The organism is Micromonospora sp. NPDC049204 (assembly GCF_040647935.1).
Lineage (GTDB): Bacteria > Actinomycetota > Actinomycetes > Mycobacteriales > Micromonosporaceae > Micromonospora.
Genome location: NZ_JBEZDC010000028.1, coordinates 1 through 57671 on the forward strand (window position 1 = coordinate 1; position 57671 = coordinate 57671).

The window sequence follows — 57671 nt, forward strand, 5'->3', positions numbered from 1 at the left end:
TCGGGCGGCCCGTGGGAGCGGCACTACGGCTACTCGCGGGTGGTCCGGGCCGGCGATCGGGCCTTCACGGCCGGCTGCACGGCGACGGTGGACGGCCGGGTGTGCGCTCCGGATGGGTGCGCGGTTCGGCTCAGCGGAAGCAGCGCGCGACAGGTACCGCGCTGCCCTCGCAGTTGGTCGGCTCGTTCTCGATGACCACGCTCTCGTCGTCGATCTTGACCTGGGCGTGGGCGGCGAAGATGCCACCGGGCTTCACCGTCGACGCGTTGTGGGTGATCTTGCTGGTGTAGATCGCCACCGAACCCGCGGACGCGTAGATGCCACCGCCGCTGGACGCCGCGCCGACCGCCTCGTTGCGGGTCACGTCGCTGCCGCGGACCAGCAGGTTCGCCTTCTCGGCGTAGATGCCGGCGCCGACGCCGTGGGTGGTGTTGCCGTCGACCACGCTGTCGTCGAGCGGCGTCAGGCCCTTCACGGTGGAGATACCGCCGCCGTTGACGGTGGACGTGTTGCCACGGATGGTCATCGTGCGCATCACCAGCACCGCGTCGGAGTTGGCGGCACCGCCGCCGACCTGCGCGGTGTTGTTCAGCAGCTCGGTGTCGGAGACCTTCGTCCGGGCCGAGAAGCTGGCCAGCCCGCCACCCTGGCCGGCGCTGTTCTGGGTGAAGGAGACGCTCTCCACGTCGGCGGCACCGCGGTAGTTGCCGAGCCCGCCGCCGTAGGCGTTGGCGCTGTTGCGGTGGAACTCCGAGCGCTTCAGCGTCAGCACGCCACCGTTGAGCAGGCCCCCGCCCTTGCCCGCGGCGCCGGAGGCGCTGTTGCCGACGAACGTGGAGTCGGTGACCACCATGTTGCCGTCGTTGAAGATCCCACCGCCGCCGCCCTCGGGGGACAGCGAGGTGCTCTGCGTGACGGTGACCCGCTCCACCACGGCGGTCGCCCCGTGCACCACGTGCACGCTGCCGCCCTCGATGTTCGAGCGGCCGTTGTGCAGCTCCACGTCGCGCAGGGTCAACTCGCCGCCGTCGCGGACGGTGAAGAAGCGGAACGGCGCGGCCTGGGCGTCGCGCGCGATGGTGGCGCCGGCGCCGTCGATCGTGATGGCCTGGTAGATCACCGGCAGGCCAGCGGTGTCGTCGGCCGGGTTGTGCGGCGGCGCATCGGCGTCACCGGGGGTTTCCGCCGCGTCGGCCGCCTCCCGTGCGTCGCGGATCCCGCCGTCGTACTGGTCGGTCTCGTGGAACGCCTCGGTGAGCAGGTAGCGGCACCTGGGCGCGAGCCGCAGGTCCGCGCCGCCCTCGGCGTTGGCCGTCACGAGCGCCGCCACCAGCTTCGCGGCGTCGCAGGGCACCGACACCACGCCCCGCTTGCCGGTGCCCGGGCTGGGGGCAGTGCCCCGTTCGGCGTCGTCCGGGTCGCGCTGCGCCCCGCCCTGGTCGCCGGCACGGCGGTCGTCGTCGCTGCCGGCCGCCGCGCTCAGCCGGCCCAGACCGGGAAGGGAGAGGTCACGGTCGGCCGCGACGGCCACGCCGGTCACGCCGGCCGCTCCCACGACCAGGCTTCCGGCCAGCAACCCGCTGGCCAAGAACCATCGGGACCGGCGTCTGGGTCGGATCTCGCGGTCTCCTCCGTGGTACGTGGACATCAAAGGTGCCTGCCTTCCTGCCTGCAAGACGTGACCGCGCGCCGATCCGGGCGCGGGGGGCTCGACGTAGCGTCGACCGCCAAACGTCACGATAGGTCCGCAATACGGACAGGAAGGTGTGAACGTGAATAGTGCCCCTATTCATCTTTCCACCCCGTCAAACGGGCAGCCGGTCACCCGCCGACGTGGATGCCGGGACGACGCAGCGGGTCCCGCTCGGTCCGCCGGATGATCTCCCGCACCACCGGCGGGGTGTCCCCACGACCGAGGATGAGATAGCGCGCCAGGTGCGCGATCGGGCTCCCCTCCGACCACTCGAAGTGCGCGTGCGGCCGCACCCCGGTGGCGTCCCGCAGGGCCAACAGGATCGCGGCGATCGCGTTGGGCACGGCGGGGCTGCTGGCCCGCAACACCCGGAAGCCACCCACCTCGATCCCGTGCACCCGCAGCACCTGGCTGAATTCCGACGGGTCGACCACGTCGATCTCCAGGAACAGCACGTCCGCCGCACCGGGCACCGGATTCATCCCCCGCTGCGCCCGTTCCTTGATCGTGTACTCCTTCACCGATCCGCTCTGCCGCTTGTTCGCGATCAGGTGCAGCTGCCCGTCGTGGGCCAGCGACTCGGTGATGAACCGCCGGGCCGGCTCGTCGAACTCGATCCGCTCGGCGCGCAGTTCGGTGGTCCGGGTGACCCGGGAGACCAACGAGACCACGATGATGCCGAGGATGAACAACGCGGAGATGGTGATCCCGTCCGGCTGCTCGATGACGTTCTCCAGCAACGCGTACAGCAGCACCAGGGTCAGCAGTGTGAACCCGACGGCTCCGCCGCGCTGGCGGTGGCGGACCGCGGAGATCGTCACCGCCACCGCGCCGGAGACCATCATTGCCAGGATGCCCGTCGCGTACGCCCCGGCCTGAGCGTTGACGTCGGCGCGGAAGGCGATCGTGATGGCGACGCTGACCACCGTGTAGACGATCACCACCGGGCGCACCGCCCGCGCCCACTCCGGTGCCATGCCGTACGAGGGCAGGTAGCGCGGCACGATGTTGATCAGCCCGGCCATCGCCGAGGCGCCGGCGAACCAGAGGATGAGCACGCTGCTGACGTCGTAGACGGTGCCGAAGGCCTCGCCCAGCTGGGCGTGCGCCAGGAACGCCAGGGCCCGGCCGTTGGCCGCCCCTCCGGGCCGGAACTCCTCCTGCGGGATGAGCGCCGTGGTCACGAATGTCGTCGAGACGAGGTAGACCGACATGATCAGCGCGGCGGTGGTGAGCAGCCGGCGTGTGTTGCGGATCCGGGCGGCGAGCCGGGCCTGCTTGTCCGCCCCGTCGGCCCGGACCAGCGGCATCATGCTCACCCCGGTCTCGAAACCGGACAGGCCCAGCACCAGCAGCGGGAACGCCAGCACGGCCGTGAGCAGCACGTGACCCGGCCCGCCGCCGCCCGTGGTCAGCGCGGCGGTCCAGTCCGAAACGATGCCCGGGTCGTCGACGATCCGGGCCAGGGCCACCACGACGATCACCGCGTTGAGCACGAGGAAGACGGCGACCAGCGGGATGGCCACCACCACCGCCTCGCGGAAGCCGAGCAGGAACACCCCGCCGAGGATGAGCAGCAGCACCACGGTGACCACGACCGGGACGGCGGGGCCGTGCAGCGCGTCGGGCAGGTACGGGTTCTCCAGCAGGTGCACGGTGGCGTCCGCCGAGGAGAGGGTTATCGTGATGATCCACGAGGTGGCCACGAAGCCGAGCAGCACGAGTACGAAGATCTTGCCCCGCCAGAACGGCAGCAGGCGCTCCAGCATCGCCACCGACCCCTGCCCGTGCGGGCTCTCCTGGGCCACCCGCCGGTACATCGGCAGCATCCCGAACAGGGTGAGCGCGACGATCAGCAGGGTCGCCAGCGGGGACAGCGCACCGGCCGCCACCGCCGCGATGCCCGGCAGGTACGACAGCGTGGAGAAGTAGTCGACGCCGGTCAGGCACATCACCTGCCACCAGGCGTGCCGACGGTTCTGTCCCTCGCCCGCCTCCGGGCCCGGCGGCTGCACCTGGTGCTGGAAGAGCCACCGGCGCAGTGGACTGGCCGGCGGCGCCGACCGCGCCGCCGTCGCCACGCGTTCGGGCACCACGACACCCGGCCGGCCACCCCGGTGCGGGCGGGCCGGATCGCGGGCCGCCCGCAGCGCCGGGTCCGGCCCCGTCGGCGCGTGGCGGCGTCCGCCCCAACGTCGTGGTTTCGCCCGGTGCTCGTCACCCATCGCCAGTCCCACCCTCACAGGTCCTGATCCGACGGTAGGCGGTGGCGCGGGACCCGACCGGCGGAACCGGGCAGGTGGATGGCCAGCTCAGGACAGGTCCGGTACGGCGAGCAGGCGGGCCAGTGCGGGCGGGTCGGCCACGGTCACCGTGGCCGCCGGATGTCGTGGCCGCCCGCCCGGCACCACTGCCGGCACCGGTACGCCGAAGCGCAGGCAGATCCCGCCGGCCGTGCTGCTGCCGAAGCTCGCGCCCCCGTCGGCCAGCGACACGTGTGGCCCGATCACCCGCCACCAGCGGTACGGACCGCTCAGCTCGACGGCTGTCACGTTCTCCCGGTCGGTCCGCAGCTGCCACGGCCCGTACCGGATCACCAGATCCCGGTCGGTTACGGCGACCCAGGCCGTCGCCGGGCGAACCCCCAGCAGCGCCAACACCGGGCGGAACAGCGGATCGAAGCGGAACGCGAACCGCGTCGCGGCAGCGGTCATCGCGCACCGGGTCGGACGGTGGGTCGCGGCACCGGGCCACCTGGCCGCAGCGGGCCGGGCCGCGCGGGCCGGGGTCGGGCGGCGGGCCGGCGCCGGGCCAGGACGGTCATGGCGCGGGCGTACCCGTTAAGCGCCCGCCGACACCCCCGACATGCGCCACCGGCGGGACGAGCGCGACGCCCTCCCCCACCGCCGGCCGGCACCCCCCGGGCCGGCCGACGGTGGCAGACGGTCGGCACCCCCCGGAGCCGGCCGGCTGCACCCCTGGGTCGACCGGCCGCGGCCGGCCACCCGAGGGTGGGCGAATCTGATGGGACGCGCCCCCGCGCTCCGCCACCCCCCACGGGGCGGAACGCGGGGACCCCCCGTCCCGGCTACTGCAGAAACGCCCCCAGGGGCGACAGCAGTAGCCGGCCGAGCGCCGCGGCGTTGTCGTCCAACCGCGTGCGCTCACATTCGCGGGCGTCCGGATCGTGCCGGCACCGCCAGATCTTCTGCGCGTTACGCCAGGCGACATTGCGGGTGTACTCGACCAGCTCCCCCTGGTACCAGTCGTCGATGTCGCCGTTGAGCATGTCGATGAGCAGCTGCCACTGCTCCAGATAGCCTCGGCGCAGACCGGGGATCTTGTCCGCGAAGATCTTGTTGATCTCCAGGTAGTCGTGGTGCTGGTCGCTGCCGTCGACCGGCTCCGACTCCAGGTGGTCGAACGTGGTCACCAGCGCGAAGGGCAGGTCGAAGTTGATGTGCGCGTTGACCCCCGCCGCCGCCGACGGCAGCGGACGGGCGTCCGGTCCACGCATCCGCTCGAAGAGGCACGACCACGCCTTCGGGGTGCCCGGGCTGGAGTCGGTCCAGAGCCGCATCGCGTCGAAATACCGCGCGGCGAACTCCACGTCCAGCCGGGACAGGAAGGCCGGGTCGATGAAACGATCCTCGTACAGCCCGTCCAGCACACTGCTGGTGATGGTCAGGTAGAGCCTGTTGAAGTCGGCCAACGGGCAACTGGCCTCCAACGGAGGAAGCCGCACCAGCATGTCCTGAAGTTTGGTGAGGTGGTCGACCACGGCCGGCACGTCCGCGGGATGGTCGGCGAGCAGGTCGACGATGTCCCGGTGCACGGGCCCCCAGACCGGAGCGGTCATCTCTCCTCCATAGTGGTCGGCGGCATCCCCCGCGCCGTCGTCGACGCGGCCCAGCCTTTCAGCCGACACCCACTCACCGAATCAGTAGAACGACGTATCCCGGTACGCACACGCGCCAGTGGACGGTGTGGAACGTCAGCTTCGGACGTTGCGCAACTGGATCGCGCTGGCCTGGACCCGGGTACGGACCTGGAGCTTGTCGAAGATGTGCGACACGTGCACGCCGATGGTCCGCTCGCTGATGAACAGCCGCTGCCCGATCTCCTTGTTGGTCAGGCCCTCCGCGACAAGCGCGAGCACCTCCCGCTCCCGTGCGGTGAGCGGCGCCAACTCGTCGTCGGACGCCTCGGCCGGCGCGCTCCTCGTGCCGCCGAGTACCTCGTGCTCCTCCAGCGACACCCGGGCCCGCCCGGCCAGCTCGCGGATCTCCGAGGTCAGCGGCACCGCGCCCAGCCCCTGCGCCACCCGGTACGCCTCCCGCAGCAGCTTGCCGGCGGTGGCCAGCCGGCTGCGGCGGGCCAGCAACGCCTCGGCCTGCCGCAGCCGCGAGTACGCCGCCGGGTAGGGGTGGTGGCGTCGGTCCCACTCGGCGACGGACGCGGCCCACAGGTCCGGATCGCTGCTGTCGAGGCGGCTCACCTCGGCGGCGCAGAGCGCCAGGAACCCCTCCACCACCGAGCGCACCGGACCGGCCGCGCCGACGCTCTTTCGGGCCACCCGGTCCGCCACGTCACGCAGCCGACGCACCACCGTCGGGTCCACCGCCACGGCACGACTGGCGTGCGCCTCGGCCTCGGCTCGCAGGCCGTGCCAGACCAGCGCCGACAGGATCGTCACGTCGTCGGACCGGCTCTCGGTGAGGCCCCGTTGCACCGCCAACCGCGCCACGTCGTGCCGGCCTTCCCACATGGCCAGCCCGGCGCGCAGGGTGAGCAGCGGAATGACGTGCCGCGCCCCACCACCGGCGAGCAGGGTCGCCACCGCGTCGAGGTCACGGCTGGCAGCGTCGATGTCGCCGTAGCCCACCGACAGCCGGCACCGGGCCAGCAGCAGCTCGACGGCGTCCGCACCGGACGGTCGGTGCCGCAGGGCGGCGGCGACCACCTTCTCCGCCTCGGCCCACTGGCCCACCCGGAACAGGCCGTTGATGGCGACGGCCAGCAGCCGGGTCTCCCAGGTGCGGCCCAACCCCAGTTCGGCGACCCGCTCGGCGCCACGACGGGCGACCACCACGCCCTCTTCGAGGATGTTCAGTGGCCCGGTCAACAGCTCCGCCAGGTGCAGGTACGCGCAGGCCACATCCTCGGGCTGGCCGGCGCGCTCGGCGGTGTCGAGGGCGTCGCGCATCACCGCGAGCCCCGCGTCCGGGTCCTCCAGGTAGGCGTCGCTGAAGCCCAGCGCCGAGCTGGCCAGCACCACCTCGGTGGCGGAGCCCTCCACGTCGGCGGCCAACGCCAGCGCCTCCCGGGCCCACCTGCCGGCGTCGGCGTAGCGGCCCAGGTGCAGGAGCAGCTCGGCGAGGCGGGCGGCGGCCGTGGCCCGGTCGCGCGGGGAACAGTCGGCGGCGGTCAGCGCCCGCTGGTATTCCTCCTCGGCCAGCGCCGAGCGGCCGGCGGCGGCCAGGTAGCGGGCCCGGCGGATGTGCAGCGCGCTGGGCTCGCCACCCGGCAGCGCGGCCACCTCTTCCAGGAGGACCAGCGCGCGGGCGTGCTCCCCGCAGTGGTGGGCCGCCTCGGCGGCGTTCTTGAGCAGCTCGACCCGGTCCACCGCCAACGGTCCCGGCTCGGCGGCCAGTTGCAACGCCGCCGACCAGTGCCGGTGCGCCTCGGCGTAACCGTGCAGCCGCTCGGCCTCCTGCGCCGCCGCCACCGCGGCCGGCAACGCGCGCGCCGGCTCACCGGCCAACCGCCAGTGGTGCGCCAGCCGGGCCTGGTGCAGCTCACCCGGCGCGGCGGTCAGCGCCTCGGCGTAGCGGCGGTGCAGCCCGGAACGCTCGGCCGGCAGCAGTTCGTGCGCGAGCACCTCGGCAACCAGGCGGTGCCGCAGCCGGTAACCGTCGTCGGCGCCGACCAGCAGCCGGTGGGCCACCGCGGCGCGGGCCGCGTCGATCAGCTCGTCCTCGGGCAACCGCAGCACCTGCGCCAGCAGCCAGTGCTGGACCGGCTCGACACCGGCGGCGACCGCGTGCACCACCGCGTGGGCGTGCTGGGGCAGCGCGTCGACCCGGTCGAGGAAGATCTCCCGCAACGTCTCGGACAGGCCGTCGCGGCCGTCGCGGAGATCGCGGGCCAGCTCCTCGATGACGAACGGGTTGCCGCCGCTGCGCTGCCAGATCTGCTCGGCCGCCTCGGCGGGCAGCGTCCGGCCGACCACCGCGGCAGCGAGCTTCTCGGTGTCGGCCCGGCCCAGCGGAGCCAGGTCGAGCACCCGCACCGTACGCAGCCGACGCAGCTCGGTGAGCACCCGGCGCAGCGGGTGCGCGCCCTGCAGCGACTCGGCGCGCACCGCCGCCAGCACGGAGAGCTGGAGGTCGCCGAGCCCGGCCAACAGGTAGAGCAGCAACTGTCGGGTGCTCCGGTCGACCCACTGCAGGTCGTCGAGGATGAGCACCAGTGGTCTGCCCTCGGCGATCAGGTGCAGCCCGCGGCTGGCCCGCTCCAGCAACGCGCCCGCGCCGTCCGGGCTGGCGGTCTCGTCGGCGAACATCTGCAGCAGCCCTCGCACCGCGGAGGAGGTGCGGGCGTGCGAGGTGGACAGATCGGCGTCGAAGCGGCGCAGCGCCTGCAACAGCGGGTGCAGCGGGGAGGCGTCGCCGATGTCCAGGCAGCTGCCGGTGAGCACCACGGCGCCCTGGGCACGCAGTTGGTCGGCGACCTCACCCAACAGCCGGGTCTTGCCCACACCGCTCTCACCGGTCAGGAAGACGGCGGCGGTCTGCCCGTGCGCGGCGTCACCGTGCAGCGCGGCCCGAACCGTCTGCACCAGCTCGGCCCGGCCCACGAGCGGTGCGGTGTCCCCATCGCTGGCCATGGCACGCAGCCTAATCACAGGTCCCCGAACCGTTCTACGGCCAACTGCCGCTTCTGGTACTCCTCGCGTCGACTTTGCGACAAAAGGTTGCGGGTGGCCGACATACGTCGTTCGGCAGATCCCCGGTCAGCTCAGGGATGCCAATCTCCGGAGGTCACCTGGCATCAGCGGGGGGAAGGGTTGGTGCGAAGCCATGACCACCATCGCTACTACCAGCAGCATCATCATCGCCGGCGACGCACGGCGGCCCGTGCCCCCGCACTGGCCCGTGCCGGAGGAGAGACGCACCGTCACGGTGCTCTTCGCCGACATCGTCGGCTCCACGGCGTTGGTGAGCCGACTCGACCCGGAGGACGTCCGCGCGATGCAGCGGGTCTACTTCGACACCGTCACCGGCGTGCTGCACCGCTGGCAGGGAGTGGTGGAGAAGTACGTCGGCGACGCCGTGATGGCGCTCTTCGGCGCTCGGCGCTCCGACGGCTTCGACGCGTACCGCGCGGTGCGGGCCGGACTCGAGATCCAGGCCGCGCTGGACCGCCGGCCGATGGTCGGGGACATCCGACTGCGGGTGCGCGTCGGTGTCGCCACCGGCGAGGTCGTGGTCGACCTGGGCGACGCGGTCAGCGGCGGGCACGGCGTGGCCAGCGGCGCGGTGATCACCACCGCGGCCCGCCTCCAGGAGTACGCCCCACCGGGTGCGGTCGCGCTCTGCGCGGCCACCGCACGGGCCACCGCCGGCCTGATCACCCAGCGTCAGCTGCCACCGGTGCCGGTCGCCGGCCGGATGTCGCCGGGGCCGCTCTGGCAGGCCATCGGCGCCGTCCGACCCGGCCCGGACCGGCACGACGGTCCGCTGATCGGTCGCCGCCGCGAGCTGGCCACGATCCGCGACCAGCTGACCCTGGCCATCCGGGAGCGGAACCCGTGCTGGGTCTCGCTGGTCGGGCCCACCGGCAGTGGCCGCAGCCGGCTGCTGCACGAGATGACCCGTGGGCTGACCACGGTGGACGGCGCTTCGGTGCGCTGGTCCGTGGCGGCCTGCCAGCCGTACCCCGATCAGGTTCTGGAACCGGTCGCCGAGCTGCTCCGCGGTGTCGCCGGGGTCCGACGCCGTGACGGCCCGGCGGCGGTCCACGACCGGCTCGTCGCCGCCCTGACCGCCCTGTTCCCACCGGCGCGGGTCGCCGCCGCGATCCCGACGCTGCGGCGGATGCTGAGCAACCCGGACGACTCCGCCGCGGCGGTGGCCGGCGCGGCGATCTGCCGCGACGTCCTGCTGCGGCTGGCCAGCCAGGCGCCGCTTGTCGTCGCGGTGGACGACGTGGACCGGGCGGCGCCCGCGGTGAGCGGATTCCTACGGGCGCTGTTCGACGTGGCGACGGCACGGCGGCTACCACTGGCCGTGGTCACCCTGCACCAACCGCAGTGGGCCGACACCCGGCCTGGCCCAGCCCGCCGGATGGCGATCCGACCGCTGGCCACTGTGCAGTCCGGGCGACTGCTGCGCCATCTCCTGACCCGGTCCGGTCAGCCGGTGACCCTGGTGGACCGGCTGCTGCCGTTGGTGGGCGGTCGGCCCGGGCACGCGACGGCGTACGTGGCGTCGATCGCGGCCGGGGCCGACCCGGCGGTGCTCCCGCTGCCCGAGGCGGTCCGCCGGACCGTCGGCGCCGAGGTGGACCACCTCGATGGTGAGCGGCGAGCGGTCCTGATGGCCGCCGGTGTCCTGGGCGGCGTGGTCTCCGGCGCGACGGTCGACCGCGCGCTCGGCTGGACGCCCGGCCGGTCCGTGTCGGCACTACGCCGGCTGGTCGCCGCCGGACTGCTCATCCCCCAGCGCACCGGGGGGTACGCGTTCGCCTCGCCCGCGCTGCGCCAGGTCGCCGCCGAGCGGTTGCCCCGCGCGCTGCGGGCCGTCTTCACCCGCCGGGCCGCCGACGCCCCACGCCGCGACACCGCCCTCGTGGCGTTGGCCCCCGCGCCAGGATCCGGCCCGCCGCGCCTCCCCGCCCCGACGATGGCGACTCCGCCGGCCGCGCCGCCCCGCGGAACCAACCGTGTGTCGGGCGTCAACCGGCTCCGAACCGTCGCGCCGGCCGGTGGCGTGCCACCGACCTCGGCGGTGCCGGCCGCGGTGGCGCAGGCCAATACGGGCGGCCACTGGCCCTCGGCCATCGACCGCATCCCGGTGGCGATCCGCGCGGTGCCCGCCGTGCCGGGGTCGACGAGACCCGGCACCGGCGTCGGCGGGCTGCCCGATCGGGTACGCGCCTTACCCGTCCCACCGTTGATCCGCCAGCCAGACAGCCTGGGCTACGGGCAGCCCGCCTCAGGCGGGTACGTCACGACGAACGACTGACCCCGGGCGGCCGCCCGCCGAACTGCCAGTTGTGCACCTCGACGTCGGCGTACCGGTCCACGGTCAGGATGGCGCGCGCCGCGTCCGGGGTCGGCGCCCGGACCAGCGCGGCGGTGCCGAGCCACGTGTCGCCGTCGTCGGACAGCAGCGGCCCGTACGCGATCAGCTCGTCCGGGTCGGGTGGCACGGGCAGGTCGACGGCCTGCCCCGCGCCGAGGCCGAGCACCAGGTAGCGGTTGCCGCCGTCCCGACCACCGGGGAAGTCCCACATGGTGCGGCCCAGCGTGTTGCGCCATCGGCGCAGCAGCACATCCCGGTACACGCCGGCCTGGTAGTTGGGCTCGTCGAAGGCGAACGTCCGCGCGGCGGCCGGATCGGGCAGGTCGACGATGTGCACGCTGCCGGTGGCGGTGTCACCGGACAGGGTGGGGCCGCGGGCGATCAACTCCTCCGCGTACCGGTCCATGTAGGACCAGTGTTCGGCCAACAACTCGTCGCGCAACGTCCCCGAGTCGGGCCGGTCGCGGTGATAGCACAGGAATTCCATGCCACGCATTCTCGCCGTGGGGCAGACCGCCGGGTGGCCGGGTGTCGCCCGTGGCCTACGGCACGGACGCCGAGGCCAGCAGCGCCGCGGTCGGCAGGACGAGCAGACCGTCCGCGTCGCGGTAGGCGGCGGTCAGCTCGTCGTACGCGGCACGGATGCGGGTGATCACCTCCGGCGGCTGGGCCGCCAGCACCAGACCCGCCTTGCTGATGCCGTTGGCCGGGCCGCTCCACCAGGCATCGGGGTGGGTGCGGTGCGCCCAGGTGATCGTGTCGCAGCGCGCGTCGGCGAGACCGGCGGCGTCGAGCAGACCCGCGAACCCGTCCGGGGTACGCGGGAAGTCCCGCTCCGCGTCCACCGTCGGCACCGAGGTCGGGCGCCCGACCCCGGCGGCGTCGAACACCGCTCCCCAGAGCCGCTGCGCCTCGGGTGGCGGGTCGGGCCAGATCGTCACCGCGATCCGACCGGCCGGCCGGACGACCCGTCGCAGTTCGCTGATCGCGGCCACCGGATCGCCGACGTGATTGATCACGAAGTTCGCCACGGCCGCGTCGAAGTGCCCGGTGGGAAACGGCAGATGGGGCAGGGCCGCGAGGCGAACCTCGGCGGACGGGACCCGGCCGCGCACCAGCTCGACCATGCTGGGCTCGGCATCGACGGCCACGACGGTGGCGCCCCGAGCGCTCGCCAGCGCGGCCACGGTGCCGGAGCCGGTGCCCGCGTCCAGCACCCGCATGCCCGCGGCGACGCCCGCGGCGTCCAGCAACGCCGGGGCGGGATGGGCGCAGAGGGCGGCGAAACTGCCGTCGTACGCCGTCGCGCGCCCGGCCCAGCGCACCCGCTCGTGTTCGTCGAAAGCTGTCGTCGGCACCGCGTCCCCCCGCTCAGGATCTTGCTGGTGGCGACGATATCCAACGGGATCTGCCGGGGTTGCCCCGCGCCCTCGACGCCGCCCGTACCCCCGGTGAGCTGGGTGTCCGTTGTCCACCGGCAGCGGTGACTAGGATTGGTCGGTCATGCTGCTACGGGTGCTCGGGCCGCTTGAGGTCGAGGTCGACACAGGCGGACCGGTCGACCTCGGCGGCCCCCGCCAACGCGCCGTGCTCGCGCGGCTGCTGGCGGCCCGAGGCGAGGTCGTCTCCGTCGGTCAGATGATCGAGGACCTGTGGCGGGGTGACGCGCCGCCACGGGCGATCGCCTCCGTCCAGGCGTACGTCTCGCACCTGCGCCGCCTGTTGGAGCCGTCCCGCGAGCGCCGCACGCCGGCGCGGGTCCTGGTCACCGCGCCGCCCGGCTATGCGATCCGGGTGCCCACCGAGGCCGTCGACGCCGGCCGGTTCGAGACGCTGCTCGTCGAGGCGCGCACAGCCAGTGCCACCGATCCGGGTCGGGCGCGGCTGCTGCTGAGCGGCGCGCTCGACCTGTGGCGCGGTCGGGCGTACGCCGAGTTCGCCGGGGAGCCGTGGGCGCAGGCCGAGGTGCTGCGGCTGGAGGAGCTGCGGCTCGGCGCCCGGGAGTCGCTGCTCGACGTGGTCGTGCGGTGCGGCGACGCGGCCGAGGCGGTGGCGGAGGCGGAGGTGCTGACCCGGCAGGCGCCGCTGCGGGAGGAGAGTTGGCGGCTGCTGGCATTGGCGTTGTGGCGGGCCGGCCGGCAGGGCGACGCGCTCGCCGCGCTGCGCCGGGCGCGGGCGACCCTCGTGGACGAACTCGGCCTGGATCCGGGCCCGGCGTTGGTCGAGCTGGAGTCCGCCATCCTGGGCCAACGACTCGACCTGCTCCCACGGGTGGCCGCGGCACGCGTCGACACCGGGCGACCGGCGACCGCTGAGGTGTTCGTCGGGCGGGAGACCGAGCTGGCCGCTCTGGGATGGGCCGCCGCCGAGGCGGTGGCGGGCGGGCCGCGGGTGGCGCTGCTCAGCGGGGAGGCCGGCGCGGGCAAGACGAGTCTGCTCGCCCGCTTCCGGGAGGCGCTCACCGCCCGCGACTGGCTGGTCGCCGTCGGCCGCTGCCCCGAGGTCGAGGGCGCCCCGCCGGCCTGGGCCTGGGTCGAGGCGCTGCGGCAACTCGCCGAGCAGGTGCCGCCGGGTGATCTCGCGCCGGCGCTCGTCCCGCTGCTCGGCGGAAGCGCCGGCGAGTCCGGGGGCGACGTCACCGCCGGCCGGTTCCGGCTGCACCACGCCGTTGGCGCCTGGTTGGACGCGGCCGCGATCCGCCGACCGGTCGCCGTCATCCTCGACGACCTGCACGCCGCCGACGCCGAGACGCTGCTCCTGCTGAACAGCGTCATCGAGGTGACCACCGAGGCCGTGCTGGTCGTCGCGGCGCTACGCCCCGCCGACAACCGCGAGCGGCTCGCCGACACGATGGCCGTCCTGGCCCGTCGGTCTCCCCACCGGATCCGGCTGGGTGGCCTGACGACGGCCGAGATCGAGACACTGCTCGGGGCGCTCGCCCGGCGACCCGTCGACGCGGAGACGGTCGCCGCGCTGACCGAGCGGACCGGCGGCAACCCCTTCTACGTACGCGAGTCGGCGCGGCTCCTCGCCGCCGAGGGCACGCTCGTCGCCACCAGCGACGTGCCGGACGGGGTACGCGACGTGCTGCGCCGACGACTGTCGCGCCTGCCGTCGCCGGCGGTCGCGGTGCTGCGCCTCGCCGCCACGCTCGGCCGGGAGGCGGACGTGCCGACACTCCTCGACGCCGCCGACACCGACGAGACCGCCACCCTCGAAGCGCTGGAGATCGGGCTGGCCGCCGGGCTGCTCACCGAACCGGCGCCGGGGCGGGTTCGCTTCGTGCACGGGCTGGTCCGCGACACCATCTACACCGACCTGCCCCACCTGCGCCGCACCCGACTGCACGCCCGGATCGCCGCCGCCACCCGGCGGTTGGCACCCGACCACTATCCGGCCCTGGCGCACCACTACGCCCGTGCGGCGTCGGCCGACACCGCTCCGCTCGCCGTCGACTACGCCATCCGCGCCGCCGAGCTGGCGGAGCGGCGGTACGCGTACGACGCGGCGGTCGAGGTGCTCGGCAACGCCGTCGACGCCGCCGGGTCGGTCACCGGGGATCGCGACGCGCTGCGGGTCGACCTGCTCGGCCGGCTGTTACGCGCGCAGGCTCGGGCCGGTGCGGTGGCCGCCGCCCGGCAGACCCGCGCCCGAGCCGTGGACGTGGCCGTCGCGTCCGGCCGGGACGAGCTGCTGATCGCGGCGTTCACCGCGTGGACCGTCCCCACGCCGTGGCTGACACACGCGTACGGCGTCGTGGACCATCGGGTCGTCGAGCTGCTCAGCCGGCTGTTGCGGTCCGACGACCTGGACCCGGTGGCCCGCTGCCGTCTGCTCGACGCCCTGGCCACCGAGTTGGACGGCGAGTCGGACCCCCGGGGTGTGTCGGCCGGGCGGGAGGCGCTGACGATCGCCCGGCGGCTGGGCGACCCGGAGCTGCGCGCCCTGGGGCTGGCCGCCCGGGTCCGGACCATGAGCTACGAGCGGGAGGCGCCGCACCGTCGGGAGTTGGCCCTGGAGTTGCGCGACCTCGCCGACGAGCACGGGCTGGTGATCTACCGCTGGGTCGCCGAGCAGGTGCTCGCCCACTGCGCCGCCGCGCTCACCGAACCGGCCGAGGTTCGCGCCGCGATCGCCCGACAGGGGTGGCTGGCCGAGACGTACCAGCTCAACGAGGGACAGGTGATCTACCTGTGCGGGCGGGGTGCCCTCGCGCACATCGCCGGCGACTTCGTCGCCGCTCGCCGACACTACGACGAGGTGGCCGTGCAGATGCGGCGCCAGGGTTCGCTGCACGCCGAGGCGTTCCACTATTTTTCGGTCGGGACCCTGCTGATCAGCCAGGGACGTTTCGGCGAGCATCTGGAGGCGACCCGCCGCATCCGTCGGTCGCTGGGGCCGATCGTGGACGACCTGCTGGCGCTGGCGCTGATCGAGAGCGGACGGGTGGACGAGGCGCGGGCCATGCCGATCGGTCGGCACGCCTACCGCCCGGACTACTTCGAGTCGGCGCTGCTCAGCGTACGCGGCATGGTCATCGTGGCCCTGGGTCGGCGAGACCTGGCCCAGCCCGTGATCGACGCCCTGCTCCCGGTCCGCGACCAACTGGCTGGTTTCTCCACCACCGCGGCCGTGGTGCGACCGGTCGCGCTGACGCTCGGGGAGCTGTTCCGGCTGGTGGGACGCACCGAGGAGGCGGCCCGGCACTTCACCCTGGCGGCCGGGGTGGCCCGCCGGTGGGAGTCGCCGCACTGGCTGGCCGAGTCGACGGCCGCGTTGGCCGACTGAACCGGTTACTGGGTTCCAAGCCGATTCCAAGTGCCACCGAGCATGATCAACAGATCTGTGTCAGTTGATTTCCTCGGAAAGGTCACCGTGAACCAGAACCACCGCGAATCCATGGCCGACGTCCGCGACATGTACATGGCGCACACCGTCTTCCGTCGCGAGTTCGGCCTGCTGCCGCAGCTCGTCCGCGACGTCAGGCCGGGCGACGTCGGCCGCGCGGAGGTCGTCGGCGCCCACGCCGAGATGCTCTGTCACACCCTGCACCTGCACCATGAGGGCGAGGACCTGCTGCTGTGGCCCCGACTACTGGCGCGCGGCGGCGCGGAGGCCGCGGCCATCGTCCCCACCATGGAGGCGCAGCACCACGCCATCGAGGAGGCCCACGCGGCGGTGGTGGCCCTGCTGCCGGGGTGGCGGCGTACCGGGCACGGTGGTGACCACCTCGCCGACGCCTTCGAGCACCTCCGCACCGCGCTGACCGAACACATGGCCATGGAGGAGAGCGAGATCCTGCCGCTGGCCGAACGGCACGTCACCGCCGCGGAGTGGATGGAACTCGGCGAGCACGGGATGGGTAAGACCCCGAAGAAGCGGCTGCCGCTGGCCTTCGGCCTGGCCATGTACGAGGGCGACCCCGAGGTGATCAAGGCGGTGCTGGCGCACGCCCCGCTGCCGGCCCGGCTGCTCATGCCGATCATCGCCCCCCGGCTCTTCGCCGCCCACGCCAAGCGGGTGCACGGCACCGCGACTCCCCCGCGCATCGGCGCCGCCGCACGCTGAGCGAGGCCGGCCACCGACCCAGGCCCCGGGGTCGACGGCTCGTCAGCCGGCAGCGAGGAAGGCCAGCACCCGCGGCCAGGTCTCCGCGTCGGCGCTCGGGGCGTACTCGCTCAGGTCCGGGTCGGTGAACAGGTGCCCCGCGCCGGGATAGCGGAAGACCGTCAACTCGGCACCGGCGTCGGTCATCGCCTGCTGCCACTCGTCGACCTCGTCCGGCGCGTCGTACGGGTCGGGGTCGGCGAGGTGCAGCTGCACCGGTATCCCGGGCCGGACCGCGTCCGGTGCGCCACCGGTGCCGTGCAGCAGAAGTAGACCGGCGGCGGCGGGGCGCTCGGCCAGCAGCGCCCCGGCCACGCCGGCGCCCATCGAGAGGCCGGCGAGCACCGTCTCCGGTGGCAGGTCGCGCAGCGCGGCTCGGGCCCGGTCCAGCACCACGTCGTGGCCGATCTTGTCGAGCAGCGCGAAGCCCTCCTCGACGGTGTCCGTGGCCGGCACGCCGTACAGGTCGGGGGTGCTGACCTGGTGCCCGGCGGCGCGTAACCGGTCGGCGGTCGCGCGCACGGCGGGCCGCAGCCCGTACACGGAGTGGAACAGCAGGACGTGTGACATCACGTCATCCTGCCGCAGTCACGGGTCCGTCCGGTGTGGGCACGCGGGGCGGACGTCAGACCAACGCGGTCAGCCGCGCGACCAGGTCGCTCGGCGGTGGCATCGCGGCGATCTCGCGACTGACCTGGCCCGCGGCGGTACGCAGGCGCTCGTCGGTGAGCAACCGGGTCAGGGCCTGCGCGGTGATGTCCCGGGGGCGCAGCGCCAGGCCGACGCCCCGGCGAGCCAACAGCTCGGCGTTGTGCCGCCGGTCCCCCGGACCCACGGTGGCGAGTTGGGGCAGGCCGGCGGCGAGGGCGCCGAAGGCACTGCCCGCACCGCCGTGGTGCACCAGCGCCGCGCTCGCCGGTAACGCCTCGTCGAGCGGAATCCAGTCGACCACCCGCACGTTCGGGGGCAGCGAACGCGCCGACCGCTCGTCTGGGCGGACCAGCACGATCTCGGCGTCCACGTCGGCGGCGGCGGTGACCACGGCGGGCATCGGACCTCGGTCGCCGGGGCCGGTCAGGGTGCTGCGGGTGACCAGGATCCGGGGCCGGTCGCCCGGCTCGCGCAGCCAGGCCGGCAGCTCGCCGCCGCCGACGTAGGACGTGTAGCGCATCGGCCAACCGCCCTGCGCGGCCACGCTGGGCGGGGCCACGGCGAGGGCTGCGGCGGGTGGCGGCAGCTCGCTCAGGCCGTGCCGGCGTAGTGCGCCACCGAGTCGGACGACGGTGGCGCGGACCAGGTCCCGGCCGTCGAACAGGGCGTTCTCCTGGCGTACGGCCGGCACATCGAGCCGCGCGGCGGCCACCGCGCCGGCGACCGCGAACGGCTCGTGCAGCACCAGATCCGGTCGCCACCGGGTGGCCAGCGCGACCACCGGGTCGGTGAGCTGGTCGTTGAGCGCGCCGAACAGCAGGCCGGCGCCCCGGGTGCCGGCGGTGCCGGCCATTTCGGCGCGCGCGATCAGCGGATGGCGGGGAAAGACCCGCAGCGCGATTCGGCCGAAGTCGAAGCCCGGTGCGATGTCGTGCACCGGCAGACCCGCGTCGGCGGCGGCCAGGCCACCACCTCCGGTGGCCAGCAGCACGTCGTGGCCGGCGTCGCGCAGCGCGACGGCGAGCGGCACCAGCGGGAAGACGTGCCCGACCAGGGGCGCGGAGACCACCAGCACACGCATGGGCAGGATCCTATGTCGACCACCACACCCGCGAGGCCCTGCGACCGGTCTGCCGACCAGGTGCGTGCTCGGCCGGACTCACCAGGCGTACGCCTGCGGGGCCTCTCCCGGCCCCGGCCAGATCTGGTCGAGTCGTGCCAGGACGTCGTCGTCCAACCGTACGGACAACGCGTCGAGGTCCGCTCGCAGCTCGTCGATCGTCACTGCGCCGACGATGGTGGTGGAGACGACCGGGTTGCGCAGCAGCCAGGCGATGGCGACGGCCGCCGGTGGTGCGCCCAGTTCGCGGCACAGCCCCTCGTAGGCGGTGAGCTGGTCGCGGTGCGCCTCGACACGCTGCCGCGCCGAGGGGTCCGCGCTGCGGCCCTGGTCCGCGGCGTCGAGCGCGCCGGCGAGCAGGCCGGCATGCAGGGGGCTGTACGAGATCAGCCCGACGCCGAGGTGTCGCAGCGCGGGGATGAGCTCCTGTTCCACGGCGCGTACGGCGAGGTTGTAGAGACTCTGCTCGCTGGTCAGTCCAAGGAAGTGGCGTGCCGACGCGGCGGCCTGGGCGAGTGCCACGTCCCAGCCGGCGAAGTTGCTGCTGCCCACATAGGTGATCTTGCCTTCGCGGACGAGCTGCTCCATCGCCTGCCAGATCTCCTCCCACGGCGTGGCCCGGTCGACGTGGTGCATCTGGTACAGGTCGATATGGTCCGTCCGCAGCCGCCGCAGGCTGGCCTCGCAGGCGCGGCGGACGTGATAGGCGGACAACCGACGGTCGTTCGGGCCGAGGCCCATCGGCTGGTACACCTTCGTGGCCAGGACGATGTCGTCGCGGTGTCCACCGCGCCGCAGCCACCGGCCGACGGTCTCCTCCGCGACGCCGTAGCCCTTCTTCATCTCCGGTGACTGCGGCCCGCCGTAGACGTCGGCGGTGTCGAAGACGTTGATGCCGGCGTCGACAGCGGCGTCCATGATCGCGAAGCTCGTCGCCTCGTCCACCGTGTACCCGAAGTTCATGGTCCCGAGGCCGATCCGGCTGACCAGCAGACCGGAGCGGCCGAGGTGTCCGTACGTCATGGTGTGCACCGGCCAACAATAGGGCGGCGGGGTGGGTCAGCCGGCCGCTCGCTGGTCGACGATGCGGCGCATCTTGCCCATCGACCGCTCCACCCCGTCCGGGGCGAGGACGTCGACCGCCACGCTCACGCCGATGGTGTTCTTCACCAGCTCCACAAGCGTCGCGCCGGCCCGCTCGGCGGCGTCCACGGCGACGCCGGCCCGCCGCTCCACCCGCACCGTGAGGGTGTCCAGCCGGCCCTGCCGATCGAGGACGCACTGGAAGTGCGGCGACAGCTGCGGGGTCCGCAGGATCAGCTCCTCGATCTGGGTGGGGAAGATGTTCACCCCGCGCACGATCATCATGTCGTCCGTGCGGCCGGTGATCTTCTCGATCCGGCGCATCGGGCGGGCGGTGCCGGGCAGCAGTCGGGTCAGGTCGCGGGTGCGGTAGCGCACGACCGGCATCGCCTCCTTGGTCAGCGAGGTCAACACCAGCTCACCGCGCTCACCGTCGGGCAGCACCACCCCGGTCACCGGGTCGATGATCTCCGGGTAGAAGTGGTCCTCCCAGAGGTGCAGCCCGTCCTTGGTCTCGACGCACTCGGTGGCCACGCCGGGGCCCATCACCTCGGAGAGCCCGTAGATGTCGACGGCGTGGATGTCCAGCCGCTGCTCGATCTCGCGGCGCATGTCCTCGGTCCACGGCTCGGCGCCGAAGATGCCCACCCGCAGGGAGGTGGCCCGCGGGTCGATGCCCTGGCGCTGCATCTCGTCGACGATGGCGAGCAGGTAGCTGGGCGTGACCATGATGACCTCGGGTTCGAAGTCGCGGATCAGCATCACCTGACGCTCGGTCATGCCCCCGGAGACCGGGATGACCGTGCAGCCCAGCTCCTCGGCCCCGTAGTGCGCGCCCAGGCCGCCGGTGAAGAGCCCGTAGCCGTACGCGATGTGCACCCGGTCGCCGGGACGGCCGCCGGAGGCGCGGATCGACCGGGCCATCAGTCGCGCCCAGGTGCGCAGGTCGTCGCGGGTGTAGCCGACCACCGTCGGCCGGCCGGTGGTGCCGGAGGACGCGTGCAGCCGGGCCACCCGCTCCCGGGGTACGGCGAACATCCCGAACGGGTAGTTCTCCCGCAGCTCCGCCTTGCCGGTGAACGGGAAGCGGGCCAGGTCGTCGAGGTCCCGGCAGTCGTCGGGGTGCACCCCGGCCGCGTCGAACGCCCGACGGTAGTGCGGCACGTTGTCGTACGCGTGCCGCAACGACCAGCGCAGTCGGTCGCGTTGCAGGGCGCGCAGCTCGTCGATGCCGGCGCGCTCGATCGGCTCCAGCTCCTCCGGACGAGGGGTGCGGTCCTGCATCGGCTGCCTCCTTGGCGCGGCGGTCCCGGTGGGGCTGCGGGTACCGTACGCCCGCCGTCGCCGGGTCCGGCGGGGCGGTCAGCGGGTGGCCGGCAGCCGGTGCAGGGCGTCGACCAGCGGGGCCAGCTCGGGGGTGGCCTCCGCCTGGGCGAGCGCGTCGCTGAGCACCCGGTCGTGGGTGGGGCGGGTCTGGGCGAGCAGCTCGGAGCCGGCCGGCGTCAGCTCGGTGTAGATCCCGCGCCGGTCGTCGGCGCAGAGGATGCGGGTGAGCAGCCCCCGCTGTTCGAGGCGGGTGACCAGCCGGGTGGTGGCGCTGCCGGAGAGCGCGGCGGCGCGGGCGAGCTGGCTCATCCGCATGTGCCAGCCGTCCTGGCGGGAGAGCGCGTCGAGCACCGTGTACTCGACGACGGACAGGTCGTGGCCGGCCTGCAACTCCCGTTCCAGGGATGTCTCGATCAACCCGTGCAGGGCGGCGAGGGTGCGCCAGCCCTGCGCGCGGATCTCGACCGCGTCGTCGGCGATGCCCATGCCGGCCCTCCTCGGGTGTGCTCTCGACGGCCCAGGCTACCACGCTTGCGCTGATATCCAGCGCGTGCAAGTATTTCGTTGTCGACGCGTGTAGTTGCACGCGCCGAATATCCGCCCCCTCCCGATGGGAAGACCATGTCCGTACGCCACAAGTCCCTGCCACCCGGCCTGATCGCGCTGGCCATCGGCGCCTTCGGCATCGGGCTCACCGAATTCGTGATCATGGGGCTGCTGCCCGAGGTGGCCGCCGACTTCGCCGTCACCGAACCGGTCGCCGGCTGGCTGATCTCCGGCTACGCGCTCAGCGTGGCCGTCGGCGGGGTGGCCCTCACCGCGGCGGTCACCCGACTGCCGCGCAAGCCGGTGCTGCTCGGCCTGATGGTGCTGTTCATCATCGGCAACCTGCTCTCCGCCGTCGCCGGCGACTACGCCGTGATGATGGCCGGCCGGATCGTCGCCGCGCTCTGCCACGGCGCGTTCTTCGGCATCGGCGCCGTGGTGGCCGCCGGCCTGGTCGCGCCGGCCCGCCGGGCGGGCGCCATCGCCATGATGTTCGCCGGTCTGACCATCGCGAACGTGCTCGGCGTGCCCTTCGGCACCTTCCTCGGGCAGCACTTCGGCTGGCGGTCGACGTTCTGGGCGATCACCGCGATCGGCGTGGTGGCACTGATCGGGCTGGCCCTGCTCATCCCGGCCGGCGACACCGCGAACGCCGACCGTCCGGCCGGTGGGCTGCGCGGCGAGTTGCGGGCCTTCACCCACTCGCAGGTCTGGTTGTCGCTGGTGATCACGGTCCTGGGCTTTGGCGGCATGTTCGGCGCGTTCACCTACATCGCCTACACGCTCACCGAGGTCAGCGGCTTCGCCAGCAGCACCGTGCCGTGGCTGCTCGTCCTCTTCGGCGTGGGGCTCTTCGTCGGCAACCTGCTCGGCGGCCGGGCCGCGGACAGGTCACTGTCGCGCACCCTGGTCACCGTCCTGGCGGTGCTCACCGTGGTGCTCGTCGGCTTCGCGCTGACCGCCACGAACCCGGTGCTGACAATCGTCGCGTTGGTGCTGATGGGTGGGTTCGGCTTCGCCACCGTGCCGCCGTTGCAGATGCGGATCATGCACTACGCCCACCAGGCGCCGACCCTCGCGTCCGGGGCGAACATCGCGGCGTTCAACCTCGGCAACGCGCTGGGCGCGTGGATCGGCGGGGTGACGATCGCCGCCGGGCTCGGCTACACCTCGCCGATCTGGGCCGGCGCGGCGCTCACCCTGGTCGGCCTGGGCGTCCTGCTGGCAGCGCTGCGGCTGGCCCGCCGCCAGGAGCCGGCGAACGCCGACGCGGCCCTGGTGGACACGGCGGCCTGACCGGGTAGACGAGCGGACGCGGGGCCGGGCATCCGCCCGGCCCCGCGTCACTCTGATCATCGCCCTGCCATCTTCTCGCAATTGCAAGTTATGTGCAACAAGGTCTGGACACCGCGATCGATACGTAACTAGCCTGCTTGCCATGAGTCCTTACATCTTGGAGCCCTGGTCCTGGCAGGAGAGCTGGGATCGCCAGCAGGAGGCGTTCATGCCGGACCGGGAACACCGGTTCGCCACCATGCTGGACACCGTCGACGCGGTGCTCGACGCGCGGCCGCCGCGCGTGCTCGACCTGGCCGGCGGCACCGGCACGATCTCGCTGCGGACACTGGCGCGCTTCCCCGACGCCGAGGTGACCCTGCTGGACCTCGACCCGGCACTGCTGGCCATCGCCGGGGCCACACTTGCCGACCGGGCCACCATCGTCCCGGCCGACCTCGGCGCCCCCGAGTGGCGCGCCGCGCTCCCCCACCGCGACTACGACGCCGTTCTCACCGCCACCGCCCTGCACTGGCTGCCGGCCGACCGGCTCGGGCAGCTCTACGCCGAACTGCGCGACGTGCTGCGGCCGGGCGGAGTCTTCGTCAACGCCGACCACATGCCCGACGACACCCTGCCGGAGCTGACCAAGCGGCTGATGGACCGGGCCCGGGACCGGCGCAACGCCCGGTACGCCGCCGGCGCGGTGCTGTCCTGGTCGGACTGGTGGGAGCGGGCCGGGGCCGACCCGGCGCTGGCCCCGCTGGTCACCCAACGGCAGGACATCTACCCGACCGGGCACAGCCCGGAGTGGAACCCGCCGGCCTCCTGGCACCTGGCCGCACTCACCACCGCCGGGTTCAGCGAGGTCGGCACGGTGTGGCGCGGCGGTCCGGACGCCGCCGTCGCAGCGGTGCGCTGACGCCGCCATCGCCGGCAGCACGCCAGATGCCGCCGTCGCCGGCACTACGCTGAGGACTCGTGCCAGAGCCATTCGAGCCGCGTACCGACCCCGACGTCGACCTGCGCCTCCCCGCCGACCGCCGCGAGCTGACCGCGCGCCCCGCGACGGTTCTCGCCACCATCGCGGCCGGCGGGGTGCTCGGTGCGCTGGCCCGGGCCGGCCTGCAACACGCCGCCCCGCACCCGCCGACCGGTTTCCCCTGGGCGACGTTCGGCATCAACCTGTCCGGTTGCCTGCTGATCGGGGTGCTGATGGCGACGCTCGGGCACCTCGGCGGTGGGCACCCCCTGGCCCGCCCGTTCCTCGGGGTGGGGGTGCTCGGCGGGTTCACCACGTTCTCCGCCTACGCGGTCGACATCCAGCAGGCGCTGGTCGCGGGCGCGCCGGGCACCGCGCTGGCGTACCTGGCGGCGACGCTGCTCGGGGCGCTCGTCGCGGTCGGGCTGGGCGACGCCGCCACCACCGCCCTCCTGGGCCGGAGGGCAACCCGGTGACCGTGCTGCTCATCGCCCTGGGGGCGGCCGTCGGAGCGCCGTTGCGCTACCTCACCGACCGGGCCGTGCAGTCCCGGCACGACTCGGCGTTTCCCTGGGGCACGCTCACCGTCAACGTGGTCGGCTCGCTGCTACTCGGCGTGCTCGTCGGGTGGCCGAGCGGCCCGGCGGTCACCGCGCTGCTCGGCACCGGATTCTGCGGGGCGCTGACCACCTACTCCACCTTCAGCTACGAGACGCTGCGGCTGACCCGGGGCGGTCACCGTCTCCTCGCGCTTGCCAATGTCGTGGGCAGCGTCGTCGCCGGGCTCGTCGCGGCCACCGCCGGCTACGCCCTGGCCCGCGCCCTGACCGGCTGACCTGCGCGAATCGCGCCCTGAGCGGGGAACACACCGGAGGTATATACGCGAGGTATACCCCCGGTGTAGTCTCCTCCCATGAGCGTGCCACTGACCCTTCTCGGCCTCCTCGAACGGGAGCCCAGCCACGGCTACGACCTGAAGCGCGACTACGACGCCTTCTTCGGCCGGGGCAAGCCACTGCCGTTCGGCCAGGTCTACTCCACCCTCAGCCGACTGGCCCGCGACGGCAAGGTGGTGATCAGCGACGTCGCGCCCGGCTCCGGCCCCGACCGCAAGCGATACGTCATCACCGACCTGGGCGCGACCGAGGTCCAGCAGTGGCTGACCCAGCCGGTCGACCCGGAGCCGCACCTGCAGACGGTGCTCTTCGCCAAGGTCGTGCTCGCGCTGATGCTCGAACGTCCCGCCGACGAATACCTCGACACCCAGCGCAGCGCGCACCTGCACCGGATGCGCGAGCTCACCGAGATCAAGCGCGCCGGCAGCCTGGTCGACGCGCTGCTGGCCGACCACGGCCTCTACCACCTGGAGGCGGACCTCCGATGGATCGAGATGACAAGCGCCCGGCTGGACGCCCTGCGCAAGGAGGTGCGGCCGTGAGCGTCGTGATCGAAGCACGGGACGTGCAGTTCTCGTTCGGCCAGACGCCCGCCCTGCGGGGCGCAGGCGTGGCCGTCGGCGCGGGCGAGATCCTCGCCATCATGGGTCCCAGCGGCTCGGGCAAGTCCACCCTGTTGCACTGCCTGGCCGGCATCCTCGTGCCCGACTCCGGCGAGATCCTCTTCGACGGGACCCGGATCGACACCATGACCGAGACCCAGCGCAGCAGCCTGCGCCGGGACCGCTTCGGTTTCGTGTTCCAGTTCGGTCAGCTCGTCCCCGAGCTGACCGCCCTGGAGAACGTCGCCCTGCCGCTCCTGCTCAGCGGCGTACACCGCAAGCAGGCGCTGCCGAAGGCGAGTGCCTGGTTCGCGCGCCTGGGCCTGGACGGCCTGGAGCAGCGGCGCTCGGGTGAGCTGTCCGGCGGGCAGGCGCAACGGGTCGCCCTGGCCCGCGGCCTGGTCGCCGAGCCGCAGGTGCTCTTCGCCGACGAGCCGACCGGCGCGCTCGACTCGCTGACCGGCGAGCAGGTGATGGACCTGCTGGTCAGCGCTGCCCGCGAGCAGGGCACGACTGTCATCCTGGTGACCCACGAGGCCCGGATCGCCGCGTACGCCGACCGTGAGGTCATGGTCCGCGACGGGCGCGTGAACGCGCCGGACCGGATCGCCTCATGATCGGCTTCGGGCTCCGCCTCGTCGTGGCCGGCGGCCGGGAGGCGCTGACCCGCCTGCTCGTCATCGCCGCCGCCGTCGCGATCGGCAGTGGGCTGCTGCTGACCACCCTGGCCGGAGTCAACGCCGTCAACGCCCAGCTCACCCGGTACGCCTCGATGTATCCCCAGGCCTCGGCCGGCGACGCCGACCCGCTGTGGTGGTCGACCCGGTTCGACTACTTCCACGGCAAGCAGATCATCCGGATCGACGTCGCCGCTACCGGCGCGACCGCGCCCACCCCGGTCGGTGTCCCGACCACCCCTGGTCCCGGCGAGTACTACGCCTCGCCCGCGTTGCGCGACCTGCTGGCCGCCCACCCGGCCGACCAACTGGGCGACCGCTACCTCGGGCGGGACCTGGGCACCGTCGGACCCGCCGCGCTGACCTCGCCGGACACCCTGCTCGTCATCGCCGGCGGCACGCCCGACCAGGTCGCCAAGCTGCCCGCCGCGAAGCAGGTCACCAGCGTTGGCGACACCCCCGCCCTCCCCGAGACCACGGTGAACCTCATCCTGGGCGTGATCGCCGGCGGGCTGCTGTTCCCGGTGCTGATCTTCATCGGCACCGCCACCCGGCTCAGCGCCGCCCGCCGGGAGCAGCGCTTCGCCGCGATGCGGCTGGTCGGCGCGACACCCCGGCAGATCGCGATCGTCGCCGCGGTGGAGGCGACCGCCGCGGCCGTCGCCGGAACCGCCGTCGGCTTCGGCCTGTTCTACGCGTTCCGCGGTCCGCTCGCGGGCATCCCGTTCACCGGCATGCCGTTCTTCCCCAGCGACCTGTCGCTGGGGATGCTGGACGCCCTACTGGTGGCGCTCGGCGTCCCGGCCGGCGCGGCGGTGGCGGCCCAGGTCTCGCTGCGCCGCGTACGGATCTCGCCGCTGGGCGTCACCCGGCGGGTCACCCCCCGCGCGCCGCGCGCGTACCGGCTGATCCCGGCCCTGCTCGGTGTCGCCGTGCTGTTCTTCGCCATCGGCTTCAAACCGGAAACGTCCGACGGCCAAACCGCGGTGTTCCTGCCGGGCCTGCTGCTCATCATGGCCGGCCTGGTCTTCGCCGGCCCCTGGCTGACGATGGTCGGCGCCCAGGTCATGGCTCGGTACGCCAACCGTCCGGCCACCCTCATCGCCGCGCGACGCCTCGCCGACAACCCGAAGGCCGGCTTCCGGGCGATCAGCGGCATCATGCTCGCGCTCTTCGTGACGAGCGTGGCCGTCGGCGTGATCACCACGATCATCGCCAACCGCGGCCCGGCACCGGTCGGCTCGACCGAGGCGGGACAGGTGTCGCTCTACCTTCCTGAGGATGCACCGGCGACGCCTGACTCGCTCTTCACCGACCTGCGCTCGATCACCGACGTGCGGTCCGCGTTCGCGGTACGCGAGAACCCGGACTGGATGAGCGCGAGCGAGCCCGGCCTGATCGCGTGCGCCGAGATCCCGAGCGCGTACGGCCGGTGCGCCGAGGGCGCCACCGTCGCCGAGGTGGCGACGGGTCTCATCCCCTTCCGGCAGTCGGCGTCGTCCAGCCGGGTCTGGCCCGCCGCATCGGTCCCGCTCGGCGATCTCCAACGACTGCCGGTGATGTCGATCCTCGTCGACACGGACGGATCGGCAGCCGCCGTCGAACGTTCACGCACCGTCCTCGAGGCCGCCTTCCCGGCCTTCCGGGTGGCGCCGAACGTGCCCGGCGACTTCGAGTCGGACTTCGCCAACACGCTGCGTGGCTGGGAACAGTTGGCAAACGTCGTCATCGTCGCCAGCCTCGCGCTCGGCGGGTGCAGCCTCGCGGTCAGCGTCATCGGCGGTCTCACCGAACGCCGACGCCCGTTCAGCCTGCTGCGCCTCAGCGGCGCTCCGGTGCGCGTCCTGCGCCGGGTGGTGGCGCTGGAGAGCGCCGTACCGATGCTCGCCGTCGCCGCCGTCGCCATCGGGATGGGCCTGCTCGCCGCGCACCTGTTCCTGCGGGCACAGATGCACTACACGCTCGTCGCGCCGGAGCCACGCTTCTACGTGATCGTGGTGATCGGGTTGGCCACCTGCCTCGGTGTCATCGCCTCCACCCTGCCGCTGCTGGAACGCATCACCGGCCCGGAGACCGCCCGCAGCGAGTAGCCGTCAGTCCGTCGGCCCGGTGGTCGTGAGCGCGACCACCGGGCCGAGGACGAAGACGGCCGGCGGACCGATGTCCTCCCGGGCGGCGAGCGCGCCGATCTCGTCCAGCCGGGCCGGCACGGACCGCTGGCCGGGATGCCCGGCGTCCTGCACGGCGAGCACCGGAGTCTCCGGGGCGCGGCCGTGCTCGATCAGCACTGCGGCGATCTTGGCGATGGTGTCGACGGCCATCAACAGCACGACGGTCCCCCGCGCCCGGGCCAGCGCCGCCCAGTCGACGAGCGAGTCCGGGTGCCCGGGGGGCAGGTGCCCGGAGACCACCGTGACGTCATGCGCGACTCCCCGGTGGGTGACCGGCACGCCGGCGAGGGCCGGGGCGGCGAGGGCGCTGCTCACCCCGGGGACCACAGTCACCGGCACGCCGGCCGCCGTACAGGCCTGCACCTCCTCGTGGCCGCGTCCGAAGACGTACGGGTCGCCGCCCTTGAGCCGGACCACCCGGCGGCCGGCGCGCGCGTGCGTCACCAGGGCCTCGTTGATCGCCTCCTGGGCCATCGACGGGCCACGGGGCACCTTCGCGGCGTCGACCACCACCACGTCCGGGCGCAGTCCGGCGAGCAGCCCCTGCGGGGCGAGCCGGTCGACCACCACCACGTCGGCGGCGTCGAGCAGGGCCTTTCCGCGTACCGTGATCAGGTCGTCGGGTCCCGGCCCTCCGCCGACCACCGCGACCGACCCGGGACCGTGACCGTGGTCGTGGCCCTGGTCGTGGTCGTGGTGCTGGCCGTGGTCGTGCCCGTGGTGATGGTGGTGACCGACCGGGTCGTCGGGGTGGTCGTGCGGGCGTTGCGGGCGGCCCACCTTGTCGGCGAAGCCGGGCATCAGCACCCGGTACGCGCAGGTGTCGCAGTTCATCCGGATGTCGCCGCCCAGCGCCTCGGCGTAGCGCTCCCGCACCAGGTCGGCGAGGGCGTCGCAGTCGCCGATCACCTCGGCGACCCGCACGTCCAGGTCGGGGTGGGCGGCGGCGAACTCCGCCGACTGGGCGACGATCCGGTCGGGCAGCACCCCGGCGAACAGGAAGTACGGTGCCACGACGATCCGCCGCGCGCCGAGGCGGCGCAGCCGCTCCAGCACCGCCGGCACCGATGGTTGCGCCAGGGAGACGAACCCCGGCTCGACACCGGCGTAGCCGCGCCCCTCCCAGAGCAGCCGGGCCACCTTGGCCACCTCGGCGTTGGCGTCCGGGTCGGTGGAGCCCCGCCCGATCAACGCCACCCACGTGCCGGCCCGGTCGGCCGTGTCCGGCGGAACCGCACCGGCCAGCGCCGCGTCGGCCCGGTCGGTGCCTGCCAGCGCCGCGTCGATGCGTTCTTCGAGGGCTTCGTGCAGCAGCGGGTGCGGGCCGAGCGGGCGCCCGTAGCGGTAGGTCAGCCCCGGGTGCCGTTCCTGTTCCCGCGCCATCGCGGCGGGGATGTCGCCCTTGCCGTGCCCGGCGGCGGTGAGCACCAGGGGCAGCGCCACAAGCGCCCGGTGCCCGCGCGCGACGAGCGCACCGACCGCGTCGGTCAGCGGCGGGCGGGACAGCTCGATGAAACCGCCCTCGACGTCGCCGACGTCACCGCGCCGGCGGACCCGCTCGACGAGAGCGGCGAACTGGTCGACCCCGGCCGCGCTGCGCGTGCCGTGCCCGACGATGACCAACCCGGTCATGACTTCTCCTCGACGTAGAGCAGGGCGTTGAGGGCGGCGGCGGCGACCGCCGAGCCACCCTTCTCCCCCACGTTGGACACGGCGGGCAGGCCGCTGGCCCGCAGCGCCGCCTTTGACTCGGCGGCACCGACGAAGCCGACCGGCAGGCCGACGACGAGCGCCGGAGCGGCGTCCAGGGTGAGCAGTTCGACGAGCGCGGTGGGCGCGCAGCCGACCACCCACACCGCGCCCGGACCGACCCGGTCGAGGGCGATCCGCACGGCCGCCGCCGAACGGGTGATGCCGGCCGCGCGGCCCAGCTCGGCGGCGGCCGGCTCGGCGACCGGGCAGACCAACTCCTGGCCGGCACGGGTGATGCCGGCGGCGACCATCGCCACGTCGGTGACGACGGGCGCCCCGGCGCGCAACGCGGCCAGCCCCGACTCCAGCGCGGCCTCGTCGCAGACCAGCTCGTCGACGTACGCGAGGTCGGCGCTGGCGTGCACCACCCGCTCGGTCACCGCGCGGCTCAGCGGCGGCAGGTGCGACAGGTCGACGCGTTCGCGCAGGATGCGGTACGACTCGACCTCGATCGGATGCACCACTCGGTTCATCGGGCTCCTCCAGCAGGGTCGGGCTCGACGACGCGGGTCGCGTCAGGGTCAGCGACGACGCGGGTCGCGTCAGGGTCAGCGACGACGCGGGTCGCGTCAGGGTCAGCGACGACGCGGATCGCGTCGACGGGGCAGATCTCCAGGCACTCCAGGCAACCCGTACACCGGTCGGCGCGGACCGTCAGGCCGCCGGCGACCGGCCGGATCGCGTGCGTGGGGCAGGTGAGCAGGCACGCGCCGCAGCCCTGGCAGGCGTCGATCGTCACGAGCGCCACCGGTACCCCCGAGGCGTCACCATCCGGCCGGCGACCAGCCTCGTGTCGCTGTTGCCGACCACCACCACGCTGTACATGTCGACGACGGCCGGGTCGAGGGTGGCCAGGGTCGCGAGGTGGACCCGTTCGCCGGGGCGGCTGGCGTTGCGGACCACCCCGACCGGGGTGTCCGGTGGCCGGTGGCCGGCGAGGATGCCGAGCGCCTTGCCGAGCTGCCAGTCCCGGGCGCGGCTGCGCGGGTTGTAGAACAGCGTGACGAAGTCACCCTCGGCCGCCGCGGCCACCCGCCGCTCGATGACCTCCCACGGGGTGTGCAGGTCGGACAGGCTCACGTAGGCGTGGTCGTGGCCGAGGGGCGCGCCGAGCAGCGCGCCGGCGGCCAGCGCCGCGGTCACCCCGGGCACGCCCACCACGTCGATGCGCTCGTCGGCGTACTCCAGGGCGGGGCTGGCCATCGCGTACACCCCGGCGTCGCCGGAGCCGATCAGCGCGACCGCCCGACCGGCGACGGCCTCGGCGACGGCGGCGCGGGCGCGCGCCTCCTCCGCGCCCAGCCCGCTGGACAGCACCCGGGTGCCCGGGCGGAGCACGTCGCGGACCTGGTCGAGGTACTGGTCCAGGCCGACCACCACGGCCGCGCGACGCAGCTCGGCCACCGCGCGAGGGGTGCGCAGGTCGGCGGCGCCGGGTCCGAGCCCGACGACGGCGAGCCGGCCGCGTGGCGCGTGCCGGGCCACCGCCACGGTGGCCATCGCCGTCGCGGTCTTGCCCACCAGCAGCGTGGCGTCGTCCGGCCGGCCGTCCGCGCCGAGCAGGGCCGCGGCCTCCGCCACGCTCGGCGTGCCGACCGCGGCGCGGACCACCTCGCTGGGATGCGGTACGTCGACGGTGGCCAGCCGCGTCGCCGGCCAGGTCACCAGGGGTACGCCGAGCGCGTCGACGGTGCTGCGGATGCCCGCCTCGTCGGCCTTGATGTCGGCGGTGGCCAGGCAGCGCAGGCTCGCCGGGTCGAGGCCGGCCTCGGCCAGCACCCGGTGCAGCAACTCCGCCACCTCGGCGGCCGGTACGCCCCGACTCGCCCCGACGCCGGCGACAAGCGACGGTGGTCGCAGCACGGCGGTCCGCCCGTCCAGCGGCACCACCCGGTCGGTGACCAGCAGCCGGTAACCGGCCCCCGCCGCGCCGCCAGCCTCGTTGTCGGCGGCGGCTTGGGCCTGGACGTTCGGCGGCAGGGCGGGCAGCGGCCAGTGGGCGTCGGCGAACAGGTGGACCGGCTCGCCGTCCAGGATGGCCCGGGACACCGCGGCGACCGCGCCCTGCACGGGCCAGCCCAGGGTGTCCAGCCCCGGCAGACCGACCGTGTCGGTGGCGGTGGTGATCACCGGGCGGGCGTCCAGCAGGGCGCCGACCTGCTCGGCGAGGTCGTTGCCGCCGCCGGCGTGCCCGCCCAGCAGTGCCACGGCGTGCCGAGCCGCCTCGTCGACGACCACCACGGCCGGGTCGCTGCGCTTGTCGGTGAGCAGCGGCGCGAGGATCCGCACCACCGCGCCGGTCGCCAGGAACGCGACCACCGCGTCGCACTCCACCCAGGCGGTCCGCAGCGCGTCGGTGACGCTCTCCCCCTCCACCAGCCGCGCGTGTGGCCAGGCGGCGGCGACGGTGTGCGCGTGTCGGCGGCCGGCGGCGGTGGCCGCCACCAGCCCGATGTGCGCGGGCGGGTTCTGGTGGTTCACGGGCGCTCCCCGGTGAGGACGACCACCGGGTTGGTGGCCGCGAGGCGGATCGACCCACCGGGCAGGTCGGCGAGGCGGGCGGCGGAGAGCTGAGCGCCCTCGACCGTGTAACCGGCGGCGCGCAGCAGACCCACGGCCGGCGCGACCCGGTCCAGGGCGGCCAGGGTGAGCACCACCCGCTCGGGTCGGCGCGCCACCACGGCGGCGAGGACGTCGACCCCGCCGCCGCCGACGAAGACCGCGTCCGGCTCGGGCAGGCCGACCAGCGCCTGCGGGGCTCGACCGGTGACGATCCGCACGTCCACGGCGTGCGCCCTCGCGTTGGCCCGGATGGTCGCGCCGGCCCCGGCGTCCTGTTCGACGGCGAGCACGGCCGCGCCGAGCAGCGCGCACTCGATGCCGACCGAGCCGCTGCCCGCGCCGATGTCCCAGATCAGCCGGCCCAGTCGGGGGCGGAGCCGGGCGACGACGAGGGCGCGCACCTCCGACTTGGTGATCATGGAGTCGCGGTGGGCGTACCGGCTCTCCGGCAACGCCCAGCCCCCGGCCGGGGCGGCGGCCGGCTGGTTGTCGGCGCGCATCCCGCCGCGCGGTCTGGAAACGCCGCCGGCGTCGGCACCGGAAACGGCGTCGGCGTCGGTGTCGGTGTCGGTGTCGGTGAGGCTGAGCAGGACGTGCGGGTCGGCCCAGGTCTCGGCGGCGGCCTGTTCGGGGCTCACCACGCGGATCCGTTCGGCGTCGGTGCCCAGGTGCTCGGCGACAAGCAGGCGGCGGGACCAGCCGATCAGGCCCTCGCCCAGCTCGGTGGCACCGGCGCCGGGCGCGGTCAGCACCGCGACCAGCGGCAGCGCCCGGCAGGCGTTCAGGGCCGGGCGCGGGTCGCGGCCGTGTGCGGTGACCACGGCGGCGCCGTCCCAGGGCAGGCCGGCGCGGGCGAACGCGGCGGCCACACTGGACACCGCCGGCACCACCCGCAGCGGCAGCCCGGCCGCGCGCAGCCGCCGGACGATGCCGAACAGGCCGGGATCCCCGCTGGCCAGCACCACGGCCGGCACCCCGGCGGCGACGGCCTCGGCCAACCGGTGCAGGGCGGGGGCGAGTGGCCCGAGGGTGACGGTGTCCGCGCCGGCCGGTACGGGCACGACGGCCAGGTGCCGGGCAGCCCCGACGACCAGCCCGGCGGCGCCCAGCACCGGTCCGAGGGCGGGGTGTGGCGGTGCGCCGGCGGCGTCCAGGCCGACCACGGTCACGGCGTTCGCCGGGGCCGCCGACGCCCCTGGCGTCGCCGAGGCCCCCGCAACCATCCGCGTCATCGGGACCACCGGCCGGAGGAGGCGACCACGTGCGCGCCGGCGAAGTCGACCATCGCCACGTCCACGGTGACCGTCGGCCCGGCGAAGCGCCGCAGCACCTGGCGGACCCGCTGGCAGAGCAGGTCGCCGGCCGGGGCGAGCAGCCCGGCGGCCTCCCACAGCTCGTACGCGTGCCGCCCGGTGTTCGCCTCGGTCACGGCGGCGACGAGCGTCGGGTCACCACCGGCCTCGGCGGTCACCGCGCCGAGCAGGGACAGGTCCACCTTCGATCGGGTGTAGTGGGTCATCAGGATGCCCGCCGCGAGTTTGGCCAGCTTGCCGGCCATGCCGACGAAGACCACGCCGGTCATCTCGTCACCCACGGCGGCCGTGACGGCGGCCCCGGTGAAGTCACCGACCTCGACGAAGCACACCTCGGGCAGGTCCGGCAGGAGCGCGCGGGCGGCCCGCTCGGTACGCCCGCCGGTGCAGAGCACCACGGTCCGCTCGCCCTGGGCGGCCATCACGTGCACGGCCTGCACGACGCTGGCCCGCCAGGACGCGGTGGAGAACGGGCGCACGATCCCGGTGGTGCCGAGGATCGAGATGCCGCCGAGGATGCCGAGCCGTCGGTTGGTGGTCTTGCGCGCCATGATCTCGCCGCGGGGCACGCTGATCACCACCCGTACGCCGACCTCGCTGAGGTCGACCACCTCGGCCACCGCCTCGCCGATCATCCGGCGGGGGGTGTCGTTGATCGCCGGGCCGCCGACGGCGAGCCCGAGGCCGGGTTTGGTGACCGTGCCGACGCCGGCGCCGCCGGCGAGCCGCAGACCGGGAACATCGGTCCAGTCCACGGTGGCGGTCAGCTCGGCGCCGTGGGTGACGTCCGGGTCGTCGCCGGCGTCCTTGACCACCACCGCCTCGGCGCGAACCGGCGGCGTGCCGGTCAGCTCACAGCGTTCCACTCCGAAGCGCACCCGTTGCCCGGCGGGCAGGCCGATCTCCACGTCCGGCTGGATCTCACCGGTGACCAGCGCGGTGACCGCCGCCTTGGCCGCCGCCGTCGCGCACGCCCCGGTGGTCCAGCCGGTACGCAGCGCGGTGGGCCGGACCTTCGCGGTACGCGGCAGGTCCGGCTCACGCAGCGGCGGCTCGGCGTACGTCATGGTGTGGCTGTCCCCCCGGTGCGGGCGCTGGCCTGGCGGCGCAGCTCGGCGCGGGCGGCCGGCTCGGCCCGGCGGAAGGTGTGGAAGTGCCCGGGGTGGTACAGGTGCGAGCGGGTGCCCTCGGCGGCGAGTGCCGGCCCGACCAGGAAGAGGGTGTGCTTCCACAGCTTGTGCTGCTTGACCGTCGCCTCCAGGGTGCCGACCGTGCAGCGCACCACCAGCTCGTCGGGCCAGGTCGCCTGGTACGCCACCACGGCCGGGGTGTCCTCCGGGTAGCCGCCGGCCAGCAGCTCGGCCTGCACCTGCCCGGAACGGGCGGCGGAGAGGAACAGCGCCATCGTGGTGCCGTGCCGGGCGAAGTCGCGGACCCGCTCACCGGGAGGCATCGGGGTCTTGCCACCTTCGAGGCGGGTGAGGATGACCGACTGGGCCACCTCGGGCACGGTCAGCTCCCGCCCGACGATCGCCGCGACGGCGGTGAACGAGGACACCCCGGGCACGATCTCCACGGCCAGGTCGAGTGCCCGGCACACGTCCAGTTGCTCCTGCACCGCGCCCCACAGCGCCGGGTCCCCGGAGTGGATCCGGGCCACGGTCAGCCCCTGCTCGGCGGCCCGCTGGTAGAGCGGCAGCACGCCCTCGATGGGCAGCTGCGACGAGTCGATGATCTCCGCGCCGGGGCGGGCGTGGTCGAGCACGTCGGCGTGCACCAGGCTGGCCGCCCAGATCACGATGTCCGCCTCGGCGATCACCCGGGCGGCCCGCAGGGTCAGCAGGTCCGCCGCACCCGGACCGGCTCCGACGAACCACACCTTGCCGTCGCTTGTCACAGTTTTCCTCCTCGGTGCTCGCGGCGGGCCGGGACCAGCAGCGTCGACAGGTACGGCAGGTCGTTCGTGGTCTCGTCGACCGGGCCGATGTGTTCACCGGGCAGCCCCAGACTGCGCCCGAGCACCGCGTCGGAGAGCCGGCCCTGTCGGCGCAGCTCGGCGAGCAACTCCGGGTGCCGCCGCCAGCCCTTGTAGGCGACCACGGTGCCCGGCCCGGCGAGGGCGTCGGCGAACAGCGCCAGGCCGGCGGTGGCCGGCAGCAGGGTGAGCGGTTCGCGTCCCTCGCAGAGCGGGGTGCCGCTGCGCGCGGCCAACTCCTGCATCGCGGTGACACCGGGGACGGTCGCCACCCGCACCGCCGGGCGCAGCGCGCGGACGCTCTGCGCCAGGTACCCGAAGGTGGAGTAGACGTTGGGATCGCCGATGGTGGCGAACGCCAGGGACCGCGCGCCCGCGTCGATCGCCTCGACCACCACCCGGGCCGCGTCGTCCCAGGCCGCCGCCCGGCGGGCGGTCACCCCACCCCGGTCGTCCAGGGCGAACGGCAGCCGGCGCAGCCGGTCCGCCGCGACGTGGGAGCGCACGGTCGCCTCGGCGCGCCCGGCGTCCGCACCCGCCAGCGTCGCGGCGGCGGTCGCGGCGGTCGCGCTCCGGTCGGCCATCACGGGTACGAAGACCAGGTCGGCCTCGCGCAGCACCCGCACCGCCTTGACGGTGAGCAGTTCCGGGTCACCCGGGCCGACCCCCACCCCGGTCAGCGTGGCCTCGCCGGTCCGGCTCGCGTGGGCGCGCTGCGCGTCGGCGCTCATCGGCACGCCTCGACCAGTCGACGGGCCGCGTCCGGGTGACCGGCCCAGTGGGTGTGCAGGTAGGAGGCGTGCACCCGACGGCTCACGAAGCCGTGCGGCGCGTCGTCCCAGCGCCACGCCGGCCGGTCGCCGTGCCCCGGGTCGGTGGTGGTGCGGTGGAACTCGTGGCCGCGTACGCCCTCGCCGGCGCGGGCCACCGGGGAGTCGGTGACGGCCACGGCCTCGCGGTAGCCGAGGGTGAGCCGGCCGGTCATCCGGGCGGTCAGGTCCAGCCGTCCGCACATCGGTACGCCGTCCAGGGACCGCCCGAGGTAGAGCAGTCCGGCGCACTCGGCCACGATCGGCCCGTCGAAGTCGGCCAGTTCGGCGCGGAGCGTGGTGTTGCCGGCCAGCGCCTCCGCGTACGCCTCGGGGAAGCCGCCGCCGATGACCACCGCGCGGGTGCCGGCGGGCAGCGTCGGGTCGCGCAGCGGGTCGACGGTGACCACGTCCGCGCCGGCTGCGGTGAGCAGCTCGGCGGTCTCCGCGTACGAGAAGGTGAAGGCCGGGCCACCGGCGAGCGCGACCCGTGGCCGCTCGACGCCGGCCGGCCCGCCGACGGCGGTGACCGGGTCCCACGCCGGGGCGGTCAGCGGCGGGGCGGTGCGGGCCAGGTCCAGCACGGCGTCGAGGTCCACGGTGGCCTCGACCAGCTCGGCCAGCGCGGTGACGATCGCCAGGGACTCGGGTGCCCGCTCGGCGACCGGGACCAGCCCGAGGTGCCGGGCCGGCGCGGCCACCTCGACGGCGCGGGTGACGGCCCCGAGCACCGGTACGCCGACCTCGGCGAGGGCGTCGCGCAGCAGCGTCTCGTGTCGGGGTGAGCCGACCCGGTTGAGGATCACCCCGCCGATCCGTACGGCCGGGTCGAAGGCGGCCATGCCCAGCGTCAGCGCGGCGGCCGAGCGGCCCTGCGCGGTGGTGTCCAGCACCAGCAGCACGGGCGCGTCGATCAGCCGGGCGACGTGCGCGGTGGAGGCGTAGTCGCGGCGGCCCACGGCACCGTCGTGCAGGCCCATGACGCCCTCGACGACGGCGATGTCGGCAGGTGTCGGGACGCTCGCGCCGTGGCGCAGCAGAGCGGCGATCCGCTCGGCCCCGACCAGGAAAGGGTCGAGGTTGCGCCCGGGCCGCCCGGCGGCGAGCGCGTGGTAGCCGGGGTCGATGTAGTCGGGGCCGACCTTGTGCGGGCTGACCGTCAGGCCGCGACGGCGCAGCGCGGCGAGCAGCCCGGTGGCGACGGTCGTCTTGCCGTGGCCGCTGGCCGGCGCGGCGACCACCAGCCGGGGCAGCGCCCAGGGTGCGCTCACCACTCGATGCCCTTCTGGCCCTTCTGGCCGGCGTCCATCGGGTGCTTGACCTTGGTCAGCTCGGCCACCAGGTCGGCGGCGGCGACCAGGCGCGGGTCGGCGTCCCGTCCGGTGATCACGACGTGCTGGAAGCCGGGCCGGTCGGCCAGGGTGGCGACCACCTCGTCGACGTCCACCCAGCCCCACTTCATCGGGTAGGTGAACTCGTCCAGCACGTACAGCCCGTAGCGCTCGGCGGCCAGGTCACGCTGGATCTGCCGCCAACCCTCCAGGGCGTCGGCGGCGTGGTCGGCCTCGCCGCCGCGCTGGATCCACGACCAGCCCTCACCCATCTTGTGCCAGGCCACCGGCGCGCCCTCGCCGGTGCGCTCGTGCACCTCGCCGAGCGCGCGGAAGGCGTTCTCCTCCCCCACCCGCCACTTGGCGCTCTTGACGAACTGGAACACGCCGATCGGCAGACCGGCCGTCCAGGCCCGCAACGCCAACCCGAAGGCCGCCGTCGACTTCCCCTTCATCTGTCCGGTGTGGACGATCAGCAGCGGTCGGTGCCGCCGCTGCCGGGTGGTCAACCCGTCGAGAGGCACCGAACTCGGTTGTCCCTGCGGCATCAGCCCGTCTCCCATCCCGCGTCGGTGTGTCCCGCGATCTTGCGATTTCTGTCGGTCATTTGCGTGCTTCGCCCCGTTATGCCGCGACAGGAAGTGCAAGATCGCGGGCGTGGGGGTGGGTGAGGGCTTCCAGGGGGGTTCGGGGGGCGTTCAGCTGGGTGGCCAGGCGGGTGGCCAGGTGCAGGCGGACGGGACCCGATTCGCAGTCGACGACCACGCAGGGCGCCGCCGTCGCGGCCAGCACCTTCGCCGCTGCCGCCGCGCGGTCGAGCGGGCGGGTGCCGGCGGTGGCTCGGCCGTCGGTGACGATGAGCACCAGCGGGCGACGCTTCGGGTCGCGCAGGCGTTCCAGCCGCAGCAGATCCGCGGCGGCGAGCAGCCCCTCGGCCAGCGGCGTACGCCCGCCGGTGGGCAACTCGGCCAGCCGGGTCGAGGCGGCCAGCACCGACGAGGTCGCCGGCAGCAGGGTCCGGGCGCCGGCACCCCGGAACGCGATCACCGCGACCTTGTCCCGCCGCTGGTACGCGTCGGTGAGCAGGGCGAGGACCGCGTCCTTGACGGCGGTCATCCGCTGCCGGGCGCCCATCGAGCCGCTCGCGTCCACCACGAACAGCACCAGGTTGCCCTCACGTCCCTCGCGAACCGCCTCGCGCACGTCGTCCGGGCGCAGTCGCAGCGGACCGCTGCGCCGGCCCCGGACCGCCTGGTGCGGCGCGGCGGCGCGGATCGTGGCCGGCAGGTGCAGCGCGCCGACCCGGCCCGCCGGCACCCGCGCGCCGGTGGTGCGACCCCGTCCGGTGCGCGCCCGCGACCGCCGGCCCGGCACCCCGTCACCCACGCCCGGCGCGGTGAGCACCCGCGCCTTCAACCCACCCCGGGATACGGCCACCGACGGGGACTCCCCGCCGCGAGTCGGGTCGTCGTCAGCGGTCGCCGGTCCCCGGCCGGCGCGCGGGCGCGCGTCCTGGCCGTCGGCGCGCCGGCCGTCCGCCGGGCGCTGCGGCCAGCCGTCGTCGCCCCCGTCAACCGTCTGGTGCTGGGGCCGGCCGTCGGCACCGTCCGGGCCGTCGCTGCGCCCGTCCGGACCACTGCCGTCCCACGCCGCCGAGTGCCCCGCCGACTCGGGTCCGCCCTGGTCGCCGCCGTCACCGCCCTGCGGACCGCTGCCGTTCGGGCCGCCATCGCCGTTCGGGCCGCCGCCCGCCGGGCCGCCGCCGTTCGGGCCGCCATCGCCGGCCGGCCCGCCGCCCCGCGGGCCGGTGTCGTCCGGGCCACGGTCGTCGGGGCCGTCGTCGTCCGGCTCGTCGGGGTGGGCGTCCTGGGCACGCTGCAACGCCTCGTCAAGGCGCTTCTCGTCCAGCCCCGGGGTGTCGAACGGGTCGCGACGGCGACGGTGCGGCAGGGCCAGCCGCGCGGCCACCCGGACGTCGTCGACGGTGACCCGGTCCCGGCCGTGCCAGGCGGCGTGCGCGAGAGCGGCACGGGCGGTGACGATGTCGGCGCGCATCCCGTCCACGTCGAACGCGGCGCACACCTCGGCGATCTGCCGCAGCGCGGCGTCCGGCAGGCGTACCCCGGGAAGCCGGCGGCGGGCGGCGGCCACCTGGGCGGCGATCTCCGCGTCGGCGTCGGCCCAGCGGGCGGCGAAACCGGCCGGGTCGGCGTCGGCGGCGAGCCGGCGGCGGACCACCTCGACCCGCACCTCCGGGTCCCGGCTGGCACCCACCTCCACGGTGAGCCCGAACCGGTCGAGCAACTGCGGACGCAGCTCCCCCTCCTCCGGGTTCATCGTGCCGACCAGCAGGAACCGGGCCGCGTGGCTGACCGAGACACCTTCGCGCTCGACGTGGCTGCGACCCATCGCCGCCGCGTCCAGCAGCAGGTCCACGAGGTGGTCGTGCAGCAGGTTGACCTCGTCGACGTAGAGCACCCCCCGGTGGGCGGCGGCGAGCAGACCCGGCTCGAAGGCGCGGACGCCCTCGCCGAGGGCCTTCTCCAGATCCAGCGAGCCGACCACCCGGTCCTCGGCGGCGCCCACCGGCAACTCCACCAGCCGGGCCGGACGGGTCTCGGCGGTGGCGTCGGCCGGATGCGGCCCGTCCGGGCAGGCAGGGTCCGGCTCGGCCGGGTCACAGCCGAAGCGGCAGCCCGCCACCCGGCGGACCGGGGGCAGCAGCGCGGCCAGCGCGCGCACGGCGGTGGACTTGGCGGTCCCCTTCTCCCCCCGGACCAGCACCCCGCCGATCGCCGGAGACACCGCGTTGAGCAGCAGCGCCAGCCGCATGTCGGCCATGCCGAGCACCGCGCTGAACGGATAGGTCGTGGTCACGGTCACTGGGCCTTCTTTCGTTCGCGACTGCGGGGCTCGCAGAACCGGCTCGCTCCTCGCGCTCACGCCCGGTCCTCCAGGTCGCCCTCGCTGGCCAGGTACGTGTCGCGCAGCCGGTCCAGGGTGGCCGGCTCGGGTTTGGCCCACAGCCCCCGGTCGGCGGCCTCCAACAGGCGCTCGGTGATGCCGCGCAGCGCCCACGGGTTGGACTGCTCCAGGAACTGCCGGGTGGTGTCGTCGAACAGGTACGCGGCGGCCAGGTGCTCGTACATCCAGTCGTCGACCACGCCGGCGGTGGCGTCGTAGCCGAACAGGTAGTCCACGGTGGCGGCCAGCTCGAACGCGCCCTTGTAGCCGTGCCGGCGCATCGCCGCGATCCACTTCGGGTTGACCACCCGGGCGCGGAACACCCGCCGGGTCTCCTCGCCCAGCGTGCGGGTGCGCACGTCGTGCGGCATCGCCGAGTCACCCACGTACGCCTGCGGTGACGTGCCGGTGAGGTGCCGGACCATCGCCACCATCCCGCCGTGGTACTGGAAGTAGTCGTCGGAGTCGACGATGTCGTGCTCGCGGGTGTCCTGGTTCTTCACCGCCACCGCGATCCGGGCGAAGGAGCGTTCCATGTCGGCGCGCGCCTCCCGCCCGTCCAGGCCCCGGCCGTAGGCGTAGCCGCCCCACACCGCGTACACCTCGGCCAGGTCGGCGTCGCTGCGCCAGGTCCGGGCGTCGATCAGGGGCAGCAGGCCCGCGCCGTACGCCCCCGGCTTGGAACCGAAGATGCGGGCGGTGGCCCGCCGCTCGTCACCGTGCTCGGCGAGGTCCGCGGCGACGTGCGCCCGCAGGTAGTTGTCCTCGTCCGGCTCGTCCAGGGCGGCGACCCGCCGCACGGCATCGTCGAGCAGCGCCACCACGTGCGGGAACGCGTCGCGGAAGAACCCCGAGATGCGCACGGTCACGTCGACACGCGGCCGGCCCAGCTCGGCGGTCGGCACCACCTCGATGCCGGTGACCCGCCGCGATCGGTCGTCCCACACCGGCCGGCAGCCCAGCAGCGCGAGCACCTCGGCGATGTCGTCGCCCTGGGTGCGCATCGCGCTGGTGCCCCACACGGTCAGACCCACCGAGCGGGGGTACGACCCGGTGTCGGCGAGGTGCCGGGCCAGCAGCGAGTCGGCGAGGGCCACCCCGACGTCCCAGGCGTTGCGGCTGGGAATGGCCTTGGGGTCGACGGAGTAGAAGTTGCGGCCGGTGGGCAGCACGTTGACCAGGCCCCGGGTGGGTGAACCGGACGGGCCGGGCGGCACGAACCGGCCGTCGAGCGCGCCGAGAGTATTGGTCAGCTCGTCGGTGGTCCGGTCCAGCCGGGGCACCAGCTCGGTGGCGGCGAAGTGCAGCACAGCGGCGACGTCCGGGATCGACTGGCCGGTCACCTCGACAACCACCGCGTCGACGGCCTCGGCGTCCCAGCCGAGCGTCTCCATCCCGATAACCAACCGCCGGGCGAGGGCCTCGATCAGGTCGACCGCGTCGGCGGCGGTGCCGGCCGGCCCGTCCACCACGTCGGTCAGCGCCGTGGGCACCGCCAGTCGTTCGCCCGGTGCCGCGAGCAGCTCCTGCTCGTCGAGGGAGTACGCGACGGCGAGCGCCTGCCGCAGGCCGGGCAGGGAGCGGGCGCCACCCCAGATCTGCGGGGCGCGCAGCACCGCGAGGACCAGGTTGACCCGGGGCTCACCGGTGGGCGCGTCGGCGAGGATGTGCAGCCCGTCGCGGATCTGCACGTCCTTGATCTCGCAGAGGTACCCGTCGAGGTGCAGCACGAACTCGTCGAAGTCATCCGCGTCGGGCATCGCCTCGGCGTGCAGGTCGTGGTGCAGCTCCGCCGCGCGGACGAGGTCCCAGATCTGCGCCCGCACGGTGGGCACCTTCGCCGGGTCGAGGGCCTGCACGGTGGCGTACTCGTCGAGCAGTTGTTCCAGTTTGGCCAGGTCGCCGTAGGTTTCGGCGCGGGCCATCGGCGGCACCAGGTGGTCGATGACCACGGCGTGCGCGCGACGTTTGGCCTGGGTGCCCTCGCCGGGGTCGTTGACGATGAACGGGTAGACCAGCGGCAGGTCACCGAGGACCGCGTCGGGGGCGCAGTCGGCGGCCAGGCCGAGGCCCTTGCCGGGCAGCCACTCCAGGGTGCCGTGTTTGCCCAGGTGCACCACGGCGTCCGCGCCGAAGCCGCCGTCGGCGACCGGGGCGGCCAGCCAGCGGTACGCGGCCAGGTAGTGGTGACTCGGCGGCAGGTCCGGGTCGTGGTAGATGGCGATCGGGTTCTCCCCGAAGCCGCGCGGCGGTTGGATCAGCAGCACCACGTTGCCGAAGCGCAGCCCGGCGAGCACGATGTCCCCGCCCTCGGTGTAGAGCTGGCCGGGCGGCTCACCCCAGTGTTCCCGCATCCGTTCCCGCAGCTCGGACGGCACCTGGTCGAACCACCGCCGGTAGGTCTGCCCCGGTATCCGCGCCTCGGCGGCGGCCAGCTGCTCCGGGGTCAGCCACTCCACGTCGTGACCACCGGCGGCGATCAGCGCGTGGATCAGAGCGTCGCCGTCGTCGGGCACCGGCGCGTCGCCCAGGTGGTAGCCGGCCTCGGCGAACGCGGCCAGCAGTCGGACCGCCGAGACCGGGGTGTCCAGCCCGACGGCGTTGCCGACCCGGGAGTGCTTGGTGGGGTACGAGCTGAGCACCACGGCGACTCGCTTGTCGGCGTTGGGGACGTACCGCAGCCGGGCGTGGCGCACGGCGATCCCGGCGACCCGGGCGGCCCGGTCGGCGTCGGCCGCGTAGACCGAGAGGCCGTCGGCGTCGATCTGCTTGAACGAGAACGGCACGCTGACGATCCGGCCGTCGAACTCGGGGATGGCCACCTGCATCGCCGCGTCCAACGGGGACAGCCCCGCGTCGCTGCCGGCCCACTGCTCGCGGGTGCTGGTCAGGCAGAGCGCCTGGATGATCGGCACGTCCAGGGCGGCCAGGGCGCCGACGTCCCAGGCGTCCTCGTCGCCGCCCCCGGAGGCGTCCGCGGCGACCGCGCCACCGGCGGCCAGCACGGTGACCAGCAGCGCGTCGCAGCGGGCGAACAGCCCGAGCGGTCCCGCGCCGGTGGTCAGCCCTCGCAGCGAGCCGCAGAAGATCGGCAACGGGTTGCCGCCGGCGTTGTGGACCGCGTCCGCGAGGACGTCGACGAATTCGGTGTTGCCGGCGAGGGCGTGCGCCCGGTAGAAGACGATCCCCACGGTGGGCCGCAGCGGGTCGGTCGGGTGTTCGCCGTGCACGCCGTACGCGGGGGTGGGCGCGGGCGGGGCGAACCCCTCGCCGGTGAGCAGCACCGTGTCGGAGAGGAACCGGGCGAGCTGCCCCAGGTTGTCCGGCCCACCCTCGACGAGGTACGCCAACGCCTGGGTGACGACCCCGGACGGCACTGTGGAGATGGCCATCAGCTCCGCGTCGGGCAGCGCCTCGCCGCCGAGCACGACCGTCGGCACACCGGTGGCGAGCACCGCGGCGAGGCCGTCCGGCCACGCCTGCCGACCGCCGAGCAGGCGTACGACGACGAGGTCGACCCCGTCGAGCAGGGCGGGCACCTCGTCGGCGGCGACCCGCGCGGGGTTGGCGAGCCGGTAGTCGGCGCCGCTGGCGCGGGCGGCCAGCAGGTCGGTGTCGGCGGTGGAGAGCAGCAGGATGCGCACGGCGGGCTCCGGAGAGTGACGCCCTGGCCGCTACGGAGGCGACCTGGACGAAGCGGGTGGGTGCGGCGTCAGCCGGTACGACGGCTCGGCCGGGCTCAGCGACGCGGACGTCGGGGCCGGTCAGCGCCGGACGCCCAGGTCAGCGGTACCGGAAGCCAGCGGTCTGGCGCACGCCGCGACGGCCGGGCCGGGACGTGCGGGGCCGGCCGGTTGTGGGCGCGGTGCAGTGCCCGCCAAACGGCTCATGACGATGATCGTCAATGGATGAGACGCTGTGCGTCATCGGGTCCTCCTCGGGTGTCCACGCCCTGGGGTACATCCCGACGGCCGAAGTATCCTGGCTTCCGGATCGACGCTCTCCCCCGGCCTTCCAACCGCAGACACACGGTCGTGACTCACGAGGGGGGATCGCTCCCCGGTGACAGTGGCGGGACCGCGTCGGAATCGCACCGACTTCCTTCACTGCCGTCAGGCCGCGAATGCTGCCACACCCCTCCGCCGCCGGTCAACGCCGGCCCTGGCACCGCCCGGCCGCGCTCATCACATTGACCTGGGAAAATATAGGTGCGCGGGGTTGCCTGACCACGAGACGGCGAGCTGATTGGCCGGTGGCGGAGTGATCCCGCAGAGGGAGCCGAGTGTCTGTGTGACTCCCTCTGGAGCTGATGTCGTAGACGATTCAGCACCCACGGGGTCAGCCCTGGGTTACTCGTGCTCGAAGCGGCGCGGCCGGCGAGTCAGTGACAGCCAGCCGAGAAAACGGGCGTGCACTCCCCGCAGGTGTCCGAGACCACCTGGCCATCGGCGTCTACGACGAGTCCATTCGCGCCAACGTGCTTCTGATCGATGACCGACTCTGCGTCGTCCAGCACTACCTACCGCGGATGCGGGGCGTCGACTGCCCGACGATGGTCATCGAACGCGACACGAGTCCCTCCGGCCTCTACCCGATATTCGACGAGATGTTCACCTCACTCTGGGAGCGCAGCCGCCAGCTATGACTGACCACGCCCGCCTCCTCCCCCTCGCACAGGAGGCCGTCGACCTGGCACACGACCTGATGCGGACGCTCCAGCCCGGCGCGCTGACCTTCAAGGGTGACCGTGACATGGCGTCCGAGGTGGACTACGCCATCGAGCGAGCGGTCCGCGAGCATCTGGCCGCCACGGCGCCGGACATCGGTTTCCTCGGCGAGGAGTATGGCGGCAGCGGCGACACCGGCGCACTGACCTGGGCACTCGACCCCGTCGACGGCACCGTCAACTTCGTCCACGGCTCACCCCTGTGCGCGATCTCCCTCGGCCTCCTGCACGGCACAGACGCCGTCCTCGGCGTCATCGACCTGCCGTTCCTCGGCACCCGCTACCACGCCGTTCAGGGGCACGGCGCCTATGCCGACAACCGACGCATCTGCGCCAGCCAGGTCACCGATCTCCGGGACGCCGTCGTCGCCATCGGCGACTACGCGGTCGGTGCCGACGCCAGCCGGAAGAACGCCGAGAGACTCGCCATCACCGAGCAGCTCACCCGGCACGTCCAACGGATCCGCATGCACGGTTCGGCCGCGATCGACCTCGCCTGGTTGGCGCAGGGCAGGATCGACGCGTTCATCATGCTCAACAACAAGCCCTGGGACACCGTCGCGGGCGTCGTGATCGCCCGAGAGGCCGGTGCGCTCGTCGTCGACGTCGACGGCACGCCCCACAGCGCACACGCTGTCGCCACGATCGGCGGCAACGATCTGCTCCTACCGCCCGTCCTCACGCTCGTTCAGCGATCACTCGCATGTGCGGAAGGCATGACTGGTCTTCCGCCTCACCCAGCGGATCCCCATTGATCACCTGCCGGTGATCACGCCACCGCTCACACGACGAGAGTGCACGGGCAACAACGGCTCCAACGTCGGGACACCACCTGGTCGCAGTCCCGCCTTGTCGATCATGGGGTTGTGGTGGGCGACAAAGCAGCCTTTCGTGGCCAAACTAGGCACCACACCTCCATGATCGACCCCGATATCGGGTCGCTCGGCAGCATGATTCGTGGACGTTTCGCCTCAGCGGGCGTGGCGTTCCGGGTGGGCGCGGCTCCAGGTCCGCATCCGTTCCGGGTAGCCGGTGCGGCCCGCCTCGTACAGCGGCACCGCGTGCTTGCGGGCGATGGACCCGGCCGCGCGGGGGGTGCCGGTACGGCGGCGGATCCACTCCCCGTCGTGGGCGATCGCCACCACCGTGGTGTCCGTCGCGGTGGTCTCCGGCTCCAGGTAGAACTCCACCCCGCGCCGGCTCGTGACGAACGCCTCCAGCGCGGCGAGGTCGTCCCGGGTCGCCTCCCGGTCCAGCTTCGTCGGGGTCGCCTCGGCGCCCCGTGACCGGCGACTGAACCAGCTCATGCCCCACCCCTTCCCTCGACGCCCCTCCAGTGCAGCACCGAATCCTGGCAATACGCTGCACGCCGGGTGGGAGACAGCTGATCCGACGGGGGTGGAACCCGCCACGCGTGGGCGGTGTCATGAGTGTGACCCGAACGGAGGTTCCCCTGGACGACGAGGCGCTCGTCACCCGCGCTCGCTCCGGTGACCTGGAGGCGTACGACCTCCTGGTCGCCCGGCACACCGCGTCCGCGTACCGGACGGCGTCGCTGCTCGGGGCGGGCTCGGACTCCGAGGACGTCATCCAGGAGGCGTTCGTGAAGGCGTACCGCAAGTTGTCCCGTTATCGGGGCGAGTCGTCCTTCCGGTCCTGGTTGCTCGCGATCGTCGCCAACGAGACCCGCAACCTGCACCGGTCGCGCGGCCGCCGCGACGGCCTCGTCCTGCGTGCCGCGGCGGCGGATCCGACGGCGGAGATCGCCGAGGACGGCGCGGTGGGCGCGGTCCTCGCCGGGGAGCGCCGCGCCGCGCTGGTGCGGGCCCTGCGGCAACTGCCGGTACGCGACCGCGAGGTGATCGTCTGCCGGTTCTTCCTCGACCTCAGCGAGGAGGAGACGGTGGCGGCACTGGGTTGGGCCCGGGGCACGGTGAAGTCGCGCACGTCCCGGGCCCTGGCGAAGCTTCGCGGCCTGCTCGACCGGGAGGAGGTCCGGCATGGGTGACCTCGAACGGGAACTGCGGGACCTGTCCGCCTGGCTGGAGACGCCCGAGCCGCCCGACGTGCGCGCCCAGGTTCGCGGACGGCTGCACCGGCCGGTGCGGCGGTGGCGTCCGCTCGCCGCGGCGGCGCTGGCCGCCCTGCTGCTGGTGGCGGTGTTGCCGCCGACGCGTGCCGCCGTCGCCGACGCGGTGACCGGGCTGCTGCGCTTCGCCGGCGTCAGCATCGCCGTCGCGCCCACGCCGACGGTGCCCAGCGGCGTCGCGTCGCCGTTGCCCGGGCAGCGGGTCGTGGGCCTGGACGAGGCACAACGGAGGGTACGGTTCCCGATCCGCCTGCCGGCGAAGCTGGGTCCGCCCGAGCGGGTGCTGGTCGCCGACCCCGACCCCGCGGGCACCTGCCGGGTCGCGACGCTGCTCTACGACGGCGGTGCGCTGCGCGTCGACGCGTTCGACGGTCGCCTCAACCTGTCGTTCCACAAGGAGGTCATCCTGCCGGGAGCGGACTGGGTCGAGGTCAGCGGCGACTTCGCGGTGTGGGTCGACGGCCCGCACGTGCTGTCGTATGTGGACCGTTCGGGAGTGGTCCGCAAGGAGAGCGCCCGACTTGCCGCCTCGACGCTGATCTGGCAGGACGCCGACGTCAGCTACCGGCTCGAGGGCGCGGTCACCAGGGCCGAGGCGATCGAGATCGCCCGCTCCCTGCGCTAGGAACCGGACGGGCGCGACCGGTGTCCTGAAGATGAGGTGAGTCGTCGACACGTACCGGAGGGTCGAGATGGGTTCATGGGGCCGGCCGCTGCTGGCGGCATCGGTGGTTCTGCTGGCGGGATGCGCGACCGCGACCGACCGTGGGTCGGCCGCGCCGCCCGCCGCCACCGCGAGCGCCGGGAGTAGCGCGAGTGCCGGGAGTTCCGCGAGTGCCGCGACGGGCTGTCATTCGCCGGTCCAGACGGAGTCGCTGCCCGACTGGGCGGACGCCGGGTTCCACGGGAGCAGCCGGGGGCCGCACGTCTTCGGCGCGAAGGGCGACATCGTGGCGGTGCTGTTCGCCCATCCGCTGCGCCAGGTGCGAAGCGACGGGTCGAACAACAAGATCCTGTGGGTGGCCCGTGCCGCCACGACGTCACCCGACCCGACCGCGCCGGCGACCCTGGTGATCACCGCGACGCTGGACGGCACCGCCACCCGGGTGACCCGAGAGGTCGCCGGTGGGCCAGGGCCGTCGATCATCGACATGCCGCAGGCCGGCTGCTGGCATCTCGACCTGCGCTGGTCCGGGCACACCGACACGATGGACCTGGTCTACGCCCCCTGAGCTACGTACCGTGGCGGCCATGGTGAGTCTGCTCGACGGCATGACGCCGCTGTACGTGGCGGCGGACATCCACGGTCACCGGTCGGAGTTCCGGGAGTCCCTTCGCGACGCCGGGCTCGTCGACCACACCGGCCACTGGTCCGGGGGCGGCGCGCGGTTGTGGCTGCTCGGCGACTACGTCGACCGCGGCCCGGACGGGGTCGGCGTCATCGACGACATCCAGCGGCTCGCGGTCTCCGCACGTGAGGCGGGCGGCCACGTCGGGGTGCTGTTGGGTAACCACGAGGCGCAGTTGCTCGCCGCGCACCGGTTCGGCACCAGGCCCGTCGCCGGGTGGGACGAGCCCGGTGGGTTTCAGGGTGGCTGGGCCCGGTTCGGCGGACGTGCAGAGGACCTGCGCCAGCTGACGCCGCAGCATGTCGAGTGGATGACGCGGCTGCCCGCGGTCGCGGTCGTCGACGGGTTCCTGCTCGTGCACTCCGACACCGCCCGGTACCTGGAACTGGGATCCAGTGTGGCCACCGTGAACGCGGCGGTCAGCATGGCCCTCGGCTCCAGCGACCCCACGGCGTGGCTGGAGTTCTGCGGCCGGATGAGCGATCGGGGTGCCTTTCGCGACGCCGTGCCGACGAACCCCGACGACCCGGTGTCGATGATGCTGCGCACGCTCGGCGGCAGCGTGCTCGTCCACGGGCACAGCACCCTCACCAAGCACTTCGGTGTGGCGCCGCAGGATGTCACCGTCGCGCTGCGGTACGCCGACGACCGAGTCATCGCCATCGACGGCGGCGTCTACGAGGGCGGCCGGATCCTGCTCACTCGACTCCGCTGAACCTGGCTACGCTGCCCGACGTGCTGGACGACGTGCGGACGGCAGCCCGCGACAACGCCGAGTGGTGCGACATCGTCTGCGGCAGCCACGGGCTGGCCGGCCGTACCGACGCCGACGCCTGGTCGGTCCCCCACCGGTCGCCGCCGTGGTATCCGGACGCGGTCACCCTGCGGCCGGGCGTCGACGCCGGGGCCCTGCTGGCCCGGATCGACGCGGGGGACGGCGCGTCGGTGAAGGACAGCTTCGCCGACCTCGACCTGTCCGGGTATGGGTTCCGGGTGCTCTTCGACGCGCGGTGGATCCACCGGCCACCGTCGCCGCCGCCGGCCGACGAACCCCTCACCCCGGTCACCAGCGCCGACGACCTGGCGGTCTGGGCGGCGGCCCACGGCGGTGGGAAGTTGTTCCGCCCCACGCTGCTGGCCGATCCCCGGGTGCGGGTGCTCGCCCGCCGCGACGGCCGGGGTGTGCTCACCGGCGGGGCGGTGCTCAGCGGCGACGGCCCGTACGGCGTCTCCAACCTGTTCACCCGCACCGACAACCCCCGCGACATCTGGCGCGCGGTGTGCGCCACCGTGTCCGACGCGCCGCTGGTCGGCTACGAGACCACCCCGGACCTGGCGGCGGCCCTCGCCGCCGGCTTCACCACCACCGGCCCTCTCCGCGTCTGGCTGCGGGCCTAGCGCACCGGCCACTGGCACGGCGTACGGGCGGCTATGCTGGGCGGCATCGGCACCGATCCGGCCATCACCGGGGAGCCTCCGGAAGAACGGGCAGCTCGACCGCCCCAGTAGAACCGGACGTAGCGGCACGTCACGTCGCGAAATCGAGCGGCGCCCGCACCATCGGGGCGCAAGCGGGGTGGTACCGCGGAGTCCTGGCCATACGCCCGGCGCTTCGTCCCCGTGTGGGCAGTGAGCTGATGCCCGCGCGAGCGGATGTGGAGTGTAGGGAGAACGTCGGTGCCGGACGGTCCGTTGAAGTCGCCATTCGTCCCACTGCCCACCAAGATTGATCTTGGTGGGATGGACCGTGCGGTCATCGAGTGGTGGCAGACCAACAACGTGTTCAACCGGAGCCTGGAGCAGACTGCCGACGGTCCGCCGTGGGTGTTCTACGAGGGGCCGCCGACCGCCAACGGCACGCCGGGCACCCACCACATCGAGGCGAGGGTCTTCAAGGACCTCTTTCCCCGGTACCGCACGATGCGCGGCTTCTCGGTGCCCCGCCGCGCCGGGTGGGACTGCCACGGCCTGCCGGTTGAGCTCGCGGTGGAGAAGGAACTGGGCCTCAGCGGCAAGCCCGACATCGAGAAGATGGGCATCGCCGAGTTCAACGCCCGGTGTCGCACCTCCGTGCTGCGGCACGTGGACGAGTTCGTCCAGCTCAGCGAGCGGATGGGGTACTGGATCGACCTGGAGCACCCGTACCAGACGATGTCCCCCGAGTACGTGGACAGTGTCTGGTGGTCACTGAAGCAGATCCACGACGCCGGGCGGCTGGTGGAGGACTTCCGGGTCGCCCCGTACTGCACCCGCGACGGCACGACCCTGTCCGACCACGAGGTGGCGCAGGGGTACGAGACCGTCACCGACCCGTCCGTTTACGTACGGTTCCCGGTGCGCGAAGCGGTGGCCGGACACCACGGCGTCGAGCTGCTGATCTGGACCACCACCCCGTGGACCCTGGTGTCCAACACCGCCGTCGCCGTCCATCCCACGGTGACGTACACCCTCGCCCGCACCGAGCAGGGCACGTTCGTCGTCGCCGAACCGCTGACCCGGCGGGTGCTCGGTGACGAGGCGGAGATCCTGGCGACCGTACCGGGGTCGGCCCTGGAGGGGTTGCGGTACGAGCGGCCGTTCGACCTGGTGGACATCCCGGACGCCCACCGTGTGGTCCTCGCCGACTACGTCACGACCGAGGACGGCACCGGCCTGGTGCACCAGGCGCCGGCCTTCGGCGCGGACGACCTCGCCGTCTGCCGCGCCTACGGGTTGCCGCTGGTGAACCCGGTCGCCCCGAACGGGCGGTTCGACGACGGCATCGACCTGGTCGGCGGGGTGTTCTTCAAGGACGCCGACGCGCTGCTCATCGATCGCCTCCGGACCTCCGGTCGGTTGTTCCGGCACGAGCCGTTCGAGCACCCCTACCCGCACTGCTGGCGGTGCCACACCCCGCTGATGTACTACGCGCAGCCGTCCTGGTACATCCGGACCACCGAGGTCCGCGACGAGCTGACCCGGGAGAACGAGAGCACCAACTGGTTCCCGGAGCACATCAAACACGGCCGGTACGGCGACTGGCTGAAGAACAACATCGACTGGGCGGTGTCCCGTTCCCGGTACTGGGGCACCCCGCTGCCGCTGTGGCGCTGCCCGGACAACCACGTGACCGCGGTCGGCTCCCGAACCGAACTCGGGGAGCTGGCCGACGCCGACCTGTCCGAGCTGGATCCGCACCGCCCGTACGTCGACGAGATCACCTTCGCCTGCCCGGACTGCGGCCGGACCGCCACCCGGGTGCCCGAGGTGATCGACGCCTGGTACGACTCCGGAGCGATGCCGTTCGCGTCGGTGGGCTACCCCCACCTGCCGGGCAGCAAGGAGATCTTCGAGCGCACCTACCCGGCCCAGTACATCTGCGAGGCGATCGACCAGACCCGGGGATGGTTCTACACGCTGATGGCGGTGGGCACCCTGGTCTTCGACAGGTCCCCGTACGAGAACGTCGTCTGCCTCGGGCACATCCTGGCCGAGGACGGCCGCAAGATGAGCAAGCACCTCGGCAACATCCTGCTGCCGATCCCGTTGATGGACACCCACGGCGCGGACGCGGTGCGCTGGTTCATGGCCTGCTCCGGCTCACCGTGGTCACCGCGCCGGGTCGGGCCCGGCCCTCTCGACGAGATCGTCCGCAAGGTGTTGATGACGTACTGGAACACGGCGGCGTTCTTCTCCCTCTACGCCGCGAACTCGACGTGGGCACCGGAGCTGGCGCAGCCGGTCGCCCAACGACCGGTGCTGGACCGGTGGATCGTCGGTGCGGTCCACGCCCTCGCCGCCGCCGTGGACGACCGACTGCAGAACTACGACACGGCCCGTGCCGGCCGACTGCTCGCCGACTTCGTCGACGACCTGTCGAACTGGTACGTACGGCGCTCGCGGCAGCGCTTCTGGGAGGGCGACCCGGACGCCCTCACCACCCTGTACGAGTGCCTCGACATCCTCACCCGGCTCCTCGCGCCGTTCATCCCCTTCCTCACGGAGCAGGTGTGGCAGCAGGTCATCCGGCGGGGCGCCGGGTCGGCCCCGGAGTCGGTGCACCTGGCGACCTGGCCGACGCCCGACACCACGGTGATCAGCGCGGAGTTGTCGGCCCAGGTGGCCACGGCGCGGGCGTTGGCCGAGGCGGGCCGGTCCGCGCGTAAGGCGAGCAGCCTGCGGATCCGCCAGCCGTTGAGCCGGGCGCTGGTGGGACTACCGGCCGGCACGGTGCTTCCGCAGGCGTTGCTCGACGACATCGGCGACGAGTTGAACGTCAAGGTCCTCCGGCCGCTCGACTCCCAGAGCGGGGTCATCGACGTGCGGGTCAAGGCGAACTTCCGGACCCTGGGCCGCCGGTTCGGCAACCGCACACAGCACGTCGCGAAGGCCGTCGCCGCCGTGGCCGCGCGGGAGCTGGTCGACGGTGTCCGGGCGAACGGGACGTTCCCGCTGGTGGTCGACGGCGAGCAGGTCGAGGTGGGCCTGGACGACATCCTGATCACGGAGGTGCCACGAACGGGCTGGGTCGTGGAGTCCCAGCGCGGAGTGACGATCGCCCTGGACACCGAGATCACCCCCGAACTGGCGGCCGAGGGCGTCGCCCGCGACGTCGTCCGTACCGTCCAGCAGGCCCGCCGCGACGCCGACCTGGAGGTCGCCGACCGGATCACGGTGTCGATCGCCGCGCCCGCGCAGGTCGCGGCGGCGATCTCCACGCATCAGTTGCTCATCGCGCACGAGACCCTCGCGCGCACGCTGACCGTGGTGGACGCGTTGTCGGAGGGCTTCGCCGGCACGGTGGGCGACGGTCAGGAGATCCTGGTGCACGTCCTGCGGGCCTGAACGCTGCCGGGGCGGACGATCACCGCAGACGGGTCAGATCCTCCGGGGTCAGGCGAAGGGCTCCGGCGGCCACGTTCTGCGCCAGGTGCTCCGGGTCCGCGGTGCCGGGGATGGCGAGCACGTGGGACCCCTGGTGCAGGGTCCAGGCCAGGCGTACCTGCTGCGGTGTGACGCCGTGGGCGCGGGCGACGGCCTCGACGGCCTCGTTCTGCGTGGCGCTCGCGCCCGCCTCCCGACCGGTGCCGGCCAACGCGAAGAACGGCACGAAGGCGATCCCCCGCCGACCGCAGAGCTGGACGAGCTCGTCCTGGTTCCGGTAGGCGTCCACCCCGTAGTTGTTCTGCACACAGACCACCGGCGCGATGTCGGCCACCTCGTCCAGCTGCTCGGGCCGGACACCGGAGAGCCCCAGGTGCCGGATCACCCCGGCGGCCCGCAGTTCGGCGAGCGCGCCGAACCGGTCGGCCAACGGCACCGTGCCGACGCCCCGGCCGAGGCGCAGGTTCACCACGTCGAGCTGGTCGCGGCCGAGCCGACGCAGGTTCTCCTCGACCTGGGCGCGCAACTGCGCCGGGGTGAGCGCCTCGGTGAAGCCCACCTCCGGGTCGTACCCGAAGCCGACCTTGGTGGCGATGACCAGGTCCTCCGGGTACGGGGCGAGCGCCGCGCGGATCAGCTCCGTGGCGTAGCGGGCCGGGCCGGTGCCGACCCGCAGTGCCCCGCCGGGCGAGACGTAGAACGCGGCCGTGTCGATGTGGTTGACCCCCAGCTCGACGGCGCGGCGCAGCAGGGCGACCGCCCGGTCCGGGTCCGGGTTCGCGGTGATCCGCATGGAGCCGAAGCCCATCCGGCGGACGGTGCGGTCGCCCAGGGTCCAGGTGCCCGCCGCGTCGGCGGTGATCTCGTCGGTTGGCATTCGGCGACCCTAGCCAGCGCGGGTACGCGGCGCAGTCGGCCGCGCACCCGATACCGCTCGACGGCGCCGCGGGTTAGTTTTAGTGTGCGGCCGGCGTCGACTCGGCGGTGTGCGGCTCGGCGGTGTGCGGCGGGCGCAGCACCGGCACCAGCAGCAGGGTCGGCAGCAGCAGCAGCGGCACCACCAGCAGGGCACGCAGCGTGCCGACCTGGTCGCCGAGCAGCCCCAGCAGCGGCGGCCCACCCAGGAACGCGGTGTAGCCGATCACCGCGACCACGCTCACCCGTACCGGCGCGTGTGCCTCCTCGTCGGCGGCCGCGCTCATCCCCACCGGGAAGCCCAGCGACGCACCGAGGCCCCACAGCGCGACGCCGACGATCGCCAGCGGCCCCGAACCGGCCAGCACGGCCAGGCCGGCGCCGAGCACGGCGAGCCCGATGGTGCCGGAGAGCACCGGCACCCGCCCCCACCGGTCCAGCGCGACCGTGCCCGCGGTGCGCCCGGCGGTCATGCCGACGACGAAGACCCCGAAGACCGCCGCGCCGGCTGCCTCGCTCAGGTCCCGTCCGTCGATGAACGCGACGGCCAGCCAGTCGTTGGCGGCACCCTCGGTGAACGCCGCCACCAGCACGAACAGCCCGATCAGCAGGGTCCGCGGCTCCCGCCAGGCGGCGAGCTGCGCACGGCGGCGGGCCGCCGGGGTGGCGTCCGCCGGGTCGCCGGTGTGATCGCCCGCGACGGGCAGGAACGTCCGGGAGGCGAGCACGGTGCCGGCCAACACGACCACCGCCACCGCGACGAGGTGCGCGCCGACCGCCACGTCGAACCGGGCCGCACCGGCGCCGAGCGCCGCTCCGGCCACCGAACCGAGGCTCCACCCCGCGTGGAAACGGGGCATGATCGTACGATTCAGGCGCCGTTCCACAGCGGCGCCCTCGACGTTCATCGCCACGTCGCAGGCGCCGGAGCCGTAGCCGAAGGCGACAAGTCCCAGGGCCACGACGGCGAACGACCCGGTCATCGTGGCGCCCAGCCCCGCCACGGTCAGACCGAGCGCGACAAGCACGGTGGCCAGGGTCACGGTGCGGGCCGCGCCGAGTCGCTGCGCGAGCAGGCCGGAGGTGGGCATGGCGAGCAGCGCGCCGACGCTCATCGCCAGCAGGAGCAACCCGAGGCGACCGGCGGAGAGGTCCAACGCCTCACGGACCGCCGGCACGCGGGAGAACCAGCTGCCGACGGCCAGCCCGTTGAGGGTGAAGGTGACAGCGACGCCGTTGCGGGCGAGCAGCACCGCCCGTGCGGGCGGTGCGGTGTCCGGGGTTACGGCTCTGCTGGTGGGGGCGCTCACGGGGTCTTGTCCTCTTTCTCGGGGTGATCTCCTGGCACGATCGCACACCTGAGAGCGCTACCACCACAACCGGCAACCGCCCCTTACCGCCGACGGACCGGCCAGGGCATGATGTGAACAGGCGTTTGTCCGACCGGACGGGCCGCCGCGGGGAGGCGACGATGACGGCAGCGGCACAGCGACCGGCCACTCTCGAGGACGTCGCCCGGGTGGCCGGGGTGTCGCGGTCCACCGCGTCGCGGGTGATCGCCGGCACGGGGTTCGCCTCGCCCGCAGCTCGGGAACAGGTCACGGCAGCCGTCGACCACCTCGGTTACGTGCCGAACCCGGCCGCCCGGGCGCTGGTCCGCGGCGGCGGCCTCCGGCTGGTCGTGGCCGCCCAGGGGGCCAGCCCGGCGGTGCTGGACGACCCGTACGTGCACCAGGTGGTCGGCTCGGCCGCCCGGGTGTGCACACCCGCCGGTGTCGGGGTGGCGCTGCACTGGCTGCCGCTCGGCGACCCGCGCGGCCTGCACCAGCTCGCCGGGGACCGCACCGTGTGCGGGGTGATCCTGGTCAACACCACCGAGGACCTGCTGGCGGCGGTGCCCGGGTCGCTGAGCGGCCGGGTGGTCTCGATCGGAGTCGGCTCGGCGACCGTGCCGTCGTTCGACGTCGACAACGCCGCCGGCTCGGACGCCGTGCTGCGCCACCTGTATGCCTCGGGCCGCCGCCGGATCGCCATGGTGACCGGCCCCCGGTGGCTGCCCTGCGCGCAACGCCCCGTGCAGACGTACCGCCGACTGATGCGCCAGGCCGGCCTGCCGGAGTGGGAGATCACCGGGGACTTCACGGCGGCGCGCGGCCGGGCGGCGGCCGGCGAGGCGCTGCGCCGCTGGGCGGACGTCGACGCGATCTACGCGATCAGCGACGACACCGCGCTCGGAGTGATCGCGGGCCTGCGCGACGCCGGTGTGCGGGTGCCCAGCGACGTCGCGGTGGCCGGCTTCGACGACATTCCGCTGGCCGGGATGACCGCCCCGGCGCTGACCACGGCGAGCCATCCGGTCGGGCGGATCGCCGTCGCCGCGGCCAGCGCCCTGTTGGACGGGCGTCCGGCCGCCCGGGTGACGCTCTTCCCGTCCACCCTGGTGGCCCGCTCCAGCGCCTGACGGCGACGAGATCCCCGGTCCGCGAGTCGACCACGACCCCGGAACGCGTGTGGGGACGTCAGACGGCGGGGAGGCCGAGGGCTTCGTCGACGCGGGCGAGGACGGCGGCGTCGTCCTCCGGGTTGACCCCGCGCAGCAGGTCGATGGCCGTGGCCCGGACCTGACCGATGATCATCGCTAGGGGCAGGGTCGGCGTGGCGCCGAAGAGCTGCCCGGCGGTGTGCACGGCGGCCAACGCGGACTCGTCGGCCCGGCCGCCGTGCCGGTCGGCGGTCTCGTCCTGGCCGTCGAGGTCGGCGGCGAGGGCGGCACCGGCCTGGCGGACGGCCTCGGCCAGGGATCGCAGGGCGGCGCCCAGCTCGGGTGGCGCCGGGGTGTGCAGCCGGCTCAGTGTCACGCCCGCGCGGGCCAGCACCCGGACGTTGCGCACCGCGTAGTCGATCTGCCGGATCGACTCGTCCACGGACCTCAGCCGACCGATGTGCCGGCGCCGACGGACGTTGAGCCGCAGCGCCTCACCGGCGGCCAGCACCCCGTCGCGCAGCCCGTCCACCCGGGCGTCCATTCCCCGGGCCTGGGTCAGCGCCGCGAACGCGGCGGCCTCGTCGCCGCGGTCCAGCGCGTC

47 protein-coding genes and 1 riboswitch (1 of these 48 running past the window's edge) are annotated in these 57671 nt (G+C 73.7%); of the genes, 19 read left to right on the top strand and 28 right to left on the bottom strand.

What is annotated here, in order from left to right; all coding sequences use genetic code 11:
• Nucleotides 1-130 precede the first annotated feature (130 nt).
• The 5 genes from AB0A90_RS33260 to AB0A90_RS33280 all read right to left on the bottom strand — a co-directional run bounded on the left by AB0A90_RS33260 (nt 131) and on the right by AB0A90_RS33280 (nt 8582).
• Nucleotides 131-1648 (bottom strand): hypothetical protein, encoded by a 1518-nt coding sequence (locus tag AB0A90_RS33260; RefSeq protein ID WP_357255700.1) that lies wholly within the window; start codon nt 1646-1648, stop codon nt 131-133.
• A gap of 173 nt (nt 1649-1821) precedes the next feature.
• On the bottom strand, nt 1822-3918 hold the full coding sequence (locus AB0A90_RS33265) for an amino acid transporter (protein WP_357255702.1): 2097 nt from the start codon (nt 3916-3918) through the stop codon (nt 1822-1824).
• 87 nt (nt 3919-4005) lie between these two features.
• Nucleotides 4006-4407: a hypothetical protein gene (locus AB0A90_RS33270; RefSeq protein WP_357255704.1), complete on the bottom strand. Its 402-nt coding sequence runs from the start codon at nt 4405-4407 to the stop codon at nt 4006-4008.
• 374 nt (nt 4408-4781) lie between these two features.
• Entirely contained in the window at nt 4782-5552 is a 771-nt protein-coding gene (locus AB0A90_RS33275) for a DUF5995 family protein (protein ID WP_357255706.1), read from the bottom strand.
• Between the two features lie 135 nt (nt 5553-5687).
• Nucleotides 5688-8582, bottom strand: a complete 2895-nt coding sequence (locus AB0A90_RS33280) for an AAA family ATPase (protein ID WP_357255708.1) — start codon at nt 8580-8582, stop codon at nt 5688-5690.
• A gap of 193 nt (nt 8583-8775) precedes the next feature.
• Between AB0A90_RS33280 and AB0A90_RS33285 the strand changes: the two genes are divergently transcribed.
• The gene (locus AB0A90_RS33285) at nt 8776-10941 is read left to right on the top strand and encodes an adenylate/guanylate cyclase domain-containing protein (RefSeq protein ID WP_357255710.1); all 2166 of its coding nucleotides are present in this window, start codon (nt 8776-8778) and stop codon (nt 10939-10941) included.
• Here AB0A90_RS33285 and AB0A90_RS33290 read toward each other — a convergent pair.
• Complete coding sequence (locus tag AB0A90_RS33290; RefSeq protein ID WP_357255712.1) at nt 10925-11488, bottom strand: YciI family protein; 564 nt, start codon at nt 11486-11488, stop codon at nt 10925-10927. The genes AB0A90_RS33285 and AB0A90_RS33290 overlap by 17 nt on opposite strands.
• 55 nt (nt 11489-11543) lie before the next feature.
• Nucleotides 11544-12359, bottom strand: coding sequence for a class I SAM-dependent methyltransferase (locus AB0A90_RS33295; RefSeq protein WP_357255714.1), 816 nt, complete (start codon nt 12357-12359; stop codon nt 11544-11546).
• Nucleotides 12360-12504: 145 nt separating this feature from the next.
• Between AB0A90_RS33295 and AB0A90_RS33300 the strand changes: the two genes are divergently transcribed.
• On the top strand, nt 12505-15789 hold the full coding sequence (locus AB0A90_RS33300; protein WP_357255716.1) for a BTAD domain-containing putative transcriptional regulator: 3285 nt from the start codon (nt 12505-12507) through the stop codon (nt 15787-15789).
• A 57-nt stretch (nt 15790-15846) separates the two neighbouring features.
• Nucleotides 15847-16569 (top strand): hemerythrin domain-containing protein, encoded by a 723-nt coding sequence (locus AB0A90_RS33305; RefSeq protein WP_357255718.1) that lies wholly within the window; start codon nt 15847-15849, stop codon nt 16567-16569.
• 42 nt (nt 16570-16611) lie between these two features.
• Here AB0A90_RS33305 and AB0A90_RS33310 read toward each other — a convergent pair whose 3' ends face one another.
• From AB0A90_RS33310 to AB0A90_RS33330, 5 genes are all read right to left on the bottom strand, one after another.
• Nucleotides 16612-17178 (bottom strand): dienelactone hydrolase family protein, encoded by a 567-nt coding sequence (locus tag AB0A90_RS33310; protein WP_357255720.1) that lies wholly within the window; start codon nt 17176-17178, stop codon nt 16612-16614.
• A 55-nt stretch (nt 17179-17233) separates the two neighbouring features.
• Nucleotides 17234-18340, bottom strand: coding sequence for a nucleotide disphospho-sugar-binding domain-containing protein (locus AB0A90_RS33315; protein ID WP_357255722.1), 1107 nt, complete (start codon nt 18338-18340; stop codon nt 17234-17236).
• A gap of 78 nt (nt 18341-18418) precedes the next feature.
• Nucleotides 18419-19402, bottom strand: a complete 984-nt coding sequence (locus tag AB0A90_RS33320) for an aldo/keto reductase (protein WP_357255724.1) — start codon at nt 19400-19402, stop codon at nt 18419-18421.
• A 36-nt stretch (nt 19403-19438) separates the two neighbouring features.
• Nucleotides 19439-20746 carry a phenylacetate--CoA ligase PaaK gene (gene paaK, locus AB0A90_RS33325; protein WP_357255726.1) on the bottom strand — a complete coding sequence of 436 codons (1308 nt, stop codon included), beginning with the start codon at nt 20744-20746 and terminating at the stop codon, nt 19439-19441.
• A gap of 78 nt (nt 20747-20824) precedes the next feature.
• Complete coding sequence (locus AB0A90_RS33330; protein WP_357255728.1) at nt 20825-21274, bottom strand: MarR family transcriptional regulator; 450 nt, start codon at nt 21272-21274, stop codon at nt 20825-20827.
• A 135-nt stretch (nt 21275-21409) separates the two neighbouring features.
• Here AB0A90_RS33330 and AB0A90_RS33335 point away from each other — a divergent pair, with 135 nt between their 5' ends.
• The 7 genes from AB0A90_RS33335 to AB0A90_RS33365 all read left to right on the top strand — a co-directional run bounded on the left by AB0A90_RS33335 (nt 21410) and on the right by AB0A90_RS33365 (nt 27856).
• Nucleotides 21410-22630: an MFS transporter gene (locus tag AB0A90_RS33335; protein ID WP_357255730.1), complete on the top strand. Its 1221-nt coding sequence runs from the start codon at nt 21410-21412 to the stop codon at nt 22628-22630.
• Between the two features lie 142 nt (nt 22631-22772).
• Complete coding sequence (locus tag AB0A90_RS33340; protein WP_357255732.1) at nt 22773-23531, top strand: class I SAM-dependent methyltransferase; 759 nt, start codon at nt 22773-22775, stop codon at nt 23529-23531.
• Between the two features lie 59 nt (nt 23532-23590).
• Nucleotides 23591-24067, top strand: coding sequence for a CrcB family protein (locus tag AB0A90_RS33345; protein WP_357255734.1), 477 nt, complete (start codon nt 23591-23593; stop codon nt 24065-24067).
• Nucleotides 24064-24426, top strand: coding sequence for a fluoride efflux transporter CrcB (gene crcB, locus AB0A90_RS33350; protein WP_357255736.1), 363 nt, complete (start codon nt 24064-24066; stop codon nt 24424-24426). The genes AB0A90_RS33345 and crcB overlap by 4 nt, the downstream gene beginning before the upstream one ends.
• Before the next feature lie 78 nt (nt 24427-24504).
• Complete coding sequence (locus tag AB0A90_RS33355) at nt 24505-25029, top strand: PadR family transcriptional regulator (RefSeq protein WP_357255738.1); 525 nt, start codon at nt 24505-24507, stop codon at nt 25027-25029.
• Nucleotides 25026-25706 carry an ABC transporter ATP-binding protein gene (locus AB0A90_RS33360; RefSeq protein ID WP_357255740.1) on the top strand — a complete coding sequence of 227 codons (681 nt, stop codon included), beginning with the start codon at nt 25026-25028 and terminating at the stop codon, nt 25704-25706. The genes AB0A90_RS33355 and AB0A90_RS33360 overlap by 4 nt, the downstream gene beginning before the upstream one ends.
• Nucleotides 25703-27856, top strand: coding sequence for an FtsX-like permease family protein (locus AB0A90_RS33365; protein ID WP_357255742.1), 2154 nt, complete (start codon nt 25703-25705; stop codon nt 27854-27856). The genes AB0A90_RS33360 and AB0A90_RS33365 overlap by 4 nt, the downstream gene beginning before the upstream one ends.
• 3 nt (nt 27857-27859) lie before the next feature.
• Here AB0A90_RS33365 and cobA read toward each other — a convergent pair whose 3' ends face one another.
• The 12 genes from cobA to cobN all read right to left on the bottom strand — a co-directional run bounded on the left by cobA (nt 27860) and on the right by cobN (nt 44287).
• Entirely contained in the window at nt 27860-29569 is a 1710-nt protein-coding gene (gene cobA, locus AB0A90_RS33370; protein ID WP_357255744.1) for a uroporphyrinogen-III C-methyltransferase, read from the bottom strand.
• On the bottom strand, nt 29566-30162 hold the full coding sequence (locus AB0A90_RS33375) for a precorrin-8X methylmutase (RefSeq protein ID WP_357255746.1): 597 nt from the start codon (nt 30160-30162) through the stop codon (nt 29566-29568). Before AB0A90_RS33375 ends, cobA begins: the two co-directional genes overlap by 4 nt.
• On the bottom strand, nt 30159-30428 hold the full coding sequence (locus tag AB0A90_RS33380; protein ID WP_357255748.1) for a 4Fe-4S binding protein: 270 nt from the start codon (nt 30426-30428) through the stop codon (nt 30159-30161). Before AB0A90_RS33380 ends, AB0A90_RS33375 begins: the two co-directional genes overlap by 4 nt.
• A complete protein-coding gene (cobJ, locus tag AB0A90_RS33385; protein ID WP_357255749.1) occupies nt 30425-32170 on the bottom strand; it encodes a precorrin-3B C(17)-methyltransferase in 1746 nt (581 codons plus the stop codon). The genes AB0A90_RS33380 and cobJ overlap by 4 nt, the downstream gene beginning before the upstream one ends.
• Nucleotides 32167-33474 carry a precorrin-6y C5,15-methyltransferase (decarboxylating) subunit CbiE gene (cbiE, locus tag AB0A90_RS33390; RefSeq protein WP_357255791.1) on the bottom strand — a complete coding sequence of 436 codons (1308 nt, stop codon included), beginning with the start codon at nt 33472-33474 and terminating at the stop codon, nt 32167-32169. The genes cobJ and cbiE overlap by 4 nt, the downstream gene beginning before the upstream one ends.
• A 5-nt stretch (nt 33475-33479) precedes the next feature.
• Nucleotides 33480-34631 (bottom strand): cobalt-precorrin-5B (C(1))-methyltransferase, encoded by a 1152-nt coding sequence (locus AB0A90_RS33395; protein WP_357255751.1) that lies wholly within the window; start codon nt 34629-34631, stop codon nt 33480-33482.
• On the bottom strand, nt 34628-35461 hold the full coding sequence (gene cobM / locus AB0A90_RS33400) for a precorrin-4 C(11)-methyltransferase (RefSeq protein WP_357255753.1): 834 nt from the start codon (nt 35459-35461) through the stop codon (nt 34628-34630). The genes AB0A90_RS33395 and cobM overlap by 4 nt, the downstream gene beginning before the upstream one ends.
• A complete protein-coding gene (gene cobI / locus AB0A90_RS33405) occupies nt 35458-36270 on the bottom strand; it encodes a precorrin-2 C(20)-methyltransferase (RefSeq protein ID WP_357255755.1) in 813 nt (270 codons plus the stop codon). Before cobI ends, cobM begins: the two co-directional genes overlap by 4 nt.
• On the bottom strand, nt 36267-37622 hold the full coding sequence (locus AB0A90_RS33410) for a cobyrinate a,c-diamide synthase (protein WP_357255757.1): 1356 nt from the start codon (nt 37620-37622) through the stop codon (nt 36267-36269). The genes cobI and AB0A90_RS33410 overlap by 4 nt, the downstream gene beginning before the upstream one ends.
• Complete coding sequence (gene cobO, locus AB0A90_RS33415) at nt 37616-38227, bottom strand: cob(I)yrinic acid a,c-diamide adenosyltransferase (RefSeq protein WP_357255759.1); 612 nt, start codon at nt 38225-38227, stop codon at nt 37616-37618. The genes AB0A90_RS33410 and cobO overlap by 7 nt, the downstream gene beginning before the upstream one ends.
• 76 nt (nt 38228-38303) lie before the next feature.
• Nucleotides 38304-40520, bottom strand: a complete 2217-nt coding sequence (locus AB0A90_RS33420; RefSeq protein ID WP_357255793.1) for a VWA domain-containing protein — start codon at nt 40518-40520, stop codon at nt 38304-38306.
• Nucleotides 40521-40618: 98 nt separating this feature from the next.
• Nucleotides 40619-44287, bottom strand: coding sequence for a cobaltochelatase subunit CobN (gene cobN / locus AB0A90_RS33425; protein WP_357255761.1), 3669 nt, complete (start codon nt 44285-44287; stop codon nt 40619-40621).
• A gap of 330 nt (nt 44288-44617) precedes the next feature.
• A riboswitch (cobalamin riboswitch) is annotated at nt 44618-44747 on the bottom strand.
• Between the two features lie 280 nt (nt 44748-45027).
• On the opposite strand from cobN, the gene AB0A90_RS33430 reads away from it, so the two are divergent.
• Together AB0A90_RS33430 and AB0A90_RS33435 are read left to right on the top strand one after the other, a co-directional pair.
• Complete coding sequence (locus AB0A90_RS33430; RefSeq protein ID WP_357255763.1) at nt 45028-45288, top strand: DUF5919 domain-containing protein; 261 nt, start codon at nt 45028-45030, stop codon at nt 45286-45288.
• Nucleotides 45285-46124 (top strand): inositol monophosphatase family protein, encoded by an 840-nt coding sequence (locus AB0A90_RS33435; RefSeq protein ID WP_357255765.1) that lies wholly within the window; start codon nt 45285-45287, stop codon nt 46122-46124. The genes AB0A90_RS33430 and AB0A90_RS33435 overlap by 4 nt, the downstream gene beginning before the upstream one ends.
• A 216-nt stretch (nt 46125-46340) precedes the next feature.
• Here the strand turns inward: AB0A90_RS33435 and AB0A90_RS33440 are convergent, their stop codons facing one another.
• Nucleotides 46341-46676 carry a hypothetical protein gene (locus AB0A90_RS33440; RefSeq protein ID WP_357255766.1) on the bottom strand — a complete coding sequence of 112 codons (336 nt, stop codon included), beginning with the start codon at nt 46674-46676 and terminating at the stop codon, nt 46341-46343.
• Between the two features lie 119 nt (nt 46677-46795).
• Between AB0A90_RS33440 and AB0A90_RS33445 the strand changes: the two genes are divergently transcribed.
• The 6 genes from AB0A90_RS33445 (at nt 46796) to ileS (ending at nt 53631) form a co-directional block, all read left to right on the top strand.
• Nucleotides 46796-47377, top strand: coding sequence for an RNA polymerase sigma factor (locus AB0A90_RS33445; protein ID WP_357255768.1), 582 nt, complete (start codon nt 46796-46798; stop codon nt 47375-47377).
• Complete coding sequence (locus AB0A90_RS33450; RefSeq protein WP_357255770.1) at nt 47370-48083, top strand: hypothetical protein; 714 nt, start codon at nt 47370-47372, stop codon at nt 48081-48083. The genes AB0A90_RS33445 and AB0A90_RS33450 overlap by 8 nt, the downstream gene beginning before the upstream one ends.
• A 67-nt stretch (nt 48084-48150) precedes the next feature.
• Nucleotides 48151-48690: a hypothetical protein gene (locus AB0A90_RS33455; protein WP_357255772.1), complete on the top strand. Its 540-nt coding sequence runs from the start codon at nt 48151-48153 to the stop codon at nt 48688-48690.
• Nucleotides 48691-48709: 19 nt separating this feature from the next.
• Entirely contained in the window at nt 48710-49522 is an 813-nt protein-coding gene (locus AB0A90_RS33460) for a metallophosphoesterase (protein WP_357255774.1), read from the top strand.
• 20 nt (nt 49523-49542) lie between these two features.
• Nucleotides 49543-50205: a hypothetical protein gene (locus AB0A90_RS33465; RefSeq protein ID WP_357255776.1), complete on the top strand. Its 663-nt coding sequence runs from the start codon at nt 49543-49545 to the stop codon at nt 50203-50205.
• Nucleotides 50206-50460: 255 nt separating this feature from the next.
• The gene (gene ileS, locus AB0A90_RS33470; RefSeq protein WP_357255777.1) at nt 50461-53631 is read left to right on the top strand and encodes an isoleucine--tRNA ligase; all 3171 of its coding nucleotides are present in this window, start codon (nt 50461-50463) and stop codon (nt 53629-53631) included.
• A 19-nt stretch (nt 53632-53650) separates the two neighbouring features.
• On the opposite strand, the gene AB0A90_RS33475 is transcribed toward ileS, so the two are convergent.
• On the bottom strand, nt 53651-54547 hold the full coding sequence (locus AB0A90_RS33475) for an aldo/keto reductase (RefSeq protein ID WP_357255779.1): 897 nt from the start codon (nt 54545-54547) through the stop codon (nt 53651-53653).
• A gap of 79 nt (nt 54548-54626) precedes the next feature.
• On the bottom strand, nt 54627-55895 hold the full coding sequence (locus AB0A90_RS33480) for an MFS transporter (RefSeq protein ID WP_357255780.1): 1269 nt from the start codon (nt 55893-55895) through the stop codon (nt 54627-54629).
• Between the two features lie 161 nt (nt 55896-56056).
• Here AB0A90_RS33480 and AB0A90_RS33485 point away from each other — a divergent pair, with 161 nt between their 5' ends.
• Nucleotides 56057-57046, top strand: a complete 990-nt coding sequence (locus tag AB0A90_RS33485; protein ID WP_357255782.1) for a LacI family DNA-binding transcriptional regulator — start codon at nt 56057-56059, stop codon at nt 57044-57046.
• Between the two features lie 58 nt (nt 57047-57104).
• On the opposite strand, the gene AB0A90_RS33490 is transcribed toward AB0A90_RS33485, so the two are convergent.
• On the bottom strand, nt 57105-57671 hold the 3' portion of the coding sequence (locus AB0A90_RS33490) for an FUSC family protein (RefSeq protein WP_357255784.1). 558 nt of this gene lie beyond the right edge of the window; only the last 567 of its 1125 coding nucleotides appear in the window; its start codon lies off the right edge, out of view; it ends in the stop codon at nt 57105-57107.

Bases quoted from the DNA above. Each gene is read 5' to 3' on its own strand.
- AB0A90_RS33285 (WP_357255710.1), top strand. From the start codon at position 8,776: ATGACCACCATCGCTACTACCAGCAGCATCATCATCGCCGGCGACGCA.
- AB0A90_RS33445 (WP_357255768.1), top strand. From the start codon at position 46,796: ATGAGTGTGACCCGAACGGAGGTTCCCCTGGACGACGAGGCGCTCGTC.
- AB0A90_RS33455 (WP_357255772.1), top strand. From the start codon at position 48,151: ATGGGTTCATGGGGCCGGCCGCTGCTGGCGGCATCGGTGGTTCTGCTG.
- AB0A90_RS33420 (WP_357255793.1), bottom strand. From the start codon at position 40,520: ATGGCCGACATGCGGCTGGCGCTGCTGCTCAACGCGGTGTCTCCGGCG.
- AB0A90_RS33310 (WP_357255720.1), bottom strand. From the start codon at position 17,178: ATGTCACACGTCCTGCTGTTCCACTCCGTGTACGGGCTGCGGCCCGCC.
- AB0A90_RS33300 (WP_357255716.1), top strand. From the start codon at position 12,505: ATGCTGCTACGGGTGCTCGGGCCGCTTGAGGTCGAGGTCGACACAGGC.
- AB0A90_RS33320 (WP_357255724.1), bottom strand. From the start codon at position 19,402: ATGACGTACGGACACCTCGGCCGCTCCGGTCTGCTGGTCAGCCGGATC.
- cbiE (WP_357255791.1), bottom strand. From the start codon at position 33,474: ATGGTTGCGGGGGCCTCGGCGACGCCAGGGGCGTCGGCGGCCCCGGCG.
- AB0A90_RS33475 (WP_357255779.1), bottom strand. From the start codon at position 54,547: ATGCCAACCGACGAGATCACCGCCGACGCGGCGGGCACCTGGACCCTG.
- AB0A90_RS33315 (WP_357255722.1), bottom strand. From the start codon at position 18,340: ATGCGTGTGCTGGTGGTCTCCGCGCCCCTGGTCGGGCACGTCTTCCCG.
- AB0A90_RS33435 (WP_357255765.1), top strand. From the start codon at position 45,285: ATGACTGACCACGCCCGCCTCCTCCCCCTCGCACAGGAGGCCGTCGAC.
- ileS (WP_357255777.1), top strand. From the start codon at position 50,461: ATGTGGAGTGTAGGGAGAACGTCGGTGCCGGACGGTCCGTTGAAGTCG.
- AB0A90_RS33265 (WP_357255702.1), bottom strand. From the start codon at position 3,918: ATGGGTGACGAGCACCGGGCGAAACCACGACGTTGGGGCGGACGCCGC.
- AB0A90_RS33365 (WP_357255742.1), top strand. From the start codon at position 25,703: ATGATCGGCTTCGGGCTCCGCCTCGTCGTGGCCGGCGGCCGGGAGGCG.
- AB0A90_RS33340 (WP_357255732.1), top strand. From the start codon at position 22,773: ATGAGTCCTTACATCTTGGAGCCCTGGTCCTGGCAGGAGAGCTGGGAT.
- cobA (WP_357255744.1), bottom strand. From the start codon at position 29,569: ATGACCGGGTTGGTCATCGTCGGGCACGGCACGCGCAGCGCGGCCGGG.
- AB0A90_RS33440 (WP_357255766.1), bottom strand. From the start codon at position 46,676: ATGAGCTGGTTCAGTCGCCGGTCACGGGGCGCCGAGGCGACCCCGACG.
- AB0A90_RS33270 (WP_357255704.1), bottom strand. From the start codon at position 4,407: ATGACCGCTGCCGCGACGCGGTTCGCGTTCCGCTTCGATCCGCTGTTC.
- AB0A90_RS33460 (WP_357255774.1), top strand. From the start codon at position 48,710: ATGGTGAGTCTGCTCGACGGCATGACGCCGCTGTACGTGGCGGCGGAC.
- cobI (WP_357255755.1), bottom strand. From the start codon at position 36,270: ATGAGCGCCGACGCGCAGCGCGCCCACGCGAGCCGGACCGGCGAGGCC.
- paaK (WP_357255726.1), bottom strand. From the start codon at position 20,746: ATGCAGGACCGCACCCCTCGTCCGGAGGAGCTGGAGCCGATCGAGCGC.
- AB0A90_RS33395 (WP_357255751.1), bottom strand. From the start codon at position 34,631: ATGACGTACGCCGAGCCGCCGCTGCGTGAGCCGGACCTGCCGCGTACC.
- AB0A90_RS33485 (WP_357255782.1), top strand. From the start codon at position 56,057: ATGACGGCAGCGGCACAGCGACCGGCCACTCTCGAGGACGTCGCCCGG.
- AB0A90_RS33450 (WP_357255770.1), top strand. From the start codon at position 47,370: ATGGGTGACCTCGAACGGGAACTGCGGGACCTGTCCGCCTGGCTGGAG.
- AB0A90_RS33330 (WP_357255728.1), bottom strand. From the start codon at position 21,274: ATGGGCATCGCCGACGACGCGGTCGAGATCCGCGCGCAGGGCTGGCGC.
- AB0A90_RS33280 (WP_357255708.1), bottom strand. From the start codon at position 8,582: ATGGCCAGCGATGGGGACACCGCACCGCTCGTGGGCCGGGCCGAGCTG.
- cobO (WP_357255759.1), bottom strand. From the start codon at position 38,227: ATGCCGCAGGGACAACCGAGTTCGGTGCCTCTCGACGGGTTGACCACC.
- AB0A90_RS33355 (WP_357255738.1), top strand. From the start codon at position 24,505: ATGAGCGTGCCACTGACCCTTCTCGGCCTCCTCGAACGGGAGCCCAGC.
- AB0A90_RS33335 (WP_357255730.1), top strand. From the start codon at position 21,410: ATGTCCGTACGCCACAAGTCCCTGCCACCCGGCCTGATCGCGCTGGCC.
- AB0A90_RS33260 (WP_357255700.1), bottom strand. From the start codon at position 1,648: ATGTCCACGTACCACGGAGGAGACCGCGAGATCCGACCCAGACGCCGG.
- AB0A90_RS33375 (WP_357255746.1), bottom strand. From the start codon at position 30,162: ATGAACCGAGTGGTGCATCCGATCGAGGTCGAGTCGTACCGCATCCTG.
- AB0A90_RS33290 (WP_357255712.1), bottom strand. From the start codon at position 11,488: ATGGAATTCCTGTGCTATCACCGCGACCGGCCCGACTCGGGGACGTTG.
- AB0A90_RS33275 (WP_357255706.1), bottom strand. From the start codon at position 5,552: ATGACCGCTCCGGTCTGGGGGCCCGTGCACCGGGACATCGTCGACCTG.